Origin of the sequence: Azospirillum ramasamyi (assembly GCF_003233655.1) — a bacterium.
GTDB classification, from domain to species: Bacteria; Pseudomonadota; Alphaproteobacteria; order Azospirillales; family Azospirillaceae; genus Azospirillum; species Azospirillum ramasamyi.
Genome location: NZ_CP029830.1, coordinates 332,672 through 389,210, shown reverse-complemented (window position 1 = coordinate 389,210; position 56,539 = coordinate 332,672). Strand labels below are relative to the sequence as shown.

Here is a 56,539-nt window from a genome sequence, read left to right as displayed (position 1 = left end):
CAGCGCCGCCGAGCGGATCAACCACTGGATCGTCGCGGTCTGCTTCGTGCTGCTGGCGATTTCCGGGCTGGCCTTCTTCTACCCGGCCTTCTTCTGGCTGACCGGCGTGTTCGGCACGCCGGAACTGGCGCGCATCACCCACCCCTTCGTCGGCGTGGTCATGTTCGTCGCCTTCGCCCGCCAGTTCTTCCGCTACTGGCACCACAACCTGCTGAACCGCGAGGACGTCAAATGGATGGTCGCGGTGAAGGAGGTGATGAAGGGCAACGAGGTCGGCGACATCGGCCGTTACAACGGCGGCCAGAAGGCCATGTTCTGGGTGATGGTGCTGTGCATGGCGGCGCTGCTGGGCTCGGGCGTGATCGCATGGCGGCCCTACTTCGCGGCCTCCTTCCCGATCCCGGTGATCCGCATCGCCCTGCTGGTCCACGCGACCAGCGCCGTGGTGCTGATCTCCTCGATCATCGTCCACGTCTATGCGGCGCTGTGGGTCCAGGGCACGATCCGCGCCATGGTCGAGGGGGTTGTCACCCATGCCTGGGCGAAGAAGCACCATCCGCGCTGGTACCGCGAGACGACCGGCAAGAAAGCCTGAGCCCAAGACCGATTGTCCCATAGCGGCCGCGCCGGTCCCGACCCGCCGGGCCGGCGCGGCCAAGGAGACCGACATGCCGCTCGACATGCTGTCCAGCCGTTCGGACGGGCCTGCCTTTCCGACCGTCCACCGCACCGCCGTCCTGCGCCTGGAGCAGGGGAGGGCGGAAGCCTGCGTCGACCATGTGATCGAGGAGGTTCCGGTGGCGCTGGTCTACAACCGCATCTCCCATGCGGTGATGCTGGCCTCGCCCGAGACTCTGGACGATCTGGGGCTGGGCTTCAGCCTGTCGGAAGGCATCCTGGCCGGCCCCGACGAGCTGTTCGACATCGCCGTGAAGGAGGGCTGCGACGGGCTGGAGGTCCATATGGAGATTCCGCTGGAACGCTTCACGGCCCTGAAGGACCGCCGCCGCAGCATGACCGCCCGCACCGGCTGCGGCCTGTGCGGGGTGGAGAAGCTGGAGGCGGTGGCGCGGGTCAAGGGCAGGGTGACGCGCGGCGCGCCGGTGCCGGCCGCCGTGGTGGCCCGCGCGCTCGCCGATTTCGCCGAACACCAGCACCTGCATCGCCTGACGGGCGCCGTTCACGGCGTCGCCTGGGTCGATCGGGCGGGCATCATCAAGGCGATCCGCGAAGACGTGGGCCGGCACAACGCGCTCGACAAGCTGATCGGCTGGATGGCCCGCAGCGGAGCGGACCCCACCGATGGATTCGTCCTGACCTCCAGCCGGGCCAGCTTCGAAATGGTCCAGAAGGCGGCGGTCGCCGGGATCGGCTGTCTCGTGGCGATCTCCGCCCCGACCGCTCTTGCGGTCCGGTTGGCCGAAGGCTGCGGCCTGACCTTGGCGGGCTTCGCGCGCGACCAGCGTGTTGTGGTCTACAGCCATCCCGGCCATTTCGTCGTGTGACGGATAGCGAGCGGATCGATATCGCCCACTGCGGTTGCCGGTTCGGACCGTGACAGGCGGCAACCTCAAGTCTCGCCGCGTGCCGTCCGTTTCGGTCGGGCAGGGGGAAAGATTTGAACCGGGCATCGACGCCGCCGGTTACGAACAGCGCAGCACCGGCGCTGGAATTGGCCTTCAGCCGTCCGGCGTTCCCGCTCTCCCAAACGGGCATCGCCTTTAATTGCGCATCAATATAGGATTGATTCGCTCCCATTTCGGGGGTGCTGATTCACTATAATTTACATGTATCCATCCGGTATAGCGCGGCCTTTCAGGCTCGTCTTTCTCTTGAAGGGTTTTTCATATGATCTACTCTCCCAGATGCGATTAACCATGACGTCTTCAGATGCTCTGCTGCAGCTTTGAAGACTAATCTCGGAACGAGCTGTGGAGAATCCCCATGATGAAGGCAACGATGAAAGCCGCTGTCGTGCATGAATTCGGCAAGCCGCTTCAAATCGAGGAAGTGCCGGTTCCCTCTCCCGGTCCGGGTGAAGTCCTCGTGCAGGTCAAGGCCTGCGGCGTATGCCACACCGACCTGCACGCGGCGACCGGCGACTGGCCGGTCAAGCCGTCCTTGCCCTTCATTCCCGGCCATGAGGCGGCGGGCGTCGTAGTCGCGCTGGGCGAAGGCGTTACCGAGCGGAAGATCGGCGATGCGGTCGGCGTCGCCTGGCTGCACGATGCCTGTTTGCGTTGCGAATATTGCGAAACCGGCTGGGAGACCTTGTGCGAAAAACAGCACAACACCGGCTACAGCTGCAATGGTGGCTTCGCCGAGTATGTCATCGCTTCGGCTCCCTTCGCCGCCCTGCTTCCCGACGACGTCGATTTCGCCGCCATCGCCCCGATCCTCTGTGCCGGCGTCACCACCTACAAGGGTTTGAAGGAGACCGACACGCGGCCGGGGGAATGGGTCGCCATCTCCGGCATCGGCGGCCTCGGCAACGTGGCGATCCAATATGCGAAGGCCATGGGGCTCAACGTCGTCGCCATCGACATCGCGCCGGACAAACTCGATCTGGCGCGCCGGTCGGGCGCGGATGTCGCGGTCGATGCCCGTTCGGCCGATGCCGTCGCCCAAGTGATCGAGGCGACGAAGGGAGGCGCCAACGGCATCCTTGTCACCGCGGTATCTCCCCCCGCCTTCAGCCAAGCGCTGCAGATGGTCCGCCGCAAAGGCACGGTCAGCCTCGTCGGCCTGCCGCCCGGCGAGTTCGCCACGCCGATCTTCGATGTCGTGCTGAAGCGCATCACGGTGCGGGGTTCGATCGTGGGCACACGCCGCGACCTTGACGAGGCGATCGCCTTCGCCACGTCCGGCAAGGTCCGCAGCCAGATCGCCAAGGCGAGGCTGGAAGACATCAACGACATCTTCGACCGGCTCGAACACGGGAAAGTCGAAGGCCGTATGGTGCTGGACTTCGCATAGCAGCCGTGCCAACCCACCGTCCAGAGCAGCATCTCACATTCGACGTGACGGTCCTTGAAGCCGGGCGCGGCCTTGCTTCCTTCTGGCTTCCTCAAGCCTCCGGCCATTTCGTGGATCGTTTGCCATCGGTGCCGACGTTACGGCGCTTCTTCTCCGCCAATGGGTCACCTCGCCCGTGAATGTGCGATTATCGCGCCAATAGCAATAAAATCGCCCTTGACAACCATCTCCCTTACGGCTCACTTTGTGCGAAATCATGCAGCAGCGTGCGTTTATCGTACGCATTCGCGTCAATGGGATCGTACGCATTCGCGTCAATGGGATCGTACGCATTCGCGTCAATGGGGAGGAGCTTGGGAATGGCCTTGGTTATGCCTCTGCGGGAGGCGGTTTCAGAATTCGTGCGCGACGGCGACACCGTGGCGCTGGAGGGGTTCACCCATCTCATTCCGCACGCGGCGGGACACGAGATCATCCGGCAGGGCCGGAAGAATCTCACCCTGGTCCGCATGACGCCGGATCTGATCTACGACCAGCTCATCGGCATGGGCTGCGCCGGAAAGCTGATCTTCTCCTGGGGCGGCAATCCGGGGGTGGGGTCGCTGCACCGCTTCCGCGACGCCATCGAGCGGGGCTGGCCGCAGCCGCTGGCCTATGAGGAGCACAGCCACGCCGCCCTGGCCAACGCCTATGTGGCCGGCGCCTCCAACCTGCCCTTCGCGCTGCTGCGCGGCTACACCGGGTCGGACCTGCCGAAGGTCAACCCGAACATCCGCTTCATCGAATGCCCCTTCACCGGCGAGAAGCTGGCGGCGATCCCGTCGATCCGGCCGGATGTCACGGTGATCCACGCCCAGAAGGCGGACCGGCGCGGCAACGTGCTGCTGTGGGGCATCGTCGGCGTGCAGAAGGAAGCGGTGCTGGCTGCCAAGCGCGCCATCGTCACGGTCGAGGAGATCGTCGACGAGCTGGACGCCCCGCCCAACGGCTGCGTGCTGCCGCGCTGGACGCTGTCGGCGGTGTGCCATGTGCCGGGCGGCGCCTACCCGTCCTATGCGCAGGGCTATTCGGAGCGCGACAACCGGTTCTACCAGCGCTGGGACGCCGTGGCGCGCTCGCGCGAGGATTTCACCGCCTGGATGGACCGCCACGTCCGCAACACCGCGGATTTCGAGGAATTCAAGCGCGTGCTGGCCGAGACGGCGCGCCAGGAGGCAGCGTGATGGCCACGACCGACATGACGACTGACGTGAACGAATTTACGGCGACCGAACTGATGACGGTGGCGGCGAGCCGCCTGCTGAAGGACGGTTCGGTCTGCTTCGTCGGCATCGGCCTGCCCTCCACGGCGGCCAACCTCGCGCGGCTGACCCACGCGCCCGAGGTGGTGCTGATCTATGAATCCGGCCCCATCGGCGCCAAGCCTACGGTGCTGCCGCTGTCCATCGGCGACGGCGAGCTGGCGCTGACCGCCGACACCGTGGTCAGCACGCCGGAGATCTTCCGCTACTGGCTGCAGGGCGGACGCATCGACGTAGGGTTCCTGGGGGCGGCGCAGGTGGACCGCTTCGCCAACATCAACACCACGGTGATCGGCGACTACGCCAACCCCAAGGTGCGCCTGCCCGGCGCCGGCGGCGCGCCGGAGATCGCGTCGCAGGCCAAGGAGGTGTTCATCGTCCTGAAGCAGAGCCCGAAGGCCTTCGTGGACCGGCTGCCCTTCGTGACCTCCGCCGGCTTCCTGGACGGCGGCGATGCGCGGCAGCGCGCCGGCATTCCCGGCGGCGGCCCGACCGCGGTCATCACCGACCTCGGCATCATGACGCCGGACCCGGTGACGAAGGAACTGACGCTGACCAGCATCCATCCGGGCGTGACGGTGGAGCAGGTGAAGGCGGCCACCGGCTGGGATCTCAAGATCGCCGCCGATCTGGCGACCACCGCGGCCCCGCAGCCGAACGAACTGGCCGCGCTGCGCGACCTGCTGGCCCGTACGGCCAAAGCGCACGGCCAGACGGCCGGCGGGGAGGGTTGATCCGATGACCGACGCTTATCTCTGCGATGCGATCCGCACGCCCGTCGGCCGCTATGCCGGCGCCCTGTCCGCCATGCGCGCCGACGACCTCGGCGCCGTGCCGCTGGCCGCGCTGATGGCGCGCCACGGGTCGGTGGACTGGGCCGCGGTGGACGACGTGATCTTCGGCTGCGCCAACCAGGCCGGCGAGGACAACCGCAACGTCGCCCGCATGGCGTCGCTGCTGGCCGGCCTGCCCGACACGGTGCCGGGCGCCACGATCAACCGCCTGTGCGGTTCCGGCCTGGACGCCATCGCCGTGGCGGCGCGCGCCGTCAAGGCGGGCGAGGCCGGGCTGATGATCGCCGGCGGCGTCGAGAGCATGAGCCGCGCCCCCTTCGTCATGGGCAAGGCGGAGACGGCGTTCTCCCGCGCGGCCGAGATGCACGACACCACCATTGGCTGGCGCTTCGTCAACCCGAAGATGAAGGCGGCCTACGGCGTCGATACCATGCCGGAGACGGCGGAGAACGTCGCGCAGGACTTCGGCGTCAACCGCGCCGACCAGGACGCCTTCGCCCTGCGCAGCCAGCAGCGCGCGGCCCGCGCCATCCGGGACGGCATCTTCGCCGCCGAGATCGTGCCGGTCACCGTCAAGGGGCGCAAGGGTGACACGGTGGTGGACACCGACGAGCACCCGCGCGAGACGACGCTGGAGGCGCTGGCCAAGCTGAAGCCCATCGTCCGCCCGGACGGCACGGTGACCGCCGGCAACGCGTCCGGCGTCAACGACGGCGCCTGCGCGGTGCTGATCGCGTCGGAAGCCGAGGCCAGGCGCCATGGCCTGACCCCGCGCGCCCGCATCGTCGGGGCGGCCACGGCCGGCGTGCCGCCGCGCATCATGGGCATCGGCCCTGCTCCCGCCACGATAAAGCTTCTGGAGCGGGTCGGCCTGCCGCTCGGCAAGGTGGACGTGGTGGAGCTGAACGAGGCGTTCGCGGCGCAGGGGCTGGCGGTCATGCGCCAGCTGGGTCTCCCGGACGACGCGGAGCATGTGAATCCCAACGGCGGGGCCATCGCGCTCGGCCACCCGCTGGGCATGAGCGGCGCCCGTCTGGTCACCACGGCGCTGAACCAGCTGGAGCGGACCGGCGGCCGGTATGCGCTGTGCACCATGTGCATCGGCGTCGGCCAGGGCATCGCCCTGCTGATCGAACGGGTCTGAGGGGGGAGCGCAAATGCCTTTCATCGCGGCCGGGGACATCACCGTCCACTACGACCTCACGGGGCCGGAAGGCGCGCCGGTGGTGCTGTTCGCCAACTCCATCGGCACCAGCTTCCATATCTGGGACGCCCAGGCGGCCCGGCTGGCGGAGCGCTTCCGGGTGCTGCGCTACGACATGCGCGGGCATGGGCTGACCGGCGTCACCCCGGCGCCCTACAGCATGGACCGGCTGGCCGACGACGCGCTGGCGCTGCTCGACGCGCTGGGGATCGAACGCGCGCATGTCTGCGGCCTGTCCATCGGCGGCATGATGGCGCAGCGCCTTGCCGCCAAGGCTCCGCAGCGCGTCGGCTCCCTGGTGCTGTGCGACACCGCCAGCCTCATCGGTCCGCCCTCGGTCTGGGAGGACCGCATCGCCGCCATCCGCGCCGGCGGCCTGTCCAGCATCGCCCAGGGCGTCATGGCGCGCTGGTTCACCGAGCGCTTCCGCGCCGACCGGCCGGAGCAGGTCAGCGGCTTCGTCAACATGCTGAGCCGCACCACCGACGAGGGCTATATCGGCTGCGCCTCGGCGATCCGCGACGCCGACCTGCGGGACGACGCCGCGCGCATCTCCAACCCGACGCTGGTGCTGGTCGGCGACCAGGATCTCGCCACCCCGCCGGCCCTCGTGCGGGAACTGGCGGAGGCGATCCCCGGCGCGCGCTTCGCCGTCATCGCGGACGCGGCGCATATCCCGTGCGTGGAGCAGCCGGAAGCGCTGACCGCGCTGCTCCTGGATTTCCTGGACGGGAACGACCACCGGGAGTGACGGCTTCCAAGCCTGGCGCAGGCCGCCGGGGAGGGCCCGAGGGAGGGGCAGGAGAGAAGCGGGGCCGTGCAGGCCCCGCAGCCCTTCGCGAAATCACTGCGCGAAGCAGAAAAAGCAATCGTCATCCATTTGGCTAACGTATACGTTGCCCCGTATGCGAAGCTGTCGGCTTTGGGCGCCCCATGTCGTGCCCGGAGCCGGGGAGGCCGAGCCTCCTGTCCGTCGACACGGCAGAGCGTGGGGGGAAACAATGCCGAATACCATCGTCCGCGCGGCGGATCTGCGCGATCAGGTCTATCATGTCCTGAAGGGACGCATCATCGACGGACATTATCCGCAGAGCGCGAAGTTCTTCGAGATCAGCCTCGCGCAGGAGCTGGGCGTGTCCCGCACCCCGGTTCGCGAGGCGCTGGCCATGCTGGTGCGCGACGGGCTTCTGGTGCAGATGGCGCGCGGCTTCTGCTTTCCGCAATTCACGGTCGCCCAGCTCAACGAGATCGTCGAGATCCGCACGCTGCTGGAGCCCTACGCCATTCACACGCTGGTCAGCCGGAACAGCGCGGAGGACATGGCGCGTCTCGGTCGCGAACTGCGTGCCATGCTGGAGGCGGCCGGCCCGACCAAGGCCTATCCCGACGCCCATCGCCGGGCGCGGGAGCATCTCTTCTCCCATGTGACCAACCGCCAGCTGTTCGAGGCGATCGAACGCTACAACGACTCCATACACTACATCCGGCAGAGCACGCTGGGGTCCGAGCGGGTGCGCCGCATCTCCTACGAGGGCATGCTGCGTCTGTCCGACGCCATCGCCGAAGGCGACGCCGATCTGGCCCGCGATCTGATGGTGCAGCAGCTCATCAACACCCGCGAGGCGTTCCTCGAACATCTGGAGACGCGGGAGGACGGAACCGTCCGCAACAAATCCGTCCGAAACAAGGGCGCCTGACGGAATCCAGCTATCATACCGGCGGGTCAATGAATCGACCTGCCGTATTGCGTTCAAACGCCACGCAGGCTTTACCGCGCCCATTGGCGCGCGCCGCCGCCGTCGCGGCGGCCGGCGAACGCTTGAAAGGTCATCTCAAGCCTTCGCCGGTATCAGGCGCCTTCGCGTCAGTCGATCGCCGAGGGATGGCGGGCGAGCGGCGTCACGGTGACATCCATGAACGGGAACAGCGGCAGGCTGGACAGCAGGCCGTGCAACTCGTCGTGGTTGTCCACGTCGAAGACGCTGATGTTCGCGTATTGACCGGCGACACGCCACAGATGGCGCCATTTCCCGCTGCGCTGCAGGTCCTGGGCGACCGCCTTCTCCTCGGCCTTCAGGCGCTCGAAACGCTCGGGATCCATGCCCTGGGGGACGTTGACGGTCATGTGCACGCAGTAGAGCATGCTCGGTCTCCTTATGTGGCGGGGTGGGTGGTGTTGGTTTTCAGGAAGTGGCGGACCGTGGCGCGGAACTCGCGCAGCACGTCGCCGCCGCTGTCGCGCCGGTAGCTCAGGGACAGTTCGGTGGTCGGCGCCGGCGGCCGCAGCGGCCGGTAGGCGACGCCATGGCGGTGCGAGCGCTCCATGGAGGCGGGCAGGAGCGACACCCCCACCCCGACGGCGATCAGCCCCAGGGCGGTCTGGATGTCCATGACCTCCTGCGTCACCTGGGGGGAGAAGCCGTGCTCGCGGCAGATCGCCAGCACCGTGTCGGCGAAGCTCGGCCGTGGGTGACGTGGATAGAGCACGAAGGGACGGCCGGCGAGCGCTTCCAGCGTCAGGCTGGCTTCCGCCGCCAGCGGATCGTCGTCGGGCAAGGCGACGATCAGCGGCTCACGCTGGATGCATTCGTTGACGATTTCCGGGTCGTCGATGCCCGGCCGCGCGAAGGCGGCCTGGATCCGGCGCTCGACCAGCGCGTGGCGCAGTTCGCTGGTGTTCATCGCGTACAGCAGAAGATCCACGCGCGGATGCCCGGCGCGATAGAATTTCAGGATCTCCGGCAGGATGGAGTAGGTCGCCGATCCGACGAAGCCGATCTCCAGCACGCCGACGCTGCCCTCCGCCGCCCGCCGTGTCACCCGCGCCGCCTCCTCGAAGCGGAGCAGGATGTCCCGCGCGCGGGGCAGCAGGGCCTCCCCCGCCGCCGTCAGCTTGATCTGGTTGCGCGTGCGGTCGAAGAGGACGCAGCCCAAGGCGCCTTCGAGGTGAGCGATCTGCCGGCTGAGCGCCGCCTGCGCGACGTTCAGCCGTTCCGCGGCGCGGCCGAAATGCAGTTCCTCCGCCACCGCCGTGAAGTAGCGCAGGCGGCGGACGTCCATGCCGTGCACGCTGCCGGGGCCCAGGCCCTCCTGATCGCTCATGCCTCCGATCCTCCCGGGCCTCAGGCTTCGCGCGCGTAGTGCCGCACCTTTTCCTCGTCGAGCACGACGCCGAGGCCGGGGCCGGACGGCAGCAGGACCTCGAAATTGTCGTAGGCGATGGGGGCCGTCACAAGATCGTCGCGCAGGATCTGCGGGCCGAAATGTTCGCAATGCCAATCCAGATTGCGCAGCGTCGCGAAGACCTGGAGATGGGCTGCAGCGCCGACCGAGCTTTCCAGCAGGCAGCCGCCGTAGAGGCCGATCCCAGCCGCTTCGGCAACCGCGGCGACGCGCTTGGTCCCGAGCAGGCCGCCGTGCTTGACCAGCTTCAGGGACACCACGTCGGCGGCCCCGGCGGCGCCCACCGCCAGCGCGTCGTGCTCGGAGAAGATCGCCTCGTCGGCCATCAGCGGAACCTGGGCTCGGCCGCGCAGTCGCGCCATCCCCGCCACGTTCCATGCCGGCAGGGGCTGTTCCACCAGCGTGACGCCGACGGCGTGCAGCCGTTCCAGGCAACGCACCGCGGTGGTCTCGTCCCAGGCCTGGTTGGCATCGACGATGAGCGTGGCGCGGCCGTCGAGCGCCGCGGCGAGGCGCTCCATGCGGCGCATGTCGGCGTCCGGCTCCTGCGCGCCGATCTTCACCTTGAAGGCGTTGTGCTTGCGCTGGGCGAGCTTCTGCTCGGCCTCGTCGATCTCCTGCCCGACGTCGCCGGAGGCGAGCGTCCAGAACACCCGCATGCGGTCCCGCACCGCGCCGCCCAGCAGCGTGCTGGCCGGTACGCCCAGCGTCTTGCCCACCGCGTCGAACAGCGCGCTTTCCACGGCGGACTTCGCCGCGGTGTTGCGCTTGGCGGCGCGGTCCATCAGGGCGGCGACATGCTCGAAGCGGTCGGCGCGCTCGCCCAGGACGGCGGGGGCCAGATAACGGTCGACGGTGGCCTTGATGCTCTCGACGCTTTCCTCGCTCCAGCGCGGTCCGCCCAGGGTCGCGGCCTCGCCGATGCCCTCGACGCCGTTGCTCGTCCGCACGCGGACCAGCACGTAGTTCTGCTGCGTCGTCGACAGCGAGGACAGCTTGTGCTGGCGCACGGTCGGGATGTCGATGATCTGGCTGCGGATCTCGACGATGTCGAGCCCGTTCGCCGAGGAGGCGCCGGCCTGGTGTGTGTTCATCGTCTCAAGCATGGTTTCGTGACTGGGGAAGGGTGGGGCGCGGGAGGGACGCTTCCCTCCCGCACCCGCTCACCGTCAGGCGACGGCGCGCAGGTCCGCCGCGTCGGAAGCGAGCTGGATGTTGTACTCGACGAGGAAATCGGCGTCCGAACCGGCGGGGGCCGGCACGAAATCGACCTTCAGCGAGTCCTTCACCGCGAACACCGCGTCGTCGGCGCAGTAGCGGTCCTCGCGGTCGAAGATCTGCGTGACCAGCTTGCGGCAGCCCGGCGCATGCACGATGAAGTGGATGTGCGCCGGACGGTACGGATGGCGCCCCATCAGCTGCAGCAGGTCGCCGGCCGGGCCGTCGAAGGGGATCGGGTAGCTGACCGGACGCACGCAGCGGAAGGCGTAGCGCCCCTGGGCGTCGGTCTGGAAGCGGCCACGCAGGTTCATGTCCGGCTGGTCCGGATCCTGCTGCTCGTACAGGCCGTTCGGCGAGGTTTCCCAGACGTCCACGACGGCGCCGGCCAGCGGACGCCCGTCGGGACCGGTGACGACGCCCTGGACCAGGGCCATCGGACCGGTCTCGCCGCCCTGCACGATGCTCGCGCCGTTGGGAAGGATCGGCGCGCCCTCGCGGTAGAACGGCCCGAGCACGGCGGATTCGGTGGCGCCGTCCTCGGCCTGATGGTCCAGCGTGTCGACCAGGCTCTCCAGCCCGATGATGTCGCTCAGCAGGATCATCTCGTTGCGCTTGTCGTCCGACATCTTGCCGGCGCGGATCAGCAGGTCCAGACCGGCCAGCCACTCCTCGGTGGTCAGGTTGACCTCGCGGGCGAAGTCGTGGATGTGCCGGATCAGCGACCCCATGACCAGCCGCGCACGCGGGTCCATATCGGGCGACATGGCGGCGATGACGCTTTCGGTGAAGGCGTTGGTGGCTGCGTTGCTCATGGTGGAGCGCTCCTCTCCCGGAATGTTGTGGAACTGCCGAAGTTGGTCGAGCCAACCGTTTGCCGGATCATCATCGGCCCGGATCACCTTTGGCCATTGCCGTTTGGCGACGAGGTGATGCCGTTTCGGCATCAAGGCCGCGGCGACGATGCCGCCGGTGGCGGGGCACGTCCCCAATTGCTTTGTGGACATAACGTCGTTGACTCGCACAAAACGTATACTGCATACGTTTTGCAGGAGGCAAGCGCAGCGAGAGCACAAAAGATGACCCTCCATGAAGACAACAAAACCGTACTGATCGTAGGGGCGGGCCAGGCGGGCGGCAGGGCGGCGCAAGAGTTGGCGGCGCAGGGCTTTGCCGGCCGGATCGTCATGGTGGGCGATGAGGCCCACCTTCCTTACGAGCGTCCTCCGCTGTCCAAGGCCGTGCTGAAAGGGGCGGCGGGTGAAGATAGCCTTTACTTGCATCCGGCCCCGGACTGGCGGAAGGAGGGGCTCGAGGTGGTGTTGGGCGATGCCGTGGCCGGGATCGACCATGCGGCCCGCGTGGCCACCCTCGCGTCGGGGCGCCGCCTCGCCTATGACAGCCTGATCCTGGCGACCGGCGGCGTCGCCCGCCCGTTGCCGCTGCCCGGCGGCGAGTTCTGCGTCAGCCTGCGCACGCTGGACGACAGCCGCAAGCTGCGCGCGGCGCTGGAACTGGCCGGGCGCATCGCCGTCATCGGCGGCGGCGTGATCGGCATGGAGGTGGCGGCCACCGCCGCCTCCCTCGGCAAGAGCGTCTGCGTCATCGAGGCCGGGACCGGCGTGATGGCACGGATCCTGCCGCCGCCGGTGTCGGACTGGCTGGCCGGGCTTCACCGTGACGCCGGGGTCGATCTGCGCACCGGCGCCCAGGTGACCGGCGTCCGCCGCGAGGGCGAAGGCTATGTGGTCGAGGGGCCGGGCTTGTCCGTCGCGGCGGACATCGTCCTCTCCGCCGTCGGCATGGTGCCGAATTCCGGGCTGGTCCCGGACGAGGCGCGCGGCCGGACCGGCGGCATCCTGACCGATGCGCTGGGGCGGGTGCCCGGCCTGGACGGCGTCTACGCCTGCGGCGACGTGGCGGAAAGCTGGAACGCGCTCTACGGCGACCACATCCGGCTGGAGACCTGGCGCAACGCCGATCGGCAGCCGCGCGCCATCGCCCGGACCATCTGCGGGCAGGACACGCCGCATGCGGAAACGCCCTGGATGTGGACCGACCAGTTCGGGCGGAACATCCAGGTGGTGGGCCTGAGGCGTGACGGCGCCGCGACCGTCGCCCGTGGCGCGGTCGGTACCCCGGGCTCCAGCCTCTACTGGCTGGTGGACGGGGCGATCGCCGGCGGGGTTCTGATCGACAACGGCCGCGACCGCCGCTTTCTCGAAAAGCTGGTGGAAAGCCGCGCCACCCCGGACCTCGACAAGCTGGCCGATCCGGCCGTGCCGCTGAAGACGCTCGTCTGATCGTCGGTCGCGGCGCCGGCAAAGCGGCGTGCAACCCGAAGAACCCGGCGCACCGGGGTTCGTGCGCCCAAACAAAACGTATACGGTATACGATTTAAGGACGGATCATGTCTCAGACTCCCACACTGCACGATCGTTATCCGGAACTCGGCCGGGGAAACATCCCCATCGGCCCCTACATCGACCCGGCCTTCTATGAGCTGGAAAAGAAGTATCTGTTCAAGAAGACCTGGCTGCATGTCGGCCGCGTCGAGGAAATTCCGAAGACCGGCGACTATTTCGTGCGGGAGATCGCGGCGTGCGACGCCTCGATCATCGTCTGCCGTGACCGTTCCAAGCAGGTGCGCGCCTTCCACAACGTCTGCTCGCACCGCCTGAACCGGGTGGCCTATGAGCCGGCCGGCACGACCCGCAAATTCTTCTGCAAGTTCCACGGCTGGGCCTACGACCTCGACGGCAGCCTGACCGGCGTGCCCTCCGAAAAGCACTTCATGGACTTCGACAAGAAGTGCAACGGCCTGACGCCGGTGTCGGTGGACACCTGGAACGGCTTCATCTTCATCAACCTCGATCCCAACCCGTCGGTCTCCCTCAAGGACTTCATGGAGCCGATGTTCGCGGGGATGGAGGGCTATCCCTTCGAGCGTTTCACCGCGTGCTTCGCCTGGAACACCGTGGTGAACTGCAACTGGAAGGTCGCCCTCGACGCCTTCCAGGAGACCTACCACGTCGCCTACCTGCACGGCCGTTCCATCGCGGACTCGTTGGACCTCGACGAGGAGGGCATCCTGCACCCGATCGACGCGCTGTGCGGCGAATACCACCGCCGCCTGTCGATCGCCGGCAACCCGAACACCGTCTACGGCAACCCGCAGGCCGGCACCGACGCCAGCAGCGCCAGCTCGGTCGTCTCGCAGCAGCAGGAAACCGGCCGCCAGATCGCCAAGAAGGCGCTGAAGGTGTCGGCCGGCGGCACCAAGCTCGACTTCTCCGACGTGGTCCTGCCGGAGCTGCTGAACTGGACGAAGGCGCCGAACTGGGCGTTCGACATCAACGTGGTGTTCCCGGACTTCTACCTGTCCTGCCGCCCGAACTACTTCCAGGCCTACAATTTCCGCCCGGTGGCGCACAACAAGACCCTGTTCGAGGTGCGCGTCTACTATCCGGAGATGAAGACCGCCGGCGGCCGCTTCTATCAGGAATACATGAAGACGGCGCTGCGCGACGTGCTGCTGGAAGACCTCAGCACGCTGGAGACGACCCAGACCGCCGCCGAAACCGGCGCCAAGTCCGAGATGATCATCCAGGACTTCGAGCTGATGGTCCGCCATCAGGCCGTCGTCGTCGACCGCATCATCGAGGAAGGCCTGCGCCGCGACAGCCAGCTGCAAGCCGCCGAGTGAGGACCAACATGACCATGCTCCCCGAAAAATTCGCCCATCTCGAAGCCTGGAACGCCTGGTGCCTGGCCACCGAGACCGAGCGCAACCACCGCCGCGTCTCGCTGCCCTTCGCCGACATCAGCGCCTTCGGCGCCGCGATGCTGCCCGAGGTGGAGGCGATCTGCGCCTACATCGACGCCAACCGGACGGCGGAGGGCGGCTATGACGAAAAGACCCTGAACCTCTTCCACCTGCTGCTGTCGCTGGCGGAATGCGCCCCGGCCATCGAGTCCTACAACCCCGAGGTCGAGGTGGTGGACGGCTATGACACCAAGCGGTTCGTCGCCGACGAAAAGCACCGCCTGCGCCCCGCCATCTGAAGGAGGATCCGTCATGCAGCGATGCCAAGTCTTCTCCTTCACGGAGAATCTGAACGAAGTCGTGTCCGGCGGCCTGTACATGCAGGCCGTGGTCGGCGAGGCGCTCAGCGTCGGCGTGGTCAATTTCCGCCAGCCGGGAGGGCCGGGCATCGCCGCCAAGGCCCATTCCCACGGCGAGGAGGCGACGCTCCAGATCCGCGGCGGCTGCACCGTCAACCTCGGCTGGAGCGTCGAGGCTCCAGACGGCGCGGTGGAGCTTGAGGAAGGCCGCGTCATGGTGATGCCGGCGGACCAGCCGCATTCGGGCTTCAACCGCTACGACGCCGAGGGCATGTGCCTGCGCCTGAACGTCGTCACGCCGCCGCGCGCCGAATACGGCAGCCGCGACAACGCCAAGGTCTACTACCCGACCGGGGACAGCAAATGAGCGCGCCGACCATTTCCGCCCCGAACTGCGCCGTCCATGACAGCGGCATGGGGAGCGCCCCGTTCCAGACCAGCGGCGCCAGCCTGGACATCGAGATGATCCGGCTCGAAGCCGACGTCGCCGAAACCAGCGGGCCGGAGGAGATGCTGGCCGTCCTGGACGGCCGCGTCCGCCTCGTCTGCCCCGAGGAGGCCCACGACCTCAAGGCCGGGCAGGGCGTGCTGATCCCGGCCGACGTTCCGCACCGCCTGGAGGTCCAGGCTCCCTCCCTGATCTACCGGGTCCGGGCAAAGTGAATCCGGGCGGGATCGACGGCCAGGAGGCCACCAGCCTGGAGCGGCGTCTCGCCCAACTCGAAGCGCGGGCCGAGATCGCCGAGCTGATGCAGCTCTACGCCGCGGCGGCGGACCGCAAATACACGGCCGGGCGGACGAAGCAGTCCCCCGCCGTGGTCCGCGCCGCGGCCCGCATGCAGGCCTCCTGCTTCACCCAGGATGCGGAATGGCATGGCGGCCGCTTCGGCGGAACGCTGCACGGGCGGATGGCCATCGAGGATTTCTTCGCCGAGAGTCCCTGGCTTTTCACCGCCCACCATTACGGCAGCCCCTCCTTCTCCTTTCATGACGCCGGTCATGAGGCCGGGGCTCATCTGGACGGAGCGGACGTGCGCTGGCGGCTGCTCGAGGTGGGGATCCGCGAGGGCGACGGCCAGGTGGTCCTGCTGACCGGTTCGGTCCGGCAGACCTGCCGCAGGACCGGGGAGGGGTGGCGCATCGCCCGCATGGAGTTCGACGCGCTTCACGCCATCCGCCTCGCCGCCGAGCCGGACCGGCTTCGCTGCATCATTCCGCTTGGAGAGCCCATGTGATGTCCGGCACCCGGTGCCTCGCCACCCTGAATCCGGGCGACGCGCTGAATGCAAATGGGCTGGGGCACCGGCATGTGCTTCGCCTGCGTGGTCGATCTCGGGCGGCTCGGTGCCGTCGTGCCCAAGACCACCACGCCGGACATCCGTCAGCGCACCCTGCCGCTGCGCGTGGCGGAGTTCCCCAACGGCACGGTCTTTTCCATCGGGGTCCCCAGCAAGGGACCGAACCATCTGGTCGCCTGCACGGTGCCCTTCTCCCAGCGCTTCGGTGTGCCGGTGGTCGCCAGCATCTCGGCCGACACCTACACGAGTCCCCCCAAGCTGCCAATCACGATCTGAAGGCAACACGATGACCACAACCACGCTCACCTGGACGGAGCTGTGCGCCGCCGACGCGGTCGGGGACGGCGCGCACAAGGCCTTCTTCATCGGCACCAAGCGCCTCTGCGCCGTCAACCACGGCGGCGTCTTCCACGTCGTGGACGACCTGTGCACCCATGGGGTCGCCTACCTGTCCGACGGCTATCTCGACACCGACGAATGCGTGCTGGAATGCCCGCTCCATGGCGGTCTGTTCAGCTATCACGACGGCTGCCCCAAGGGCGACCCGGCGGAGAAGCCGGTGCGCAGCTACGAGACCCGGATCGTGGACGGCGTCGTGATGGTGGCCCTGTGATGCGGAACGTCGCGATCATCGGTGCCGGCGGCACCATCGCCATGGAAGGCCGCCATCCGTTCGACTGGGTGGATTACGGCGACTCCGGCATCGTCAACCCGATCGGCACCGTGCTCGACCGGCTGGGGCCGCTGCTTCCCGGCGTCGAGGCGATCCCGGTTCCCTTCAGGACCATCGGCAGCACCGCCATCGGCTGGCCGGACTGGCGCGAACTGCTGACGGTCATCGCCGACCTTTGCCGGGAGCGGCCCGACCTCGACGGGATCGTCGTCACGCACGGCACCGCGTCGCTGGAGGAGACCGCGTGGTTCCTCGACCTGACCGTGGACATCGGGCCGACCGTCGTCCTGGTCGGCGCGCAGCGGCCCCCGAACACCAGCGGCAGCGACGCGGGCGCCAATCTGCGCGCCGCGATGGCGGTCGCCGCCGCGCCCGAGGCGCGGGACTGCGGCGTGCTGGTCGTCATGGACAACCATGTCTTCTCCGCCCGCGATGTCGCCAAGGTGACCAACTTCGAGCTGTCGGCCTTCCAGGCGCTGGAGTTCGGGCCGCTCGGCCGCGTCGAGGCGGATGGAACGGTGGCCCTGCGCCGTCGCCCGGTCCGGTCCGCGACGCGTCGGCGCTTCGACCTCGCCGGCCGCGAATCCCTGCCGCGCGTGGACGTGGTGATGTCCTATGCCGGGGCGGACGGCGCTGCGATCGAGGCGTTCCGCGCGGCCGGCGCGGAGGGGATCGTCAGCGCCGGTTTCGCGCCCGGACGCTGTGCGCCGGCCGAGCGCCAGGCGCTGATCGAGGCGGTGCGGAAGGGTGTGGTCGTGGTGCAATCCAGCCGCGCAGCCTGGGGCCCAGTTCCCGTGCAGGACTACAACGTCGCGGTCGGGATCCTCAGCGCCGGCGACCTGTCGCCGCAAAAGGCACGCATCGCCCTGGCGCTGGCCCTGACCGCGACGCGCGATCCGCAGGAGATCCAGGCGATTCTCGCAACCTGCTGACGGAGGAACCCGCCGCCGGCAATCCCGAGTGGCGGGCGGCCTGGAGTGCACCAAGCGAAGGGCACTCCAGGCGCTTCGGGGTAGCTCGAAAGGACGGTTGTGGCGAAAGGACCGGCAAGTGAAGGGAGTTCTTCGCTTTCTAGCTATTTTAAAGATCAATTGGGAAGAGCGGCTCAAAAAATAAGACATATGTTGGGGGTGCCACGTAATCCACGGCGGGAAACTGGCGATAGTGAAAGGCCTAGCCGGTAGAAAAGGCGCCGATTATCGAACAAATATTAATCAGTGATTCAAGCTATTCTATTCTTTTGGCGATTTCGCTTGCGGCACGGACAAAACGTATACAGTATTCTTTGGCAGGCGCATCATGAGTGCCTGCCTGGGGAAGGAGGCGACGTTTGGTTTCTTTCACGGTGAGCGGTCATCCTCGATCCGGCGCGGTCCCGCCGTGGCTGCGCCGACCTTTCCAGGGGGCAATGCGCGGCACGTCACCGCTCCCGCATCGGTGAGCGCCTTCCGCCACCCGCGCCCGTAAGTACGAAAACACCAAAAGCCTCATTGCCGTTTCCGCCCGTGGCGGCGGAAGCGCCTGCCGCCCGATGTCCTCACGGACCGCGTCCCGGCAACGGCTTCCAGCCGGAGGTTTCAGAACAGGTAGGCATTCAACAAGAGAGGGAGAGACAAAGAATGTCGAAAATTGAGCTGAGGAAGCTTGTTGCGGGTTTCGCATGCGCCGCCCTGCTGGCCGTGACCGGACCGGCTGCCGCCGACTCCCCGCCCATCCGCTTCGCCGTCGGCATCGACCCGGCCTTCACGCCGATGTTCCTGGCCAAGCACGAGAAGATGTTCGACGAGGCCGGACTGAACGTGCAGCTGCAGCAGTTCACCCAGTCGAACGAAGGGCTCGATTCCATCAACGCCGGCCTGATCGATCTGGTCGGCGCCGCGGAGCCGGGAACGCTGACCCGGATCACCCGCGGTGACATCCGCCCGCTGGTCATCTACGAGCAGTCCGGGAAGTACATCAAGCTGGTGGTCCAGAGCGGCATCACGGACGTCAGCCAGATCAAGAAGTTCGGCATCATCCCCGGCACCTCGTCGGAGTATGTGACCCACAGGCTTCTCGACAAGTTCAAGATCGACCCGAAGTCGGTCGAGCTGGTCAACGCCGGCCCGCCGGAACTGCCGGCGCTGCTCGCCGGAAAGTCCATCGACGCCTACTTCGTCTGGGAACCCTGGCCGAGCGTCGGCATCAAGCAGGGCGGCAAGGTGCTGATGACCAGCGCCGACGTCGGCTACACTTACACCATGTGGTTGTCCGCCAACGGCGCTTGGCTGGACAAGAACCGCGACGCGGCGAAGAAGGTGGTCGCGACCCTGGCGAAGGCCTGCGCGGTCGTACAGGAGGGTGTGGCGAACGGCGACCTGTCGCGCCCCGTGACCGCCAACCGGGCCCTGGCCAAGCTCCCGCGGGAGCAGACCGAATCCTTCCTGCGCGACGTCGAATGCGTCGTCCGCGACTTCACTCCCGAGGATCTGGAGAGCTACGACCAGATCGCGGAATTCCTCCATCAGGCCAAGATGACTCCGGTGAAGGCCGACTACCGGAAGGTCATGCAATTCGGCTTCGTCAAGGAGTGACCTGATCATGGCTTTGGGCGCATCCATCGAGCTAGAGCGGGTATCCATCACGCTGGGCGGCAACCAGATCGTCCACAACGTCGACCTGTCGATCGAGGCGGGTGAGTTCCTTTGTCTGCTGGGGCCCAGCGGATGCGGGAAGTCGACGCTTCTCAACGTCATCGCCGGCTTCATCGAGGCCGAAGGCAAGATCCTGGTCGGCGGCAAGCCGGTCCGCGGGCCGGGCATCGACCGCGGCGTCGTCTTCCAGAGCACCGAGGCGCTCTTCCCCTGGCTCACCGTCCAGGAGAACGTGGAGTACGGCCTGCGCATCCGCGGCATTCCGAAGAAGGAGCGGTCGGAGGCGGCCCAGCACTATCTGCGGATGGTCGGGCTCAGCCACGCCCTGAACCGCTTCCCCAAGGAGCTTTCGGGCGGCATGCGCCAGCGCGCCCAGATCGCGCGCGTTCTGGTGAACGAGCCGTCGGTCGTGCTGATGGACGAGCCCTTCGGCGCGCTGGACGCCCAGACCCGCGAAGTGCTGCAGCAGGAGGTCGACCGCCTGCGCCGGACCAACCAGTCGACCTTCATCTTCGTCACCCATGACATATGGGAGGCCATCACCCTGGGCGACCGGGTGGTGACGATGACCGCCGGCCCCCGCGCGGGCATCAAGTCGATCAAGACCATCGACCTGCCGCACCCGCGCGACCACGCCGATCCGGCGGCGGTGGAGGTCTACCGCGAACTGCGCGACGGCATCGCGGTCGAGGTCGACAAGGTTCTGCGCGCACAACAGGCCGCCTAGCGGGCGCCCCCATTCATTCGGAGACGCGACGTGAGTAGCGCATACAGCAACGTGGTTCCCGCCATCCCCGACTGGAAGCTGCCCTACAAGGAGCAGTTCGGCCGGTTCCTGCTGGCGTTGGCCTCGGTAGCCGGCGGCATCGCCCTCTGGGGCCTCGCCAGCCTCGGCACCAACCCCCTCTTCCTGCCGTCGCCGGCCCTGACCTTCACCTCGGCCATCGAGCTGGTGCAGGACGGGACGTGGTGGGATTCCATCGTGGCCTCGTCCTTCCGCATCCTCACAGGCTGGGGCCTGGGCGTGGTCGTGGGCATCCCGGTCGGCATCCTGATGGGGCATTTCCGCTGGGTCCGGCAGATGCTCGACCCCTATACGGAGTTCTTCCGCTTCGTCCCGCCCATCGCCTTCGTCACGCTGGCGGTGATCTGGCTGGGGCCGGACGAGCTGTCGAAGATCGCGCTGATCTTCTACACCACGGTCTTCATCGTCACCATCAACACCATGGCCGGCGTGCAGTCCGCCGACGAGATCCGCCTGCGCGCCGCCCGCGCGCTCGGCGCCGGTACGCTGCGGACGGTCATGACCGTGGTCGTCCCGTCGAGCGTGCCGTTCATGGTCACCGGCGCTCGGCTGGCCATGGGCAACTCCTTCCTCACCATCGTCTCGGCCGAGATCGTCTCGGCCCAGGAAGGGCTGGGCGCGCTGATCTGGACCGCCCGCAACTACGGGCGGACCGAATGGGTCTTCGTGGGCATCATCACCCTCGGTCTGCTGGGTTACGCCTTCGACCGGATCGTCCGCTACGCGACCCGGCGCCTGCTCAAGCGCTACCGCGTCAACGTCTGAACCGGCGGGCGCTCGTGACGGCAGGGCAGCCGTCACGAGCGCCGCGGCTTTTTGCGGACCGCCTATGCGCGGCCCCCTGGCACCGGGGTAAAGGGCGGGTTCCAGAATGCACTGAGGCGGCTCATGAAGTTGGCCGCCGCAGTGAGCAGGGCGAGGACGACCCGCCCCAACCGATCGTCATGAATGTCCGGCCCCGCTGAACAGGCAGGAGATCGCATGAAGGACGCTGCGGTCGAGGTCGGCAGCGAAATTCCCATTCAGGTCGAACAGATCGCGGAAGCGATCGGCCTCGTATCCGCCCTCCTGCACCGCCCCGTCGGTCGGAACGTAGAGGCAGGGCCCGGCCAGATAGCCGGTGGCGATGCGCCGCTCCGACAGCAGGGAAGGGAGGCGGGGGGCCCACTCGCCAATCATTTCCCCCGTCATGGCGACGATCCCGCACGCATCGCCGAAATCCAAGCGCATCACGTCGAGAGCAATGTCGGGCCTTCCAGGGGGGCGGGTGACGAAGACGGGTGAGGAGCGGGCGCTTCGATGGATCACCATTTCTTCGCTGCGCGTCGGCCGGGCGGCGTGCACGCAGGCCGTGGCTGCGGCGCCGATCCTGCCGGTCCAGGCACGGTAGGTCGCCGGTGTGAACCAGGGAAGAATGGGATTGAAGGGCAGCGCGATGCGGATGAGATCGCCGAAGGAGCGCGGTACCGGGAAGGAGATGTCGGGAATCGCCGACCCGGCCAGACCGGGTAAGTAGATCACCGGGCAGGTGGTCCCCAGCGTCTCGCGAAGATGCGCCCGGACCGTTCCGGGAAAATCGGCCGAAACATGGTCTGGAAAAGGGTAGAAGGCCGGATGGCAGGGAAAGGACCAGAGAATGGCCCGGATCCTTCCCAAACCGTCGCGCATGACGATGGATTGCAGCGTCCGCTCGATCGGGCCCGCGCGATGCGGCGCCAAGGCGATGGATTTGCCGAAGCGCCAACGCCTCTCGCGGCGCAGGGCGCCATAGTCGAGCATCCAGGCCGGCCGGCGGCGGTTGATGTTGAAGGGCGCGGCCTGCCGGGCATGTCCCACCGACACCGAATTTGTCCACCCGTCGGCCAGTTGCCGGATCGCCCCGCCGACGCGACGGATCACCATCTCGCCGTAAGCCGCGTCATGCCGGCCGAGCCGGGGAACCTCCGGGGCGAGGGAGGGCGCATTGTGCGTGTGGGTGGAGACCAGAAGCAGCCGGCTTCTGGGAATTCCGGCCTCCGCGGCGATCGCCTCCACGGTGGTCTCGCCGATGAAGAGGGTGTCCAGGCTTCCCAGCACCACGGGGATGCCGTCGCCGTCGGCCAGGACCACGAGGTTCGCCTCCAGCGGAGAATCGACGCGGGCGAAGGGGTTCTTCCTGGCCGCGTAACCGGCGAGCGGGATGGCGCAGGCGGGGGTGATGTCGACCGTCAGAAACCCGGCGCGCATCCTCAAGACCTCCGTGGCTATCGTGGAACCGCAGACCGGAACGGTTGCGATCAGCGGGTAGGGTTGGCCACCGGCATCCGTCCGGTGTCGGAGCGTCCGGCCCGCGCCCGGATGCGCCGGATGGCGACGGCGTTGAGGGCGAGCAGGCTGCTGTCGGCGACGATGTTGGCCAGGCTCAGTGCGGCGACGCAGCCCATCGCCGACAGATCCAGCCACCAGGCGAGGCCGAGCCCGCCGCCGACCAGGACCAGCCGGAAGGTTTCCCAGCCCGGCATCCAATGGTTCAGCCCGTAGACGTGAAGGCTTTCCGTGCCATGCGCGGCGAGGCCGACGAAGCTGGACAGAACGATGATCGCGGCGAACTGCCCGGCCTGTCCCCAGTTGGGACCGAAGATCCACACGAACAGGTCTCCGGGGAGCCAGAGAACCACCACCGCCGGCACCATGACCGCGAGCAGGCCGGCGTTGAAGAAGACGAAGAGCAGCCACAACCGCTTTGGGTTCTCCCATTGCAGCCGTGCCGCGTTGCCCCAGAAAACCTGGCTGACCGCCTGCCCTATGAATGCGGTGGGCTGCCAGAGCACGCGCTGCGCCAGCGACCATTGCCCGGTCATCCCCATGCCATACAGCGACGGCAGAACCAGATTGGGGACCTGCGAACTGATGCCGCTGACGATGCTCGACGGGGTGGTGAGCAGGGGAAAGCGGCGGTACTCCAGGGCGGCGCGGCACAGGCGGCCCAATTCAATGCCGCGTACACTCTCCTGCAGGGCATCGCGGCATTGATAGGCGGCCCGAATGAAGCCGAGCAGATAGCCGCCGATCAGGCCCATAAGCAGGCTGGACGCATCGGGATTGATCGCCCCGAAGCCGATCTGGCCGGCGACGACGCCCAGCAGCGTGATGAAGCGCACGCCCGCCACCTGCTGGAACATCTGGTGGCGGACCAGCCAACCCGTCATGACCTCGTGCAGACCGGTGATCAGAAGGGCGGCGGTCAGCAACCAGATGTCCGTCATGGTCACGGCGATCCAGCCGGCCAGCGCCTGTTGCGCCGCCATTCCCAACGCGGCGACGACGGCTGAGGATGCGGCCGTCACCACCAGGCAGAGGGCCAGGATCTCGCGCGCGGTGACGTCATCTCTGGGAAGCGGCAAGGCCCAATTGTAGCGCAGCGAAATGAGCGGCAGCAGGATGTTGACCAAGGCGCCCAGCACGGCGAAGTGGCCGAAGGCTTCCGGGCCGTAGAGCCGCGTCAGCAGCGGTGCCGCCGCGAAAGCGAGGATCTGAGCCAGTCCGATGGCGCCGGAGATGCGCATAACATCACCGCTGACGCGCCCGAAGAAGGCCCCATTTCCCCGGAAAACCTCAAGCAAACGGGCGGGCATCTTCGTCGGCGTGATGATCCGGCGCATCATGACCCCTTGATCAGCGTTTCCCCGATGCGTCTTCTTTTTTTATCTTATTGGGTGCACGCCGGCAGGCAGAATGCAACAGTGAAAGCAAAAGACGGAAGATCCACAAGGGGCTACTCCGGCATGAAGCGTGGGGCCTCCATGCCGCAGGGGCCGATTTCCGGCCATTGTCCGCGGTCGGGCGTTACGGCGTTCGGGTCAGGTCGAGACGACGCGTTTGGGTTGCCCGCTGGAACGCCCCCGGCGTAGGCGGGAGTGTTCGGATGTGCGGGCGCGTTCCAGTTCAATGCGGGTGCGCGCGGCCACCCGCATCAGGCGGTCGGTGGCGCCGAGCAACTGGTCATAGGTTTCCGGCGAGCTGTCGGTCAGGAAGGAATCGAATACCGCGAGGAACGACGCGATTTCGCTGCTGACCCGCCAGCGCAATTCGGCATCGAAGCCGTGTACCGCCGTCGCGGCTTCGGAAACGCTGCCGGCCGCATCGGGCCGGGCGTCGTCTTTGCGCGTGGGAACACGCGCTTTCTGATCCGTGGGCGTGGCTTCAGCGGCCGGCCGCTGGTTGTTATCGGACAGGTCGCCGCCCTGCGGCGGCGGAGCGGTTCCGACCATTCCATCGGCGTCGGCCGGACGATTGACGATGTAGCGGATGGCCGGTCCCGTGCATCCGTAATCCCGAGCGATGCTCGCAAGCGATTGGCCCGCCGCGTGACGCGACCGGATCGTCGGCCATTCCGTATGAGGAATCTTTCCTTTTTCGCGTGGCTTGACCATCGTCCTCGAAGTCCAAGGAAGGTTCCGAACCTCTTGTCGGTAGCCGCCCCTTTCGAGGCATCCCACGTCCGGCACGGCGCCTTCGCTCCATCCCTGCGCAATGTAACCAATAACGCACGCCCAAGGTCTTTTGGCAAGATTATCTCGTTGCCGGAGGCATGCAGCATCGCGTGGCCCCGGCACTTTTCATTCATCGAAATACCCGCGTGGTGAGAAACAGGCTGTTTTGCTGATTTTGCTTCTGCAATGAAAGATTGGTATCAAACGGAGGGAGATGGCGTCGCCGCCGATTCGTACGACAATTGCCGGACCGCGTCGGGACCGAGATTGAACAAGGCGTCCAGAACGCTCAGGCCGGGAAGGAAGCCGTCATGGATTTGGCGATAGGGCAGGGGCTTGTAGGGGCGCACCTGCAAATCGATCCCGGCTTCCTCAAATTTCTCCGGATGCTGGTAGTTCTGCCCACCGGCCCCCGATATGTAGGTGTTTCCGCCCACCACCTGAACCAGGGCGATCAGTCGGTCGTCGCTGACTGCGGTTACGCCGAAGCTGCTGGCCAGCTCGAACCGGCAGTCGAGACCTAGATAATCGGCCACCGAGGCCACGGCGTTCATGTTGAAGCGGCTGAGGCTGTCGGTATCGAAGGCGAATATGCCGTTCAGCATGGCCATGACCGGATCGAAAAAGGGCGCTTTCCGGTAGGTGTGCAGCAGCGTCATTCGATGGCGGTGACGCCAGTTGTCGTCGGCGAAGCGCACATCCTTGATCGGCTGCCGTTCTTCCCGGCGGATGGGCGCCGACAGCCAGACCCCGTCCGCGTTGCCGTGGACCATTGTGCGGTGAACATAGCTGCGCCCCTGCGGCAACTGCACGTCGTCGAGAAAGATGAAGATGTCGGCTTGGGCGATCTTGGCGAAATAGCCGAGCCACGGAAAATAATTCGGCTGATGGATGGCGACGTTCATGGCGGATCCAGCCCGGTTTCGTGGTGCTTTGCGGGAATCATTATTAAATCTGATGCTTCCCCCCGTTTTGACTCAGCACTCCGGCGAACACCTTGGGGAAGTTGCCAAGCATGTAGCGGCGGAGCTGGTCGGTCCGCCGGTCTTTCAACAGTGTCCAGAACTGGTCGATGCTTGAGACCTCGCGCCACCATTCCGGATGCAGCAGCAGTTGGATATGCGGCCGTCCCTGCGCGATCCAGTCCGTCAGGGACGCCAGGAAGGCGAGGCTGCGGCGTGAGTCGGACAGGTAGGAATCGGCGTCGAACACACGCTCGTCGTAGGAGTTCATGAAACCGGCGTAGCGGCGGCCCAGCACCGCCGCCGATGGACGGTGGAAACTGACCGCCCGGTCGATCGCCACGACGTGATCGACCACCCAGTCGAGCGTGCGTTCGATGGCGCGCTCGTCGGAACCGATCAGCAACTCGTCGATGTGAAGACCGACGCAATGCCCCATGCCCCGCAGATCGCGAATCGTCTCAAGCGTCTCATGGGCAAAGAACGAATAGGTTTCAGCGTTTATCTGGAAGAAAAAGTTTCCTACGGCGCCATGCTCCCGCTCGATCTCGCCAAGACGCAGGGCCATGGCCGGCGAAATATCGACATCGTGGCGCAGGTGGAACGCCCGCCTGCGTTCCAGAGAAATTGCGTCCATGGATTCGTCGAACCGCAAGAACCGGTAGCCGCCATCGAGTACGGTGTCGAGGATGTTGCGGAAGCTGTCCTCCCCGAACGTGGCGTAGTCCAATTGGTACGGCAGCGCCATGCAGCCGTTTTCGTTCCGTCCAACGTCCATGTTCAACTCCCCGTCCTTCGATGAGTGTGCTCGGATCGCCCGGCCCGGTGCCGCCTCGCATGGAGCCCGGCCCGCATAAAAAGAAAAGATCGCGGGCTCCGCATTATCGCTCGGGAAACAACGGCAAGACAACTATGCGCCGCCACCGGAGGGCCGATCAACACGCACGAAGGGGGACGGTCTTATGGAACAACGCGGTGCGGCCCGGCCATAGTGTCCGCCAGGACCCGGACAGCGTATCCGTCAGGATAGGCGGATCGCCCGCCGGTCGGAAGGGAAGCTCAAGCAAAAAAGATAAGAGGCACCCCCTTGGCAGACTGCCGGAAAAGATCTTTTTCCGGTCCTGCAAATCCTGGCAGGATGAACCTCTTTCCGGACGATGCCGGAGACGACGGGTGCCCGCGGCGATTTTAAAACGTTTCCACGTACCCTCGAACAGTTCTGCCAGCCGGAGTCTGCTTCATGGATCGAGGACAGAGCGGCGCGTTCAAAAAACAGGCGCTGGCATGCGTCATGGGCAGCATGAATCTGCTGAGGCCGATCGGTCTTGCCGGCGCGCGCTGCGTGGCGGTGGCTCCGCCGGACGGTCCGACCGTCCATTCGCGCTTCACCGAGACGACCTTGCCCTGGAATGATTTCTCGGAGGATGCCGACGGTCTGGTCGGGAAGCTGCTGCGGTTCGGCGCGGCGCAAGACGAACCGCCCGTGCTTTTCTACGAGGAGGACACCCAGCTTCTGATCGTTTCGCGCCATCGCAACCTGTTGGCGCAGCATTTCCATTTCATTGCCGCCGACGCGGAGTTGGTCGAGGATCTCGTCGATAAGGTACGGTTCCAGGCGCTGGCGGAGCGGCTGGCCCTGCCGGTGCCGGCGACGCGGCGGCTGAGCCCGGCCATCGGCCCGACGCCGCCCGACCTCGATCTGTGCTTTCCGCTGATCGTCAAGCCGGCGACGCGCGACCGGAACTGGAGCGACATCGGCATGGCGGGCAAGGCGCACCAGATCGACAGCCCGGCGGCGTTGCGGGAACTCTGGCCGTGTCTGGCGGAAACGGGTCAGGACTTTCTGGCCCAGGAGCTGATTCCAGGCCCGGAATCGCGCATCGAAAGCTATCACGTCTATGTGGACCGGAGGGGCGACATCGCCGGCGAATTCACCGGACGGAAGATCCGCACCTATCCGCAAGCCTATGGGCACACCACCGCCCTGACGATCACCGACGAGGCGGATGTCCGGACGCTCGGCCGTTCCCTGACCGAGCGGCTGGATCTGCGCGGCGTCGCCAAGTTCGATTTCAAGCGCGGGCCAGACGGCCGGCTCCACCTGCTGGAGGTCAACCCCCGCTTCAACCTCTGGCACCTGCCGGGCGCCTTGGCCGGGGTCAACCTGCCGGCGCTGGTCTATGCCGATCTTGCCGGGCTGCCACGGCCGGCGGTCTCGCGCGCGCGGCCGGGCGTGTGCTGGTGCCATGCGCCCAACGACTTCATTGCCGCCCGAGCCTCCGGCGTGCCGCTGTCGGAGTGGCTGCCGTGGCTGATCCGGTGCAAGGCCAAATCGACAATGGCGTTCGACGACCCGCTGCCGCCGCTGTGGATGCTGGTCCGCGCGGTCCGGCGCCGCTTCGGCGGGCGGGCGGCGCACCCGCTGCCCGTCGACCAAGTGAGGAAGGGATGAGGATCGCGATCCTTTCCGACATCCACGCCAACGAAGAGGCATTGCGCGCGACCCTGCTGGCGATCGAGGCGGAGGCGGTGGACCGCATCCTGTGCCTTGGCGACATCGTCGGCTACAACACCAACCCGGCCGAATGCGCCGCCCTGCTGCGGCGGGCCGGCGCACTCTGCGTCGCCGGCAACCATGACCGGGCGGCCACCGGGCAGATCGGGACCGAAGGGTTCGGCCTGACCGCCGCCCGTGCGATCGCCTGGACGCGACGGCGGCTGGACGGCGACCTCCGCGACTTCCTGGCCGGTCTGCCGCTGAAACTCGGCATCGACGGGCGGATCGTGGCAGTGCATGGCGCGCTCCATCCCGACCTCGGGTGCGAGTTGGTGCGCCTCGACAACGACGAGCGACGGCTGTTGAGCTTCGAGGCGTTGGCCGCCCATCCGTCCGGCGCGCGGATCTGCGCCTATGGGCATACCCACCGCGCCGAGCTCCATGAATACCGCGATGGCCAAATCCGGCGCCTGTCCGGCGACGAGATCGCGCTGCGCCACGATGCGTATTATCTGCTCAATCCCGGCACGGTCGGAGAACCGCGCATCGGCGATCCCCGCGCGAGCTTCGTCGTTCTGGACCTGGCGGACCATCGCGTATCGTTCCGCCGCGTCGCCTATGACCGGTCGGTGGCGGTCGGAAAAACGCGGAAGGCCGGGCTGGCTCCTCCGCTGATCTTCCTTCCCGAGCCCGTCCGCGCGGCTCTGAAACGGAGCCTGCGCGCCTTCCGCCTGCACGGCGCCGCACGGGAAGCGCTTCGCCGCCTGCGCCCCTGAGGAGCCGTTCTGTGGCGCCGTTCGCCTCCTTGCCGGCTTTCAGGAGCGGACGACCTCCAGCACGCGGTCGCAGACATACTCCGCCTCGTCGTCGGTGATTTCGCCGCAGATCGGCAGGCTGAGAACCCGCGCCGCCGCCCGTTCCGCGTGCGGCAGGCTTCTATCCCCGTGCAGCGAGCGAAAGGCCGGTTGCCGATGCAGCGGGCATGGGTAATGCACCCCGGTCTCCACGCCCATCCCGGCCAGCCGCGCCGCCACGGCGGGGCGGTCGTCCACCTCGATGACGTACAGGTGATGGACCGGATCGGCGCCCGGCGGCGGCGTGATGGTCTTGATGCCGGCGGGGCGCAACCGCGCGTCGTAAAGGCGGGCCACCCGCCGGCGCCGCGCGGTCCAGTCCGCCAGATGCGGCAGCTTGACGCTCAGCAGCGCCGCTTGCAGCCCGTCGAGCCGCTGGTTGTAGCCGATCACGTCGTGTTCGTACTTCGACAGCCGTCCATGGTCGGCGAGCTTGCCGACGCTGCGCGCCAAATCCTCGTCCGACGTCACGACCATTCCGGCGTCGCCCAGCGCCCCCAGATTCTTGCCGGGGAAGAAGCTGAAGCTGCCGGCGGTGCCGATGCCCCCCACCATCCGCCCGCGATAGGTTGCGAAATGCGCCTGCGCGCAATCCTCGATGACGGCCAGATCATGGTCGGCCGCGATGGCCAGCAGCGAATCCATGTCGCAGGGCGTGCCGTAGAGATGCACCGGAACCATCGCGCGCGTGCGCGGGGTCAGGCAGCGTTCCAGGGCGCGCGGATCGATGGTGTAGCTGTCCGGATCGATGTCGCAGAAGACCGGGGTGGCGCCGACGTGGCAGACCGCCTCGCCCGTGGCGAAGAAGGTGAGGGACGGCACCACCACCTCGTCGCCGGGGCCGATGCCCGCCGCCTGCAGCGCCAGCGACACCGCCGCTGTGCCGTTGGCGCAGCCGACGGCATGGGGAACGCCGACGGCTTCGGCGAAGGCGGCCTCGAACGCAGCCACATGTGGCCCCTTGATGAAGGCCCGGCTGTCGAGCACCATCTCGAAGGCGGCGATCAGGTCGGGCCGCAGTTGCTCCAGCTGCCGCCCGAGATTGACGAAGGGAACGCGTTGCCGCGTGGCGACCGTGGTCATTTGCTGGACACTCCTGCGGCGGGCAGTGCCGCACCGCACAGCCCGAGGCGGGACACGCGGGGGCGGAACCGCAGCCGGACCTCCTGCTCCTGGGCGATGGATTCATAGATGGCCGACAGCAGGACCAGCGACTTGTAGCCCTCCAGCCCATCGACCAGCGCCCGGCCGTTGTGCTGGATGCAGTCCACGACGTTGCTGAGATAATGCTTGTGCCCGAATCCGTAGACGTCCGGCGGCATTTCCCGGCATTCGCGCAGGATGGCCTCGTCCTCCGGCCCCTGGTCCACGAAGTTCCAGATTTTCATCTCGTTCACGGCGAAGCCGCCGATCTCGACCGTGCCGCGTTCGCCAAGGATGGAGATGGACCCCTCCAGGTCCTTCGGCCGCGTCGCCGTCGTCGCCTCGACCACCCCGATGGCGCCGCTGGCGAAGCTGATCAGGGCGACGCCGGTGTCTTCCGCCTCGATATCGACGAGGGCCGTGCGCGCCTTGGCGAAGACGCTGTCCGGTTCACCAAGCAGCCATTCCAGCAAATCCACATGGTGGCTGGCCTGGTTGGCGAAGACGCCGCCGTCCATCGCCAGCGTGCCGCGCCATGGATCCTGGTCGTAATAAGCCTGTGGACGCGACCAGCGCACCCGTACCGTTCCGATGACGATCTTGCCGAAACGCCCGGCCTCGATGGCCTGCCGCAGGCGGATCACCGGCAGGTTGAAGCGGTTCTGCTTCACCACGAACAGCTTGACGTTGGCGATGTCGCAGGCCTGGATCATCGCCTCGGCATCGGCCGGCGTCAGCGCCATCGGCTTTTCGACCAGGATGTGCTTGCCGTAACGGGCGAGATCGATGGTGTGCCGGGCGTGATTGCCGCTTTCCGTCAGCACGGAAACCACGTCGATCCTGTCGCCCAATGTCTCCATCATGTCATGGTAATCGGCGAATCCGGGGACGCCGTATTCCCTGGAAAAGGCCGTGCGGCGTTCGTCCTTGATCTCCGCCACGGCCGCCAGGGTCGCGCCCGCGACCTGCCCGCCGGCAAGAAGATCCGCATGCCGCTTGGCGATGCGCCCGCAACCGACCAACGCGAATGCCGTCATCCGGTGCCCCTCCAATTGTCTGGCGCGGAAAAAATGCGCGCCCTTATGCTTTCTTCTCATGTAAGCATAAGAAGTGCGGCGGCGGACATGGAAAATTAGGGATGCCCGGGAGGCGAAAAGAAGGTGGTAGAGAGGCGCGTCACCCGCCCATGAACGGCACCCGGTCATACCCTTATGGCGGTTTCCCGTAGGCGCATGGGACCGGGCTTCGTCTTCTGCGCGATTCAACGGGCGGGTCAGGGGCGCTAGGGTAAGACAACATCACCTGCCTTTCCGAAGCGAAATCCGAAGCGAAATTCCAGAACGCAACGCGACGCGAACCGCCGGCGCGCCGCCCGGCCGCGCGGCCGGGAAAGGAATCGATCGTATGGCAAACGCACAGCCGACCCCCATCAGAATCGTCCATCTGTCGTCCACCCATCTTGGCGACGACGCCCGCATCTTCACCAAGGAATGCGTCAGCCTGGCGCGGGCCGGGTACGATGTGTCTTTCGTGATTCCCGACAACCGCCACGTCACCACCGACGGACGGGCCGTTCGGCGGGACGATGTGGACATCGTGGCGGTGCCCCGCCGGCCGGGTCTGGTGAGGCGGCTGCTGTCCACCACCACGGCCGTCCTGCGCGCCGGGCTGAAGCGCAAGGCGGACGTCTATCATTTTCACGATCCCGAATTGATCCCCGCCGGGCTGCTGCTCCGCGCGCTGGGAAAGCGGGTGGTCTACGACGTCCACGAGGATCTGCCGCGCGACATCCTGACCCGCACCTGGATCCCGCCCGCGCTGCGCGCTTCCATCGCGTCGGTGGCGTCGGCCGTGGAGTGGACCGCCGGACGGACCATGTCCGGCGTCGTCGCCGCCACCCCCACCATCGCCCGGCGCTTTCCCGCGGACCGGACGGTTCTGGTGCAGAACTTCGCGCTGTTCAGCGAATTCGCGGCCGAAGCCGGCATCCCCTTCGAACGGCGCCGGGGCGTCGCCTTCGTCGGCACCATCTGCGCCGACCGTTGCGCGGCGGAGATGGTCGACGCGCTCGGGCTGGTCCGCAATTTCCCCGATGCCCGCCTGCTGCTGGCCGGCAGCATCGAAACGACGGCAATGCGGCAACGGATGGAGGCCTCGCCGGGGTGGCCGCGCGTGGATTATCGCGGCCGGCTGGATCGCGCCGGGGTGCAGCGCCTGCTGGGCGAGAGCAAGGTCGGCATCGCGCTTTACTACCCGACCCAGAATTATTTCGACACGCAGCCGGTGAAGCTGTTCGAATACATGGCCGCCGGCATACCGGTGATAACCGCCGACTTCCCCTACCACCGTGGCATCGTCGAGCGGCACCGCTGCGGCCTGTGCGTGCCGCCCCAGAACCCCGCCGCCATTGCCGCCGCCATCGAATGGCTGTTCGCCCATCCGGCCGAGGCCGAAGCCATGGGCAGGCGCGGCCGGGAAGTCGTGAAGTCGCTGTATAATTGGACCAATGAGGAACGCGAACTGATGCGGCTCTACGAACGGATCGCCCCGCTTCAACCGCGCGCATCCTCCCAGCCCGCCGGCCTGCCGTCCGAAGGGCGGGCCACAGCGGGCGGAAATGAATGAGAATAGGGGAGCGGGGCCGCGCTACACCGCGCAAAGCTCGGTGTTTTCGAACACATGGTCGCGGTACCAGTCATAGGTCAACCGCACCCCGTCGGCCAGATCGACGCGGGACCGGTAGCCGGTCGCCGCGATGGCCTTGGTCATGTCGGGAGCGCGGCGGGACGGCGAACCCGGCGTTTCCGGCCCCGCCACGACCGGGTTGCCGCGGCCCACGCAATCCAGGATCACCCGCGCCAGATCGCCGATCCGCACCTCGGGCGACTGGGTGCCGATGTTGAAGGTGTCGTTGGCGCAGGCGGGCAGGGCCGCCATGCGCAGCAGTTGCTCCACCGCGTCGTCGACGTAGCAGAAGGACCGGCGGTGATCGACGCTGGCCACCACCAGCGGTTCCTCCCCGGCGGGCAGGCGGTGGGCCTTTTCCAGCAATTGCGGTATCACATGCGACATCCCCATGCGCGGACCATAGACGTTGTGGAAGCGCAAGATGGTGAAGGGCACGCCGGAGAAGCGGCACAGCGCCTCGCCGTACAGCTTCGACAGCATGTAGGAGGTCCGCGGCTCGGCCAGATCGCCGGCGGTCAATGGCGTGCTCTCCGGCGTCGGTATGGGAATGCCGAAGGAATGGAGCGTGCCGGCATAGATCTCGCTGGTGGATGCGAAGACGAAGCGGCTCAGCCGATTCTGCCGCCGGGCCAGGGCCAGGGCGGTTTCCAGCATCGCGACATTGGCCGTCAGAACCTCGTAGGGACGTGCGCGGACATGCGCGACCCCGATGATGGCGGCGAGATGGACGATGACGTCGTAATCGGCGTCCAGTTCCCCGGCAAGGCCGGGGCGGCACAAATCGGCCTCCAGCATCCGTATGTTGGGCCGGGCCAGAAGCTCCAGCAGGGCGCCGTCGCGTACGCCGCGCCCATGATTGTCGAGGATGTCCACCGCGTCGCCGCGCGCGATCAGGCTGCGGGCGAGGTGATATCCGATAAAGCCGGCCCCGCCGGTGACGAGCAGTTTCCGCATGATCATCCCCGTCCGATGCTGGTGAAGCCGCGACCCGAATCGCGCAGTTGGCGGCGCTGCCCGTCGGTCAGAACGTTGTTGGCGTCGATGATCTCCACCGCCGCTCCGTCCAGCCACGCGGCGAGGTCGAGCCGGCGATAGGTGTCGGACGGTTGGGCGAAGACGACGGCGTCGAATTTTGCGGCCTGCGGCAGATCCCCCGGCACCGGCCGGTCGAGTTCGGTCCAATGGGTGACGAGCGGATCATGCGCCGTCACCACGGCGCCCTCCCGCTCGGCGGCCTCGACGAAGGTCTGGGACGGCGCGTGGCGGGTGTCTCCCACATCCTCGCGGTAGCTGATGCCCAGCAGCAGGATGCGCCGCCCCGCGAGCGCGCCGCCGAACCGCTCGCGCAGCTTGCCCAGCGCCACCAGCGGCATGGCGCTGTTGATGCGCACGGCGTCCGACGAGAAGGGAAAGACCAGATCGGGCCGGTCGAACAGGGTGCGCGCCGCCACCGCGCCGAACAGCGGATCCTTGGTCAGGCAATAGCCGCCGACGCCGAAGCCGGGCTGACGCATGTTGGCGTGGGTAGGGCGCTTGCGAATGGCGCCGACGATCTCGTGCAGGTCGATGCCCACCGCCTCGGCGAAGCGGCCCCATTCCTCCATGAAGGCGATGGTCGTCGCCCGATAGGCGTTCTCCAGCACCTTCGCCGTCTCCGACGCGGTGGTCGATCCCAGCCGGGTCAGCGGGTAGGCATCGGTGTTGATGACGGTGCCGAGGAAGCGCTGGCAGGCGTCGGCGGCCTCCGGCGTCATTCCGGCGTAGACCCGCCAGTAATTGACGATGGAGTTGTAGTATTGCGCCCCCGGCATCACCCGCTCGTAGGAATGGGCCAGCAGGATGGCATCCTCCGGCAAGCCGCGCGCCTTCAGCGCCATGGCGAGGCGCGGGGCGATGACCCGCTCGCAGGTGCCGGGCGGAACGGTCGTCTCGACGATCACCAGCGCGCCGGGGCGCAGGCGGCTGCCGAGATCGTCCATCGCGCGCAGCAGGGGACCGAAACGGACCTCCGGCAACGGCGCCGCCCAGTCGATGTCCAGGTTGATGTCCACCAGCACGATGTCGGCCAGGCGGAACACCTCGGGATCGTCGGTGGCGCTCAGGTTTCCCGCCTCATGCGCGCGGGCCAGGGCCGCGTCCAGTTGCGGATCGCCGCCGGGAAAAGGCATCTCCCCGCGGTTGATGGCGGCCGTGCGCTGGCGTCCGGCCTCGGTCGGCAGATCGACGCCGATCACGGAATAGAGCGGCCCGCCGCCGGCCCGGCATTCTCGCGCGTTGGCGATGGCGACGGACATGGCGGAGCCGACGAAACCCAGCCCCTGCACGCAGACCACCGGGCGGCGCGTGTCCGTGCCGAGGTCCAAGGCCGTGGCGCCCGTTTCGGCGGAAATGACGTGATCATCCATCGGTTTGGTTCCTCGCTTGTCCCCTCGTTTCCCGGATCCGTCTTCCTGTCGATGAGCGCCGACGCCTTTTTCCCGGGTGGGACGACCGCCAATCAGGCCCGCCGGTCAGGCCGGACCCAGCGCGGCGATGAACCGGGATGCGATGATCGGGTAGTCATGGTGCTGTTCGACGAAACGGCGCCCGTTCTCTCCCAGCCGCAGGCGCTCGGCCTGGGGCAGTTGGATGAGCTGGCGGATGGCGTCGGCGTAGGCGGCCGGATCCTCGGGCGGGACCGTGATGCCGCACTGCGCGTCCCGCACGAGGTCGTTGCTGGCGTCGCAGCTCTGCACGATGGGCCGCGCGGCCAGCATGTAGTCGAACATCTTGTTCGGCGACACGCCGTAGCGATACAGCGGGCTGCGCCGCCACGGCATGCTGAGCGCGTCCATCTCCGTCAGGAAGCGCTGCACGGTCCATTTCGGGATCGGCCCGGCCAGATGGAAATTGTCCAGGCCCAGCTGACCGACCCTGGCGCGAAGTTCCGGCGCGGACGAGCCGTCGCCGACCAGGATGAACGAGACCGGCTCTCCGGCCAGCAATGCGGCGCCGTCCAGGATCGCCTCGACCGGGTTCGACGGGTTGATGCCGCCGGCATAGCCGACCAGGAAGCGGCCCTTTGCGCGTTCCTCCGCGATCCGGGCGGCGATGTCCGGGGGCAGGTCGTCCGGGACGGCGGCTTGCAGCGCCGCGATCGGGATGCCGTTCGGGACATGCGCGAATTTCGCCGGCTCCAGCCCGCGCCCGACCATGTAGCCGCAGGCGTCGGGCAGGATCGACACCACCCGGTCGGCGTTGCGGCAGGCGAAATCCTCGGCCGCCTGAAGCATCATGATGTAGGGGTGCCGCCGTGAATAGCCGCCGAGCAACACCGGCGTCAGCGGCCACAGATCATGCACCTCGAACACCAGCCGCGCCCGCGCCGCCCGCGCGATCCGCGCGCCGGGATAGATGTCGAGCGGGTAGGTGGAGGAGCAGATGACCACGTCCGGCCGCTCTTCCCGCGCGATGCGGCGGGCGTCGGTCAGCAGCTTTCCCACGAAGGTCAGCATGTTGACCACCCGGCCGGAACCGTTGCCCTGATAGGGGCGGGTGCGCAGCCAGCGGAACCGCACGCCGTCCTCCACCGTCACCTCATGGTCGGCGCGGATCTCCGGTTGAATCCGGCGCAGGTGGGAGAAGCTCGCCCCGAGCACCGTCACCGCATGGCCGTCCGCCGCCCATTCGCGGGCGAGATAGAAGGGCCGGTACTCCATCCCCATGCGGTCGGAACCGGCATAATGGTTGATGAGCAGGATCTTCATGCCGATAAGCCAGTTCCGGGGGCGGGATCGCCGGTCATTCGGCCGCTGCCCGGGCCGCAGCCGTCCGAGCCGCCGCCGGAACGGCGCCGAGGCTGGCGGCGACGTGCCGCAGATCGTCTTCTGTCAGATACGGATGCATGGGCAGGCTCAACACCGTGGCGGACAGCCGTTCGGTCGCCGGCAGGCCGCCGCCGGCCATGGGATAATGCCGGTACGCCGTCTGGCGGTGCAGCGGCGTGGCGTAGTAGACAGCCGACGGCACCCCCTGTTCCTTCATCCGCGCCATCGCCGCGTCGCGCGACGCCGTCCGCACCGTGTATTGCGCCCAGGCGGAGGTCGTGCCGGGCGGCAGGGACGGACGTTCCAATCCATCCGGCAGCAGCGTGGCGTAGCGCTCGGCGATCCGGGCGCGCGCTTCCAGCTCCGCCGGGAAGATGGCGAGCTTCTCCAGCAGGATTGCCGCCTGGATCGTGTCCAGCCGGCCGTTCATGCCGATGCGGACATTGTCGTATTTGTCGGCGCCCTGGCCGTGGACGCGCAGCGACCGCAGGACCGCGTTCGTCTCGTCGTCGTCGGTGAAGACCGCCCCGCCGTCGCCGTAGCAGCCCAGGGGCTTGGCCGGGAAGAAGCTGGTGGTGGTGATGTCGCCGATGGTGCCGACGGGACGGCCCCGATGCACCGCGCCGAACGCCTGCGCCGCGTCGCAGACCAGCCACAGGCCGTTCTCGCGCACCAGGGGTTCGATGGCGTCATAGTCGGCGGGCCGGCCGAACAGATCGACCGTGATGACGCCGGCCAGCGTCAATCCCTGCTCTCGCGCCGTGGCGATCGCCCGCTTCAGGCTGCCGGGGTCGAGGTTGAAGCTGTCCTCCGTCACGTCGGCGAAGATCGGCACGCCGCCCAGCGCGCACACCGCCTCCGCCGTGGCGCAGAAGGTGAAGCTGGGGACGACGACCGCCTCGCCGCTCTTCAAGCCCTTGGCCATCAGGGCCAGCAGCAGCGCGTCGGTGCCGTTGGCGCAGGTGATTGTGTGACGGGCCCCGCAGAACAGGGAGAGCCGGCCTTCCAGCTCCGCGACCTCGGGCCCCATGATGTAATGGCCATGGTCGAGGACGCGGGCGATGGCGGATTCGAGCGTCGCGCGGATGCCCTGCTGCTGCCGGGCAAGGTCGATGAAGGTGACGGGACGGCGCATGGCTGTGGAATCGGTCATGCCGTGTCCTCTCCTTTCCGGTGATCGGCCGTTCAGGCGATCCTGCTGGTTTCGACGATCTCGGCCAGTTGGCCCTGGCCGTCGAGACGGTAGCGGGTGCCGGTGCGCGGGCAGACCAGGTCGTCGCCCAGCCGTTCGCCGGCGTGGCTGACCCAGCCGATCCAACGGGCTGGGTTGCCGGCCACCAGCGCGTGCGGCGGCACGTCCCTGGTCACCACGGCCCCCGCCGCGACGAAGCAATAGGCGCCCAGGCTGTGGCCGCAGACGATGGTGGCATTGGCGCCGATGGTGGCGCCGCGTCCGACATGGGTCGGGCGGAATTCATTCTTGCGCTCGATCTCGGCGCGCGGGTTGTTCACGTTGGTGAAGACGCAGGACGGGCCGCAGAACACGCCATCCTCCAGAATGACGCCGGTGTAGAGGCTGACGTTGTTCTGGATCTTGCAGCGGTCGCCGACCGTCACGTCGGGGCCGATCATCACGTTCTGGCCGATGATGCAGTCGCGCCCGATCGCCGTGTTCTTCAGGATGTGGCTGAAGTTCCAGATCTTCGTCCCGGCGCCCACCGCCGCCCCGTCATCGATGCAGGCGGTCGGATGGGCGAAATAGGCCGGCGCTTCCGGCGCCGCCGCTTCGTCCTTCAGCATGGCCCGCATGCCGGAAATCATCGACCGCCGCGCGGCGTCGAGGACGCTCAGCACGCCGATCGCTTCGGCCACGTCGGTGCGTGGGCGCTTGTTCTCGAGGATGCATTCCAGAAAATGCAGGCATTCCAGGCGCAGCGGCTCGGCCGGGAGGATCTCGATGGGGTTCGCTTCGGCCTTGGCCGGCTCCGGCATGCCGTTGCGCCAGGCGACCTTGTGCGGGTAGTGGATCAGCTTTTCCGCCCAGGGCCGGGAATCGTCGAACACCGCCATTCCCGAATCGCCGACGACGACGAGCTTCTGGTCCTTGTAGGGGTGCAGCCACGACACGAAGACATGGGCGCTGATGCCGTTGCCGAACGTCATGTGCGTGGTGGTGACGTCGGCGATGCCGTTGTAGAGATAGCTGTGCCCCACGGCCTGGACGCTGTCCGGCCGGTCGCCGGCAAGCGCCAGGATCATCGAGATGTCATGGGGCGCGAAGCTCCAGAACACGTCCTCCTTGCGGCGGAATTTGCCGAGGTTCAGGCGGTTCGAATAGATGTGGCGCAGCCGCCCCAACTGGCCGTCTGCGACCAGCTGCTTCAGCCGCAGGAACGCCGGGTGGTATTGCAGCAGATGCCCGACCATCACGACGCGGCCGCGCGCCTCGGCCGCCCGGCGCACCTTGTCGGCGTCCTCCTCGGCCAGCGCCAGCGGCTTTTCCACGAAGACGTGCTTGCCGGCGTCGATGGCGCGCAATGCCAGGGCGGCGTGGGTCTCGGCCGGGGTCGCCAGCACCACCGCGTCGATATCGGGAGAGGCCAGGATCGCGTCGATCGGCAGGGCGGGGACGCCGAACTGGCCGGAAACCTCCGCCGCGCGGGCCGGGGCCGCCTCGCCGATCGCGGCGAGCACGCCGATGGCGTGGAAGTTGCGGACGAGGTTGATGCCCCAATAGCCGCAGCCGACCACCGCGACGCGCGGGGAGGATGTTTCCATCATCGTCGTCATGCCTTGACCATCACGTCGCGGAAATCGACAAGCCCCAGCGCGCCCACGGCGTTGCGCGTGTCGAGCACCAGCTTGGACAGGCGCAGCAGCTTGGAATAATCGATGCCGGAATGATCGGTGACGATCATCGCCGCGTCATAGCGGGTCAGCGTGTAATCCTCGAACGGCACCGAGGCCTTGCCGGCGAGATTGGCGTGCTGGCGCGTCGGCGGGATCACCGGGAAGAACGGGTCGTAATAGTCGACCTTGGCTCCGGCGGCATCCAGCAGCTCCATCACCGTCAGCGCCGGGCTTTCCCGCAGGTCGGACACGTTCTTCTTGTAGGCCAGCCCGACCACCAGGATGCGGGCGCCCGACAGGCCCTTGCGGAAGCGGCGGTCCAGCTCCTCGCGCAGGCGATGGACGACATAGGCCGGCATGTTGGCGTTCACCTCGCCCGCCAGCTCGATGAAGCGGGTGCTGATGCCCAGCTCGCGCGCCTTCCAGGTCAGGTAGAAGGGGTCGATCGGGATGCAGTGGCCGCCAAGCCCCGGACCGGGATAGAAGGGCATGAAGCCGAAGGGCTTGGTCTTCGCCGCCTCGATCACCTCCCAGATGTCGATGCCCAGCCGGTCGTAGACGATCTTCAATTCGTTCACGAGCGCGATGTTCACCGCGCGGAAGATGTTTTCGGTCAGCTTCACCGCCTCCGCCGTCTCCAGCGAGGAGACGGGCACGGTGCCGACGACGAACTGGTCGTAGAGCGCCACCGCCAGCCGCAGCGCCGCGTCGCCGTCACCCGCCACCACCTTGGGGATCCGCGCCGTCGCGAAATCGGTGTTGCCGGGATCCTCGCGCTCGGGCGAGTAGGCCAGGAAGAAATCGACGTCGGCCACGAGCCCGCCGGCCTCCAGGATCGGCTTCACCACGTCGCGCGTGGTGCCGGGATAGGTGGTGGATTCCAGAACGACCAGATGGCCGGGGCGCAGATGCGGCGCGATGCTGCGCGCGGACGCCTCGACAAAGGTCAGGTCGGGTTCGTGGTGGGGGCCGAGCGGGGTCGGCACGCAGATCAGAATGGCATCGGCCTCGGCGAAGCTTGCGTCGTCCACGGTCGCCAGGAAGCGTCCGTCAGCGATGGCCTGGCCGATGCGGGCGTCGGTGATGTGGTTCAACGGGCTGTGCCCGCCGTTCAGGCGATCGACCGTGGCCGCGTCGATGTCGTAACCGAGGATGCGGTAGCCGGCCTCGCAGGCGGTGAGCGACAGGGGCAGGCCGACATAGCCGAGCCCCACCACCGCGACCGTGGCCGTCCGGTTCAGGTACTTCTGCAGCAGCCCGTCGATGTCGGGGCTTTGCGTCGCCTCCCGCCGGCCGGACACCCGCAATTGGGGCTGACGGCGGCCGTGTGCGTCGGTCGTTGGATTGTCCAACTGGTACATCATCACCCCCGTCGATGCGCGTGCCTTTTCTCCGTCAGGAAGGCTCTCGGCCAGGAAAGGCGAAGCGCATTATTTCAAAAAGAAAACAAAAGACATGAACGCGGCGACGGGCTACTCCGGCCGCCGCTCCCGATCCGACGGCCGGGCCTGCGGGGCTCTCAACCGGTCCAGCGCCTGCTCGACGGGCAGGCCGATGCCGAGCACGGCCAGCACGCCCCGCACGACCCAGACGATGTCCTGATCGAGGCGGCGGTGCGGAAAATACTCCAGATCGGCACGGGCCTTCGCCGGGAAGAGAACCGCGCGGTAGAAGGCGTGCGGGTCGACGTTCTCCGGGTACAGCCGGCATTCGTTGCGGAAATAGACCTGGTTGGGGCCGAAAATGCCGGGGCGATGGTCCAGCACGGCGGCGAAGGGACCGTCGAAGCAATCCGCGAAGTCCAGCGTTTCCGGGCGCGGCCCGACCACGGCCATGTCGCCGCGCAGTACGTTCCAGAGCTGCGGCACCTCGTCGATCTTGGTGCGCTCCAGAAAACGGCCGACCCGCGTCATGCGGTCGTCGCCCTTCAGCGTCACCGCCCGGCCGTGGCAGCCCTGGCGGAATTTGCGGAACTTGTACAGACGGAACAAGCGTCCGTTCTGTCCCAGCCGGTCCTGGGAAAACAGGATCGGGCCGGACGAATCCAGGCGGATGGCGATCACCACCGGGATGAGTATCGGTAAGAAAACAATAAAACCGGTCAGCGCCATCGCTATGTCGAAGATTCTCCTCGGAATCGTGGTGGCGGGGGTGGACCGGGCGGGGGAGGCGAGGGCAGCCGTTCTGGCCGCAGCTTGGAAATTGCTGATCATGGCGGCATCGTCTCGCGTTGTTTGGCCAGCGCGCGGGCCAGCGCCCGCGCGACCCTGTCGACGTCGTCATCGTCCATGTCCGGGTGCAGCGGCAGGCTCAGCGCGCGCCGTGCGAACTCCTCGGTCAGCGGCAGAGTCACCTCGGGGAAGCGCTGACGGTAGAACGTGAACCGGTGGACCGGCGCGTAATGGACGCTGGTCTGGATCCCCTCGGCGCGAAGGTCGTCCATGATGCCTTGCCGGTCGACCGTCGCTGGCAGCAGAACCGGCAGGATGTGGTTTGCCGACGGGCGCGGTTGCGGAAAGGGCAGGGCGAGGTCGGGGCAGTCCGACTCCAGCACCCGGCGATAGCGCTCCGTCAGCGCCTGCCGCCGGGCGTTCCATTCCGGCAGCCTGGCGAGCTGCACCAGCCCGATGGCGGCGCGGAACTCGTCCATCCGGTAATTGTAGCCCAGCATCGTGACGTCGTAGCCGCTGGCGTGCCCCGTCAGCCGTTGCCGCGCGCCGCTGGTCATCCCATGAGCGCGCAGCATGCGGACGCGTTCCAGCATCGCATCGCCCCGCATCGCATCATCGCGGGCGACGATCATGCCGCCCTCGGCGGTCGTCATGTTCTTGTTGCCGTAGAAGCTGAAGACGGCGGCGTCGCCGATGGTGCCGACCCCTGGCAGCCCGGCGGCGTGCGCGGCGTCCTCGATCAGCGTCACGCCGCGCGCCTGGGCGAAGGCGCGCCAGCGCTCGCGGTCTGGAAGATATCCCGCGTAATGCACCAGGATCGCCGCGCGGGTGCGCCCGGTGCATTTTGCGGCGGCGTCGGACAGCGACATCAGCGGCAGGTCCAGCCGCTCAATGTCCACGAAGACCGGGGTCGCCCCGACATGCAGGACGCTGGCTGCGGTCGCGACGAAGGTCATCGACGGCACCAGAACCTCGTCTCCCGGCCCGAGGCCCAGGGCGGCGAGCACCAGATGCAGGCCGGCGGTGCAGGAGGACACCGCCACCGCATCCCGCGCGTCGTGCATGTCGGCGAACGCCCGTTCGAAAGCACGCACGCGCTCGCCCATGGTGATCCAGCCGTCCTCAATGACGGCGGCGAGCGCAGCCTTCTCCTCCTCGCCCAGGATGGGCTTGGCTACCAGCAGCATGACGTCACTCCGGGGTCCGGGATTGCGGGCCGGCGGCTTGCGCGGTCTTCACCGCGCGGCGGTCAGTCGGCGATCACGCGGCGATCATGCGACGGCGCGGGTCTCGAACGCCGACCACTGCTCGTCCCACGTCATTTCCTGGACCTTCTGGAAGTCGTCGACCCGGCCGATGTCGAGCCACAGCCCGCCATGCTGGAAGGTGGCGACGGGTTCGCGCGACGCCATCATGCAGGACATCAGGTTGTCGAACCCGAACGGCACCCCGACGGGGATGTAGGACAGCACGTCGGGCTCCATGCAGTAGACGCCCATGCTGACCAGATGCGACAGGGACGGCTTTTCCTGGAACCGGGTGACGAAATTGCCGGCTTCCTCGATGATGCCGAAATCGGTCTGAATGGTCCGGCTCGATGTGGCTATGGTCAGCATCGCGCCCTTTCGCCGGTGGTGGTCGGAAAAAGCGTCAAGGTTGAGGTCGGTCAGCACGTCGCCGTTGATGACCAGGAAGGTTTCGTCCAACTGCTCCTTCAGGAGTTGCAGCGCCCCTACCGTTCCAAGCGGTTCCATCTCTTCGGTGTAATGGATATTCATGCCCCACTGGCGGCCATCGCCGCACACGGTGCGGATCAGGTGGCCGAGATACCCCGTGGTGATGTAGACGTCCTTGACGCCGTTGCGGCGAAGCCACTTCAACAGCAGCTCCAGGACGGGTTTCGATCCGACAGGCATGAGTGGCTTGGGTAGGACCATCGTGTAGGGGCGGAGCCGCATGCCCTTTCCCCCACATTGAATCACTCCCTTCATACATTCCTCCATCGGCACCCTTATTTTCGGCCCCTGGTGCGGCCTGGCGCCATGAAATGTTGTTTTCCCTCAGATTCTCGGAAGGCGCCTTCACCCCTGGGAGCGCCGGCAGGCGGACATTCCCGTTTGGCTTGTCAATGTTATGTTATGCTTTCGATTTCTGTAAACATAAGGATGCGCGGAGGCCGTGGAAAATAAGGATGTCCGCCATGCCGGAAAGAAAGAGTTAGAGCGATTTCGGCATGGAAGCCACCCCCACGGTGGGTTCGACTCCGACCGACCGGGCGTATCGGGATAAAGCCTCTTTTTATGTTTGCAGGGGTTCTTATGGGAGTTTATGTTTGCCCATACCTAAGAAAAAGGGCTTCCGGATCCAGCTTCCCGAGCCGGCACCCGTCCCATCCAGGTGAGCCTGGGCCCGTTGAATTCGGGTTCGCCGACTTCGGGAGCGATAAGAAAACAAATCGGCACGCGGTGCGTGGATTGGTCCTGCCGGCCGGCGCTGCGCCCCCTTCAGGCAAGGTGAAATGGGGAAGGTCATGAATCAATACGAGATCGTGCACTCCGAAGTTCGCGATCCGGCACCGTATATCCGGCAAGAGGGAGGGGGCGCCGCCAGGGAGATCGATACCATCGGCGCGTTGAAGCGGCGCCGTTTCATGATCCTGCTTCTTATCGGCACGGCGATGACCGCCACCTTCCTCGTCGCCCGGCTGATGACGCCGCTCTACGAGGCCGAAGCCGACATCATGTTCAATCCGCGCGAGCTGAGCTGGATGGGCGACACGACCCAGCCGGGGGCGTTGCCGCCGTCGGAGGAATCCGCGCGCAAGAATGAAATCGCCATCGTGCAGTCGCGTGTCCTGGCCGAAGCCGTGGTGGATCGTCTGGAGCTTCAGCGGATCGCCGAATTCAACCCGTCCCTGCGGCCCAGCCTGTCCGAACGGCTGCGCGCTCTGGTGGCCGGTTGGGCCGGTCCCGCTTTGTCGCTGTTGCCGATCGAAGCGGCCGCCTCCGAAATGCCGGGGGGCGGGGCGCCGCATCGGAACACCCGCGACGAGGTCGTCAACAGCTTCCAGCGCCGGCTGGATGCAACGTCGAGCGACGCATCGCGCGTCATCAGCATCCGCTTCCGGTCCGAGGATGCGGAACGCGCCACATTGGTCGCCAACGCCGTCGCCGATCATTTCATCGCCCAGAAACGTGACCAGGAGGTCAGCGCGGCCGAGGCGCTGGGCCGGAGCCTGACGCAGGAGATCGCCGACCTGAACCGGGACATTCGCGACGCGGAACGCCGGCTCGAGGAAACGCGGATCGCGCTGGGACTGCACTCCGATTCCAACATCAAGGCGCTGGCCGACCGCATGACCGAACTCAACCGGCAGCTGATCGCCGTGACCGGCGAGCGGCTGCGCGCCGAGGCGCAGTTCGCCGAAGCGCAATCGGTGCGCAGCAACGGGTCGGAATCCGCGGCGCAGGTGCTGGATTCGCCGCTGATCCAGCGGTTGCAGGAGGCGGCGACCGCCGCAAGCTCGCAGGTCGGGCAGCTTTCGCTCCGCTACAGCAACAACCACCCGGCACTGATCGCCGCGCGCGCCGAACTGCGCGACCTGCGTTCCCGCATCGGTGAAGAGGTGCAGAAAATCCAGAATTCGCGCTTGAACGCCGTCGCCATCGCCAAGACGAACGAGGAAGGCCTGCGTCAGCAGGTCAATCTTCTGAACGAGCAGATGGCCAAAGCGAACGCGTCGGAGGTCGACGTCCGCGTCATGGAGCGCGAGGTGGAGGCCAAGCGGACCCTGCTGCCGCAACTCGCGGCGCGTCTGAACAACGCCAACGCGCAGATCGATTATCTGAAGCTGCACGGACCGGACATGCAGGTGATCTCGCGCGCCGTCGTGCCGCCGTTCGCCACCTTCCCGCCGACCCTCGCCATGCTGGCGACCGCCTTCGTGCTGTCGGCGGGCGGCGGCGGCGTCCTGGCCCTACTGCTGGAACGTGCCGACAACACCGTCCAGAGCCTGTCGCAGATCCGCCGCATGACCCCGGTGCGCGTCGTCGGCGCCCTGCCGATCGCCGACCGCCGCCGCCGCTGGCGCCGCCGGCCGCCGGCCGAGCATGTGTTGGATGAAACCGACAGCATGTTCATAGAGCAACTGCGGTCCCTGGCGCTGCGCACCGGGTTGGGCGATCCGACGACGAAGGTTCTGCTGTTCACCTCTTCGGTGTCGGAGGAGGGCAAGAGCAGCGCAGCCTCCTCGATGGCGCGCATGCTGGCGCTGTCGGGGCGCAGGACGGTGCTGATCGACGCCGACCTGCGGGCGCCCACCGTGCACCGGATCTTCGGGATGAACCGTGGTCCGGGACTGACGGAATACGTCACGGGCGGGCACAGCCTGAGCGAGGTTATCCGCACCGACACCGCGTCGGGCGCCGAGATCATCACGGCCGGCCGGAATGTCGCTTCGCCCTCCGACGTTCTCCAGTCGCCGCGCCTGCAGGAGTTGGTCAGCGATCTGGCGGTGATGTTCGACGCGGTCATCATCGACTCGCCGCCGGTGCTCGCCGCCTGCGACGCGCATATTCTCGCGCGGCTCGCCGACCGGACGCTGATGATCGTGCGCTGGCGCTCCACCCGAATCTCGACCTTCGTCAGCGCGATGCAGCGCCTGTCGGACGACCGCATCCCGGTGGACGGCATCGTCCTGTCGCAGGTGGACGGACGCAAGTACCGGCTCCACGACTATGGGGATTCCGCCATGTTCTCGGCCGGCTTCCGCAAATACTACACGAGGACGTGAGCCCGGCCACTGCTCTCACAGCGGGCAATCTCAACGCGGGCCATCTCACAGCGGAGAGTCGCGCATCATGTGCGGGATCGCAGGAATCGTCGGGTTCACCGGAAAGATCGACATCGGCAGCCGCATCAAGGAGATGACGGACGCCGTCCACCACCGTGGCCCCGACGGCGAGGGGTTCTACCGCAACGGCCGGGTGGCGTTCGGCCACCGCCGGTTGGCCGTCGTCGACCTGTCGCCGGGCGGCCACCAGCCGATGACCTCCGCCGATGGCCGCCACGTCGTCACCTACAACGGCGAGATCTACAATTTCGTCGAGCTGCGCCGGGAGTTGGAGGCGCTGGGCCACCGGTTCCGCAGCCATTCCGATACCGAGGTGCTGCTGGCGGCCTATGCGGCCTGGGGGCCCGACTGCCTGACGCGCATGAACGGCATGTGGTCCTTCGCCCTGCACGACACCGACCGGGATCTGATCTTCGCCGCCCGCGACCGTTTCGGCGAAAAGCCGTTCCACTATGTGCGGACCGACGACTGCTTCGCATTCGGGTCGGAGATCCGGCAACTGCTGCCGCTGCTCGGGACGGTCGCCGCGAATCCGGCGGTCGTGTCGGAGTATCTGCTGGCCGGCGTGCCGCTGCAGTCGGCCGAAACCTTCTTCAGCGGCGTCCTCAACCTCGCCGCCGGGCATTACCTGATCCACGACCTGAAATCCGACCGCTGCACGATCCACCGCTATTACGATCTGGCCGGCCGGCTGAGCGGGGTGGGGGAGCGCGACGGGCCGGAGGCGGTGGACGAGTTCCGCCGGGTCTTCGAGGATTCGATCCGCCTGCGGCTGCGTTCCGACGTGCGGGTGGGGACATGCCTCAGCGGCGGGCTGGACAGCTCCAGCGTGTCGCTGCTGGCCGCGCGGCTGAACGGCGCCGGGAGCGGCGCGCCCTTCAGCGCCATCACCGCGATCAGCGAGGATCCCGCCAACAGCGAGGAGGCCTATGCCGAGGAGGTCGTCCGCGCCGGCGGGTTGAACTGGGTCAGGACGCGGCCGGACTACGAGGATTTCCGCGACACCCTGCCGGCCGTGATCCGCCAGCAGGAGGAGCCCTTCACCTCGCCGTCGGTATGCATGCAGTCCTTCGTCATGCGGGCCGCGCGCGAGAACGGCATCGTCGTGCTGCTGGACGGGCAGGGGGCCGACGAGATCCTGCTGGGCTATGACCGCTATTATTGCGCCTACGGGCTGGCGGTGTGGCGCCAGCAGGGCGCGCGCGAGGCCCTGCGCTGGCAGCGCCAGATGGTGCGCAACAACGTCAACATGACCAGCCTGCGCTTCGCGGCGCTGGCCGTGCGGGATCTGTCGCCGGCGCTGCGCTATCTGCACTATCTCGGGCGTTCGCGGCATCTCAGCCCGCGCCCGCCGATGCCGGACTGGGTGCGGCAGTACGCGCGGGCCTGTCTGGATCTGCGCAGCCTGCAAACGCTGGAGGTCGAGAACACCGGCCTGCCGCCGCTGTTGCGCTTCGAGGACAAGAACGCCATGGCGCATTCCATCGAGACGCGCCTGCCCTTCCTCGACCACCGTCTGGTCGAGCACAGCATCGCGCTGGCGTCGGCCCTGAAGATGCGCGACGGCTGGTCGAAATGGGTGGTGCGGCGGTCGATGATGGACGTGCTGCCGGAAAACATCGCATGGCGACGCAACAAGATCGGTTTCGCCGCACCGGACGCGATGTGGCTGTCGCGCCATGCCGGCGTTATGGAGAGGATGGTCGAGGCTTCGCCGCTGGTCGGCCGTTTCTGCGACCGGAACCGCGTCCGCGAGGGCTATCGCCGTCTGGACCGCGCCGGCCAATGGCGCCTCTACTGCCTGGCCCTGTGGGAGGAGCAGTTCGGGGTGTCATGAGACCTGCCCGGAACATGCGGCACCGTCGATAAGGCGCCGCTCCGGCATCTCTCCTTTTTCAGTTTCTTTCGTGCCTTTCGCATCGTGGCTGAGGCTGTCATTCGGGGACCGGCGGTCCGGGGATCGGCTGTCAGGGGATCGGGGGAGGGAAAGGCGGCGCATGGAAACGACGTTGCACGCGGGTCTACGGCCGGCAGGCCGGGCGGACCAGGTTCACCTGCTGTTCCGCGATCTTCTGTCCATCGAGGCGTGCCTCGTCCTGTTCATCTTCTCCGGACGCTTCAAGTCGTTGCCGGAACTGCAATCCTTCCCCGTCGACGCAACCCTGCTCTTCTTCGCCCTGACCTTCGCCCTGATCGTCGTCCGCCGCATCACCGGCCATTTGAAGCCGCTGCCGATGGACGCGCCCGATCTGCTGATGCTGGGTTTCTGCGCCCTGGGCATCGTCAGCGTGTTCTGGTCCAGCCTCGAACCCAAGAACATCGACAAGACGTGGCGCTTCGCCCTGGTCGGCATGACCGGCTATTTCTTGGTCAGCATCCTGGCGCAGGATCCCGAGCGCCGGGCGCGCATGTTGCGGCTGATCATCGGATTCAGCGGCCTGCTGCTGCTGTATTACTCCTATCACCGCTGGATCGTCGGCGTGGATATCCGGGAGCTTCAATTCACCGGCCGAATCCAGGGGAACAACTACATCGAATACGCCACTCACGCCAGTTATCTGTTCTTCGCCTGCCTGCCGCTTGCCATTTATGGGCCGGCCCGGCTGTTGCTCCCGGCGATCGGCGGCGCGGTCGCGGCCCTGTTCGCGCTGACGCTGATCGGCGCGCGTGGTCCTCTCGTCTTTTCGGTGCTCAGCATCCCGGTGGCGGCCTTCGCGCTTCTTTTGCGCCCCAGCTGGCTGGGGGCCGGCACAAGGCGGCTTCTGTTGTTCATGGTGGTGCTGGTCGGCACCGCTTGGGCCGGCTACATCGGTCTCATCGCCGTCAAGGGCTTCAGCGGCGCGACGGAGCAGCTCTACACGCTCGAACGTCTGTCGCTCCAACTCTCCCACGAGAGCACCAACTCCCTCGACGTCCGCTCCGAAGGGCGGGAGCTTGCCTTTCGGCGCTGGCTGGAAAAGCCGCTGCTGGGCTGGGGCATGGGTGAGTTCCGCCTCCAGCACAGTTCGGACTTCCCGCACAACCTGGCGCTGGAAATCCTGATGGAAATGGGGCTGGCCGGGGCGGTGCTTTTCTTTCCCGTGCTGGCCATGGCCGTGCTGGCCTGCTACCGCGTCGCCCGGAGCCGGGAGGCCGACTGGGTGGCCGCCGCCATCGCCCTGATGTTCTTCATGGAGTTCCTTTCGCACACCACCGTGCAGGGCTATCTCGCAGAAAGCCGGATCTATTTCGCCATGCTGGCGCTGGTGATCGGGTGGCAGCGCACGAACCCACGCTGGATCGGTCCCGACCGGGTGCCGTCATCCTGACCCATCGCTCCAGGCGGGATCCGCGTGCATATTCTTCTTTTGCACCGCTTCAGCGCCCTGGAGTCTCGCGATACAGTAAGAAAACAAATTTGACGGTCTTTTGTCCCGGAGGGCGGGGCCGCGGAACAACGGAACGACGCCATGATGGCCGATCTGGTCGCCGACCTGTACGTCTCCCTCAACGGTTCCGATCTGAATTCCGGCACGCAGGGTTCGCCGTTCCGCAGCATCGCCCGCGCCTCCGAGGCCGCCCGGCCCGGCACCACGGTGCATGTGGCGCCGGGGGTCTACATCGGCGGCTTCCAGACCAAGGCGAACGGCACGGCCGAAGCGCCGATCCATTATCGGTCGGTCGAGAAATGGGGCGCCAGGATCATCCCGGAGGCCGGCAATGCCAAAATCGAAGCCTGGGACAACCGGGGCGATTACGTCATCATCGACGGTTTCGAGATCGACGGCCGCGTGACCAAGGGTCGGATGCGTTGGCTTTCGGGCATCTACACGACCGGCACCGGCTCGGTGGTCCGGAACAACAAGGTCCACGACATCGTGCGCGATTCCGTGGCGTTCAGAGCCGCCCGCCGCGGCAATGTGGGCGGCGGCGGCATTCTGGGCGACGGCTATTTCGGCAACACCGACATCAGCGTGACCGGCAACGTCGTCTACAACATCGGCCCGCCCAACCGCACCAACAGTCTGGTCCATGGCATCTATATGTCGACGTCCGGTCAGGTGCAGAACAACATGGTGTATCAGGTGTCGGGCGACGCCATCACCACATGGCACGACGCCCGCCACGTCAGGATCTTCAACAACACGGTATTCGCCAGCCGCACCGGCATCATGATCGGCGGCGGCGATTATTACCATACGAGCGGTCCGAACGACCACTCGCAGGTTTCCAACAACATCGTCTACGACAACGACGCCGGCATTCTGGAACATGGCGACACCGGCCTGAACAACATCTACAGCAACAACCTGGTCTACCGGAACCGGATGAACCTGCGCCTGCGCAACGGGCTGGAGCCGACCGGCACGGTGAGCGCCGATCCCAAATTCGCGCGGTACGACCCATCGGGATCCGGCGACTACCGGTTGACGGCCGACTCCCCGGCGGTGAATGCCGGCCAAAGACCCGATGCCCCGACGACCGATCTCGACGGCGTGGCACGGCCGCAATGCGGAGAGATCGACATCGGCGCCCACGAATGGATGCCGTCCGGTGCCCAGAACTGCCCCAACGGCGGGCAGCGATGACTGCCGATCACCGCGCCACCCCCTTGGAGGAACCATGATGTCGGACACGACGCTTTCCAAAAACCTGAGCTTTCCGGGGAGCCAGATCCTCCTGCAGCTCGGGCGCCGGCTGAACCGGTGGGGGTCGCCGAACGCCGGCGAGGAACGTTTCGCGTGGGATCACCTGTCGTCCTGCCGCAACGTTCTCGACGTGGCTTGCGGCATCGGCGATTTCATAAGCTTGCAGCCGCAGCGGACCATCGGCATCGACCTCAACCCCAGCAACGTCGAGTATTGCCGGGGGCGCGGTTTGGACGCGCGTGTCGGCGACGCTCTCGATCTGCCCTTCGAGGCGAACTCCTTTGACGGCGTTCATTCGGCTCAGGTCATGTTCGCCCTCGATCCGGGCAGGGCCGCCCGGTATCTGTCGGAATTGTTGCGGGTCACCCGCCACGGCGGAACGATCGTCATCTCCAACCTGTGCGATCCGCGCGACGTTTTCCAATATCCCGAAGTGTCGCGGCCCTACCCGCCGGAAGCCCTGTTCCGCATGATCCACGCCGCGTCCAGTCCCAACGCCGAGGTGGGAAGCAGGGTCACCGGCGCCAGCCTGAAAGCCATCCGCTTCCGCCGCCCCCCGCTGTTCAACGTCCGGCTGGCCGGTTCGGAACGGGCGTGGCATCTGTCCACGGTGCTGAACGCGCTGCAATATGGCTGTGGGCTGCGCAAGTTCTGGACCTTGCAGGGCTATACCGCCGTCCTCACCAAGCACTCAGAAATCTGAAAGACGGGCATGATGACCGACATCCGTCCGCTCATCGAGGATTGCTGCGGTTGGAACCGGCGGATTTGGGCCGACGCGGTGGCCTTCGCCGTCACCGCCCTGCCGACGACGCTGGAGGGCAAGAGGGTTCTGGAAATCGGGGCGGGGAAGCATTCCTCCATCGCGCCGGCATTCGCGGCCAAGGGGGCGACGGTGTTCTGCTCCTACTATGGGCAGCCCCGTCACGAGGTCGAGAATGGCCAACTCCGGCTCGTTTCCGAAAAATACGGACTGACGGGCATCGCGCTGCTGGAAATGGACATGCACCGCCTGAGCGGGCAATACGACGTGATCGTCCTGAAGTCGGTCCTCGGCGGGGTCTGCCGGGGCGACGATTACAAGAGGATGCGCAGCGTGATCGACGGTCTGATGGATCATCTCACGGATGAGGGGGTCATCCTGACGATCGACAACGGTTACGTCGGTCCGTTCATCCGGTTTTTCCGGCTGGCCGGCGCCGGAAAGAACCGCTGGACCTATTTCAAGCAGGACGAACTGCGGGCCGTCCTTGCCGATTACCACATCGAATCGCAAGGGTTCGGGTTCCTGAATTTTGGCGCGGCCCGCTTCCTGTTCCGCCGAGACCTGGAAATTCTGGAAACCGTGAACGACGCGATCCACACCGTCGATACCGCATTGCTTCGTCTGTTCAACCCTCGCCAGCGGGCCGTCCTGTCCACGGTGATCCGCAAGAAGTCGGTCGGCGCTCACGCACAAGCGTAACCGGCACAGTCGCTCCGCATAGCCTGGAGTTGAAGGGGCAAGCCATTCCTTTCGCATCGTGACACGAGTCGTCGCGAGTCAGTCAGAAGAAATGGATCCCAATTCTCAAAGACCACCTGTGAGTAAGTTCAAAACCAGCAAGAGACATGATCAAGATGTTGCCGCAAGGTAACGTGCGGCAAATATGAAACAGAATTCATGCATTTTTCCAAAACATGTCATACTTTGGCCCTACCATTTGAGATTATGGTTCGCACGTTAACGGCGTGGTGTCGTCGCTTGATCAGCCTATGAAATGCGACGGTCTATCGGATGATAGGCAGGCGACGATAGACAAGCCGTTTGGATGAATTTCAAGGAGTTGTTGGCAATGCCGACAATATCAGGACGGTTACTGTAGCTTTCCTTTGATATCGCTCACCTTCTGTTGTCGTGGCTCCCGGCGCGCAGTGCTGCCGGTGACGCATTCGCGACCATGAGCGATCGGAAAAGCCAATCCCGACCATGATCGACCGGAGAAGGCGCCCTCCCGGCGCCGGCCCCGTCGATTCCTCAGCCGGCGTTCACCACGGGCGCCGCACGGATCGCGTTTGCCTGCTCGCGAGCGGCTTCACGATTCTCACCCAGCGTGCATACAAGGAAATCCAAACTATGGCCGACATTTACGTTTCGACCACTGGTTCCGACTCCAACTCTGGCACCAAAGACTCGCCCTTCAAGACCATTCTCAAGGCGTCCCAGGTCGCTGAGGCCGGCACCACGGTCCATGTCGCGCCGGGGACCTACATCGGTGGATTCCAGACGACGAAGAGCGGCACGACCGATGCGCCGATCCATTACGTGTCGGATGAGAAGTGGGGCGCCAAGATCGTTCCGGGGGCCGGCAACAGCAAGATCGAGGCCTGGGACAACCGCGGCGACAACGTCATCATCGATGGCTTCGAGATCGACGGCAGCAACCCGCAGGGCGGCACGCCGTGGCTTTCGGGCATCTACACGACCGGCACCAACTCGGTGGTTCAGAACAACAAGGTCCACGACATCGTTCGTGATTCCGCGGCGATCAACGCCGCCCACAGCGGCGGCCAAGGCGGCGGCGGCATCCTGGGCGACGGCTATTTCGGCGACAGCAACATCAGCGTGAACGGCAACGTCGTCTACAACATCGGTCCGGCCAACAGCACGACCGATCTGGTCCATGGCATCTATATGTCGACGTCCGGGCAGGTGCAGAACAACATGGTGTATCAGGCGTCGGGCGACGCCATCAGCACCTGGCATGACGCCCATCACGTCAAGATTCTCAACAACACCATCTTCGCCAGCCACAACGGCATCATGATCGGCGGCGGCGATTATTACCACACGAGCGGCCCGAACGACCACTCGCAGGTCTCCAACAACATCATCTACGACAACGACACCGGCATCATGGAGTTCGGTGATACCGGCAGCAACAACATCTACAGCAACAATCTGATCTACGGGAACGACACCAATCTCAGCATGAAGAACGGAAAGGTCACCGGTACGGTGAGCGCCGATCCGAAATTCGTGAAATACGATCCGTCGGGCAATGGCGACTATCGTCTGACCTCCGATTCTCCCGCCGTCAATTCCGGCATCAGCTCCGGCGCGCCGACGCTGGACATGAACGGCGACGCCCGTGAGGGCGCTGTCGACATCGGCGCCATGGAGTACCAGTCGACCACGTCCACGCCTCCCGCCGGGTCGGCTCCTCCGTCCTCCTCCGTGCCCTCGACGCCGGCTGCCACCGAGGCCACGGCGAAGATCGTTCTGAATGTGGACGGCACGGCAGCGGGCGGCGTCAACGCCCACTTCAACCTGCTGATCGACGGGAAGAAGATCGGTGAAGGGGTCGCCGGTACGGAGGCCAAGGATTTCGTCTTCACCACCACCGTGGCCGCCGATCAGGCTCACAAGGTGCAGGTGCAGTATGACAACGACAGCGTCGTCAACGGCCAGGACCGCAATCTGACCGTCAACAAGATCACGATCAACGGCAAGGCCGTGGCGCCGACCGACTCGAACGTGACCTATGACAAGGGTGCTCTGGACGGCAGGGACGTGGCCCCCGGCCAGGCGGACATGTGGTGGAACGGCACGCTTGTGGTGAGCGCCGACAAGAGCCTCTTCTCCTCGTCCGCGGTCACCGCTCAGGCGGCGGCATTGCCGGAGGGGGCCGACCAGTTCGACATTCGTCAGTACATGGTCGCGCAGGCATCGAACACGGTCGAGATCCCGGCCGATACCAGCGGGACGGCATCGATCGATCTCTGGGCCTCGGAGCCGGATCTGTTCGCCGCGACCGCTCATCTGTCGGATTCGCTGAACGAGTTCGACGCGGCCTAACCTTAAAACGATCAGGCCGACGGTCTTTTGAGATGCGGAGGGCGCTTTCGGGCGCCCTCCGTATCGCTTTTCCGTTTCTTGGGATAGCATCGATAGCCAGTGCGGAGAGGCCTCCGTCCAATCCGGCGGTCCGGGCCAATCCGTCTTGTGCATCGTGTTTCCGAACGGGAACGCAAGCTGCCCGGACTCGGTAAACACCCTCTATTCACCTGCGTCCCGATCCCCCGGATTGCGACCTGTTCTTTCCCATGGTCTCTCGCTACAGTGGCGAGAATTTGGAAAGGCGGGTTGCCAGGCGTTCAGAAAGGCGGCCTTGAAAAAGAGGCGTAATTCGCCGTTCCTCTTCTAAATAAAAAGCAAACAACAATTTTAGTATTTTCCCCGCACAAATTTTCCCGATCTTTCTTTGTCGAGTCTTAGAAAATCTGTGAAAATATTTATAATTTCCGATTCTGATCAAAGAGCCGTTCCAGAAATATCCGCATTAAAAAGAAGCAGTACACGCCGACGGGTATCCTCCACGCGGGGATCGACTGTCCGGTCGGCGTTGCTTCAGGGAGGTCACCATGCGAACCAGCAACGCAGGGCGCTCGGACCATACGGCAACCGATCCCATATCGGACAATGTCCTGTGGGACAACGGCATGGTGAAGGCCAGCATGCGCGGCGTCTCGGTGCTGGAGGCCGAGCATGTTCTTGCCAATGTCTGGCGCCGTGTCGAGGAGTATGGCGTCAGCGCGCCGCACCTGCACTTCGATTTCAGGAGCGACGGAAGCATCAGCCTGCGCTTCACCTTCACCGATCCGGTGATTGCCGCGCTAGTCCTGAACGGGCTGGCGCGCGTCGTCTGGAGGCGCCGGAGGCTGGAGATCAGGCAAGGCTGCGCACATCGTCGTTCAGCCAGGGTCCACAGCGGCGCAGCGGTGATCAGGCGGCTTTGCGGAAGACTGGAATCCCCACGCTGGTCATGAGGATCGTCGCCTTGCGGCCGATGGCCACCTCGCCCTTCCGCGCGGTGAGAGCCAGAGGCGCTGGCTGTGCCTCATAAGGCCCCCCATAAGGACATCCAACCGAGGCTTCGTCCGCGGTTCGCACACACACGCCTACAGCACCAGAATGGCGGCGATCCAGACGGCGAAGGCGCCGACCGTCCCCTGGATCAGGGTTCCCAGGGTCTGCAGCCGATAACCGTCGCGCGTGGTCATGTTCGAGAATTGCGTGACCACCCAGAAGAAGCTGTCGTTGGCATGGGAAACCACCATCGCCCCGGCGCCGATGGCCACGGTCACCAGCGCCTTGGCGGTGGCGCTGTCGAGCCCAAGTGCCGGCAGCAGCGGGGCCATGAGGCCGGCGGTGGTGATGATCGCGACCGTGCTGCTGCCCTGCGCCGTCTTGATGCCGGCCGCCACCAGGAACGGCAGCCAGATCCCGAGATTGGCGCTCGCCAGGCTGTCGCCGATGACCTGGGCGATGCCGGAGTTCTGCAGCACCTTGCCGAACGCGCCGCCGGCCCCCGTGATCGTGATGATGATCGCCGCATCGATCACGGCCTGCCCCACCCAGCCGGA

General features: G+C 66.4%; 52 protein-coding genes (2 of these 52 cut by a window edge). 31 read left to right on the top strand and 21 right to left on the bottom strand.

What is annotated here, in order from left to right; all coding sequences use genetic code 11:
* The 8 genes from DM194_RS14315 to DM194_RS14280 form a co-directional block, all read left to right on the top strand.
* Positions 1 to 595 carry the 3' portion of a formate dehydrogenase subunit gamma gene (locus DM194_RS14315; protein ID WP_111068262.1) on the top strand. The gene continues 26 nt to the left of window position 1, outside the view, so the window shows 595 of its 621 coding nt (coding positions 27-621); the start codon falls outside the window, past its left edge; its stop codon occupies positions 593 to 595.
* 73 nt (positions 596 to 668) lie between these two features.
* Entirely contained in the window at positions 669 to 1,505 is an 837-nt protein-coding gene (gene fdhD / locus DM194_RS14310) for a formate dehydrogenase accessory sulfurtransferase FdhD (protein WP_246024406.1), read from the top strand.
* Between the two features lie 439 nt (positions 1,506 to 1,944).
* The gene (adhP, locus tag DM194_RS14305) at positions 1,945 to 2,976 is read left to right on the top strand and encodes an alcohol dehydrogenase AdhP (protein WP_425457290.1); all 1,032 of its coding nucleotides are present in this window, start codon (positions 1,945 to 1,947) and stop codon (positions 2,974 to 2,976) included.
* A 359-nt stretch (positions 2,977 to 3,335) separates the two neighbouring features.
* Entirely contained in the window at positions 3,336 to 4,199 is an 864-nt protein-coding gene (locus DM194_RS14300) for a CoA transferase subunit A (protein ID WP_111068261.1), read from the top strand.
* Complete coding sequence (locus tag DM194_RS14295; protein ID WP_425457289.1) at positions 4,199 to 5,011, top strand: CoA-transferase subunit beta; 813 nt, start codon at positions 4,199 to 4,201, stop codon at positions 5,009 to 5,011. The genes DM194_RS14300 and DM194_RS14295 overlap by 1 nt, the downstream gene beginning before the upstream one ends.
* Before the next feature lie 4 nt (positions 5,012 to 5,015).
* Positions 5,016 to 6,215 carry a 3-oxoadipyl-CoA thiolase gene (gene pcaF / locus DM194_RS14290; RefSeq protein ID WP_111068260.1) on the top strand — a complete coding sequence of 400 codons (1,200 nt, stop codon included), beginning with the start codon at positions 5,016 to 5,018 and terminating at the stop codon, positions 6,213 to 6,215.
* Between the two features lie 13 nt (positions 6,216 to 6,228).
* Positions 6,229 to 7,026: a 3-oxoadipate enol-lactonase gene (gene pcaD, locus DM194_RS14285; protein ID WP_111068259.1), complete on the top strand. Its 798-nt coding sequence runs from the start codon at positions 6,229 to 6,231 to the stop codon at positions 7,024 to 7,026.
* A gap of 250 nt (positions 7,027 to 7,276) precedes the next feature.
* Positions 7,277 to 7,972 (top strand): GntR family transcriptional regulator, encoded by a 696-nt coding sequence (locus DM194_RS14280; protein WP_162630043.1) that lies wholly within the window; start codon positions 7,277 to 7,279, stop codon positions 7,970 to 7,972.
* A 167-nt stretch (positions 7,973 to 8,139) separates the two neighbouring features.
* On the opposite strand, the gene catC is transcribed toward DM194_RS14280, so the two are convergent.
* From catC to DM194_RS14260, 4 genes are all read right to left on the bottom strand, one after another.
* Positions 8,140 to 8,418: a muconolactone Delta-isomerase gene (gene catC, locus DM194_RS14275; RefSeq protein WP_111068257.1), complete on the bottom strand. Its 279-nt coding sequence runs from the start codon at positions 8,416 to 8,418 to the stop codon at positions 8,140 to 8,142.
* Between the two features lie 11 nt (positions 8,419 to 8,429).
* Positions 8,430 to 9,377: a LysR family transcriptional regulator gene (locus DM194_RS14270; RefSeq protein ID WP_111068256.1), complete on the bottom strand. Its 948-nt coding sequence runs from the start codon at positions 9,375 to 9,377 to the stop codon at positions 8,430 to 8,432.
* Between the two features lie 20 nt (positions 9,378 to 9,397).
* On the bottom strand, positions 9,398 to 10,552 hold the full coding sequence (locus tag DM194_RS14265; protein WP_246024404.1) for a muconate/chloromuconate family cycloisomerase: 1,155 nt from the start codon (positions 10,550 to 10,552) through the stop codon (positions 9,398 to 9,400).
* 75 nt (positions 10,553 to 10,627) lie between these two features.
* The gene (locus tag DM194_RS14260; RefSeq protein ID WP_111068254.1) at positions 10,628 to 11,491 is read right to left on the bottom strand and encodes an intradiol ring-cleavage dioxygenase; all 864 of its coding nucleotides are present in this window, start codon (positions 11,489 to 11,491) and stop codon (positions 10,628 to 10,630) included.
* Positions 11,492 to 11,755: 264 nt separating this feature from the next.
* Between DM194_RS14260 and DM194_RS14255 the strand changes: the two genes are divergently transcribed.
* The 12 genes from DM194_RS14255 to DM194_RS14200 all read left to right on the top strand — a co-directional run bounded on the left by DM194_RS14255 (position 11,756) and on the right by DM194_RS14200 (position 20,975).
* The gene (locus DM194_RS14255) at positions 11,756 to 12,979 is read left to right on the top strand and encodes an NAD(P)/FAD-dependent oxidoreductase (RefSeq protein WP_162630042.1); all 1,224 of its coding nucleotides are present in this window, start codon (positions 11,756 to 11,758) and stop codon (positions 12,977 to 12,979) included.
* Positions 12,980 to 13,086: 107 nt separating this feature from the next.
* Entirely contained in the window at positions 13,087 to 14,382 is a 1,296-nt protein-coding gene (locus DM194_RS14250) for an SRPBCC family protein (RefSeq protein ID WP_111068252.1), read from the top strand.
* A gap of 8 nt (positions 14,383 to 14,390) precedes the next feature.
* On the top strand, positions 14,391 to 14,741 hold the full coding sequence (locus tag DM194_RS14245; RefSeq protein ID WP_111068251.1) for a hypothetical protein: 351 nt from the start codon (positions 14,391 to 14,393) through the stop codon (positions 14,739 to 14,741).
* Between the two features lie 13 nt (positions 14,742 to 14,754).
* Positions 14,755 to 15,168, top strand: a complete 414-nt coding sequence (locus DM194_RS14240) for a cupin domain-containing protein (RefSeq protein WP_111068250.1) — start codon at positions 14,755 to 14,757, stop codon at positions 15,166 to 15,168.
* Positions 15,165 to 15,464 (top strand): cupin domain-containing protein, encoded by a 300-nt coding sequence (locus tag DM194_RS14235; protein WP_111068249.1) that lies wholly within the window; start codon positions 15,165 to 15,167, stop codon positions 15,462 to 15,464. Before DM194_RS14240 ends, DM194_RS14235 begins: the two co-directional genes overlap by 4 nt.
* Positions 15,461 to 16,036, top strand: coding sequence for a nuclear transport factor 2 family protein (locus tag DM194_RS14230; protein ID WP_111068248.1), 576 nt, complete (start codon positions 15,461 to 15,463; stop codon positions 16,034 to 16,036). Before DM194_RS14235 ends, DM194_RS14230 begins: the two co-directional genes overlap by 4 nt.
* Before the next feature lie 48 nt (positions 16,037 to 16,084).
* The gene (locus DM194_RS14225) at positions 16,085 to 16,375 is read left to right on the top strand and encodes a beta/alpha barrel domain-containing protein (RefSeq protein ID WP_162630041.1); all 291 of its coding nucleotides are present in this window, start codon (positions 16,085 to 16,087) and stop codon (positions 16,373 to 16,375) included.
* Between the two features lie 10 nt (positions 16,376 to 16,385).
* Positions 16,386 to 16,712 carry a Rieske 2Fe-2S domain-containing protein gene (locus tag DM194_RS14220; RefSeq protein ID WP_111068246.1) on the top strand — a complete coding sequence of 109 codons (327 nt, stop codon included), beginning with the start codon at positions 16,386 to 16,388 and terminating at the stop codon, positions 16,710 to 16,712.
* Positions 16,712 to 17,704: an asparaginase gene (locus tag DM194_RS14215; protein ID WP_111068245.1), complete on the top strand. Its 993-nt coding sequence runs from the start codon at positions 16,712 to 16,714 to the stop codon at positions 17,702 to 17,704. Before DM194_RS14220 ends, DM194_RS14215 begins: the two co-directional genes overlap by 1 nt.
* Before the next feature lie 687 nt (positions 17,705 to 18,391).
* Positions 18,392 to 19,345 (top strand): ABC transporter substrate-binding protein, encoded by a 954-nt coding sequence (locus tag DM194_RS14210; protein WP_111068244.1) that lies wholly within the window; start codon positions 18,392 to 18,394, stop codon positions 19,343 to 19,345.
* A 7-nt stretch (positions 19,346 to 19,352) separates the two neighbouring features.
* Positions 19,353 to 20,132 carry an ABC transporter ATP-binding protein gene (locus DM194_RS14205; RefSeq protein ID WP_111068243.1) on the top strand — a complete coding sequence of 260 codons (780 nt, stop codon included), beginning with the start codon at positions 19,353 to 19,355 and terminating at the stop codon, positions 20,130 to 20,132.
* Positions 20,133 to 20,210: 78 nt separating this feature from the next.
* Positions 20,211 to 20,975, top strand: a complete 765-nt coding sequence (locus DM194_RS14200) for an ABC transporter permease (RefSeq protein WP_425457294.1) — start codon at positions 20,211 to 20,213, stop codon at positions 20,973 to 20,975.
* Between the two features lie 177 nt (positions 20,976 to 21,152).
* On the opposite strand, the gene DM194_RS14195 is transcribed toward DM194_RS14200, so the two are convergent.
* The 5 genes from DM194_RS14195 to DM194_RS14175 all read right to left on the bottom strand — a co-directional run bounded on the left by DM194_RS14195 (position 21,153) and on the right by DM194_RS14175 (position 26,392).
* On the bottom strand, positions 21,153 to 22,436 hold the full coding sequence (locus tag DM194_RS14195) for a hypothetical protein (RefSeq protein ID WP_111068241.1): 1,284 nt from the start codon (positions 22,434 to 22,436) through the stop codon (positions 21,153 to 21,155).
* Positions 22,437 to 22,486: 50 nt separating this feature from the next.
* Positions 22,487 to 23,851 (bottom strand): lipopolysaccharide biosynthesis protein, encoded by a 1,365-nt coding sequence (locus DM194_RS14190; RefSeq protein ID WP_162630040.1) that lies wholly within the window; start codon positions 23,849 to 23,851, stop codon positions 22,487 to 22,489.
* 198 nt (positions 23,852 to 24,049) lie between these two features.
* Positions 24,050 to 24,622 carry a hypothetical protein gene (locus tag DM194_RS14185; RefSeq protein ID WP_111068239.1) on the bottom strand — a complete coding sequence of 191 codons (573 nt, stop codon included), beginning with the start codon at positions 24,620 to 24,622 and terminating at the stop codon, positions 24,050 to 24,052.
* Between the two features lie 260 nt (positions 24,623 to 24,882).
* On the bottom strand, positions 24,883 to 25,587 hold the full coding sequence (locus tag DM194_RS14180; RefSeq protein WP_111068238.1) for a WbqC family protein: 705 nt from the start codon (positions 25,585 to 25,587) through the stop codon (positions 24,883 to 24,885).
* Between the two features lie 43 nt (positions 25,588 to 25,630).
* Entirely contained in the window at positions 25,631 to 26,392 is a 762-nt protein-coding gene (locus tag DM194_RS14175) for a hypothetical protein (RefSeq protein WP_111068237.1), read from the bottom strand.
* Between the two features lie 492 nt (positions 26,393 to 26,884).
* Here DM194_RS14175 and DM194_RS14170 point away from each other — a divergent pair, with 492 nt between their 5' ends.
* Positions 26,885 to 28,096, top strand: a complete 1,212-nt coding sequence (locus tag DM194_RS14170) for a carboxylate--amine ligase (protein WP_162630039.1) — start codon at positions 26,885 to 26,887, stop codon at positions 28,094 to 28,096.
* Entirely contained in the window at positions 28,093 to 28,917 is an 825-nt protein-coding gene (locus DM194_RS14165) for a metallophosphoesterase family protein (RefSeq protein WP_111068235.1), read from the top strand. Before DM194_RS14170 ends, DM194_RS14165 begins: the two co-directional genes overlap by 4 nt.
* A 39-nt stretch (positions 28,918 to 28,956) precedes the next feature.
* Here the strand turns inward: DM194_RS14165 and DM194_RS14160 are convergent, their stop codons facing one another.
* Both DM194_RS14160 and DM194_RS14155 read right to left on the bottom strand, forming a co-directional pair.
* Positions 28,957 to 30,078: a DegT/DnrJ/EryC1/StrS family aminotransferase gene (locus tag DM194_RS14160; RefSeq protein ID WP_111068234.1), complete on the bottom strand. Its 1,122-nt coding sequence runs from the start codon at positions 30,076 to 30,078 to the stop codon at positions 28,957 to 28,959.
* Positions 30,075 to 31,175, bottom strand: a complete 1,101-nt coding sequence (locus DM194_RS14155) for a Gfo/Idh/MocA family protein (RefSeq protein ID WP_111068233.1) — start codon at positions 31,173 to 31,175, stop codon at positions 30,075 to 30,077. Before DM194_RS14155 ends, DM194_RS14160 begins: the two co-directional genes overlap by 4 nt.
* 367 nt (positions 31,176 to 31,542) lie before the next feature.
* Between DM194_RS14155 and DM194_RS14150 the strand changes: the two genes are divergently transcribed.
* On the top strand, positions 31,543 to 32,763 hold the full coding sequence (locus DM194_RS14150) for a glycosyltransferase family 4 protein (RefSeq protein WP_111068232.1): 1,221 nt from the start codon (positions 31,543 to 31,545) through the stop codon (positions 32,761 to 32,763).
* Positions 32,764 to 32,784: 21 nt separating this feature from the next.
* Here the strand turns inward: DM194_RS14150 and DM194_RS14145 are convergent, their stop codons facing one another.
* The 9 genes from DM194_RS14145 to DM194_RS14105 all read right to left on the bottom strand — a co-directional run bounded on the left by DM194_RS14145 (position 32,785) and on the right by DM194_RS14105 (position 43,644).
* Positions 32,785 to 33,780, bottom strand: coding sequence for an NAD-dependent epimerase/dehydratase family protein (locus DM194_RS14145; RefSeq protein ID WP_246024403.1), 996 nt, complete (start codon positions 33,778 to 33,780; stop codon positions 32,785 to 32,787).
* 2 nt (positions 33,781 to 33,782) lie between these two features.
* A complete protein-coding gene (locus DM194_RS14140) occupies positions 33,783 to 35,231 on the bottom strand; it encodes a nucleotide sugar dehydrogenase (protein WP_111068231.1) in 1,449 nt (482 codons plus the stop codon).
* 105 nt (positions 35,232 to 35,336) lie between these two features.
* Positions 35,337 to 36,572, bottom strand: coding sequence for a glycosyltransferase family 4 protein (locus DM194_RS14135; RefSeq protein WP_111068230.1), 1,236 nt, complete (start codon positions 36,570 to 36,572; stop codon positions 35,337 to 35,339).
* Positions 36,573 to 36,606: 34 nt separating this feature from the next.
* Positions 36,607 to 37,785 (bottom strand): DegT/DnrJ/EryC1/StrS family aminotransferase, encoded by a 1,179-nt coding sequence (locus DM194_RS14130; RefSeq protein WP_111068229.1) that lies wholly within the window; start codon positions 37,783 to 37,785, stop codon positions 36,607 to 36,609.
* Positions 37,786 to 37,817: 32 nt separating this feature from the next.
* Complete coding sequence (locus tag DM194_RS28960; protein ID WP_111068228.1) at positions 37,818 to 39,422, bottom strand: Gfo/Idh/MocA family oxidoreductase; 1,605 nt, start codon at positions 39,420 to 39,422, stop codon at positions 37,818 to 37,820.
* Positions 39,419 to 40,783: a nucleotide sugar dehydrogenase gene (locus DM194_RS14120; protein WP_425457293.1), complete on the bottom strand. Its 1,365-nt coding sequence runs from the start codon at positions 40,781 to 40,783 to the stop codon at positions 39,419 to 39,421. The genes DM194_RS28960 and DM194_RS14120 overlap by 4 nt, the downstream gene beginning before the upstream one ends.
* A gap of 171 nt (positions 40,784 to 40,954) precedes the next feature.
* Positions 40,955 to 41,593 (bottom strand): sugar transferase, encoded by a 639-nt coding sequence (locus DM194_RS14115; protein ID WP_246024409.1) that lies wholly within the window; start codon positions 41,591 to 41,593, stop codon positions 40,955 to 40,957.
* A 98-nt stretch (positions 41,594 to 41,691) separates the two neighbouring features.
* Positions 41,692 to 42,840 carry a DegT/DnrJ/EryC1/StrS family aminotransferase gene (locus tag DM194_RS14110; RefSeq protein ID WP_111068227.1) on the bottom strand — a complete coding sequence of 383 codons (1,149 nt, stop codon included), beginning with the start codon at positions 42,838 to 42,840 and terminating at the stop codon, positions 41,692 to 41,694.
* Between the two features lie 84 nt (positions 42,841 to 42,924).
* Entirely contained in the window at positions 42,925 to 43,644 is a 720-nt protein-coding gene (locus tag DM194_RS14105) for a nucleotidyltransferase family protein (RefSeq protein WP_111068674.1), read from the bottom strand.
* 659 nt (positions 43,645 to 44,303) lie between these two features.
* On the opposite strand from DM194_RS14105, the gene DM194_RS14100 reads away from it, so the two are divergent.
* The 8 genes from DM194_RS14100 (at position 44,304) to DM194_RS14065 (ending at position 55,942) form a co-directional block, all read left to right on the top strand.
* Positions 44,304 to 46,445: a GumC family protein gene (locus DM194_RS14100; RefSeq protein WP_162630038.1), complete on the top strand. Its 2,142-nt coding sequence runs from the start codon at positions 44,304 to 44,306 to the stop codon at positions 46,443 to 46,445.
* Between the two features lie 67 nt (positions 46,446 to 46,512).
* Positions 46,513 to 48,342: an asparagine synthase (glutamine-hydrolyzing) gene (gene asnB / locus DM194_RS14095; protein WP_162630037.1), complete on the top strand. Its 1,830-nt coding sequence runs from the start codon at positions 46,513 to 46,515 to the stop codon at positions 48,340 to 48,342.
* A 160-nt stretch (positions 48,343 to 48,502) separates the two neighbouring features.
* Positions 48,503 to 49,813, top strand: coding sequence for an O-antigen ligase family protein (locus tag DM194_RS14090; protein ID WP_162630036.1), 1,311 nt, complete (start codon positions 48,503 to 48,505; stop codon positions 49,811 to 49,813).
* Between the two features lie 141 nt (positions 49,814 to 49,954).
* Positions 49,955 to 51,073: a right-handed parallel beta-helix repeat-containing protein gene (locus tag DM194_RS14085; RefSeq protein WP_111068223.1), complete on the top strand. Its 1,119-nt coding sequence runs from the start codon at positions 49,955 to 49,957 to the stop codon at positions 51,071 to 51,073.
* Entirely contained in the window at positions 51,039 to 51,836 is a 798-nt protein-coding gene (locus DM194_RS14080) for a class I SAM-dependent methyltransferase (protein ID WP_162630035.1), read from the top strand. Before DM194_RS14085 ends, DM194_RS14080 begins: the two co-directional genes overlap by 35 nt.
* 78 nt (positions 51,837 to 51,914) lie before the next feature.
* Positions 51,915 to 52,598, top strand: coding sequence for a class I SAM-dependent methyltransferase (locus DM194_RS14075; protein ID WP_162630034.1), 684 nt, complete (start codon positions 51,915 to 51,917; stop codon positions 52,596 to 52,598).
* A 504-nt stretch (positions 52,599 to 53,102) separates the two neighbouring features.
* A complete protein-coding gene (locus tag DM194_RS29070; RefSeq protein ID WP_111068220.1) occupies positions 53,103 to 54,971 on the top strand; it encodes a carbohydrate-binding domain-containing protein in 1,869 nt (622 codons plus the stop codon).
* A 566-nt stretch (positions 54,972 to 55,537) separates the two neighbouring features.
* Positions 55,538 to 55,942: a hypothetical protein gene (locus DM194_RS14065; RefSeq protein ID WP_162630033.1), complete on the top strand. Its 405-nt coding sequence runs from the start codon at positions 55,538 to 55,540 to the stop codon at positions 55,940 to 55,942.
* A 132-nt stretch (positions 55,943 to 56,074) separates the two neighbouring features.
* On the opposite strand, the gene DM194_RS14060 is transcribed toward DM194_RS14065, so the two are convergent.
* Positions 56,075 to 56,539: the 3' portion of a GntP family permease gene (locus DM194_RS14060; RefSeq protein WP_111068218.1), read on the bottom strand. The gene runs 879 nt beyond the window's last position; 465 of the gene's 1,344 nt are visible here — the last part of the coding sequence; the start codon falls outside the window, past its right edge; the stop codon is at positions 56,075 to 56,077.

What these genes read in the sequence shown, in the direction of transcription:
- DM194_RS14195 (WP_111068241.1), bottom strand. Translation starts at nt 22,436, where the DNA reads ATGCGCGCCGGGTTTCTGACGGTCGACATCACCCCCGCCTGCGCCATC.
- DM194_RS14220 (WP_111068246.1), top strand. Translation starts at nt 16,386, where the DNA reads ATGACCACAACCACGCTCACCTGGACGGAGCTGTGCGCCGCCGACGCG.
- DM194_RS14300 (WP_111068261.1), top strand. Translation starts at nt 3,336, where the DNA reads ATGGCCTTGGTTATGCCTCTGCGGGAGGCGGTTTCAGAATTCGTGCGC.
- pcaF (WP_111068260.1), top strand. Translation starts at nt 5,016, where the DNA reads ATGACCGACGCTTATCTCTGCGATGCGATCCGCACGCCCGTCGGCCGC.
- DM194_RS14245 (WP_111068251.1), top strand. Translation starts at nt 14,391, where the DNA reads ATGACCATGCTCCCCGAAAAATTCGCCCATCTCGAAGCCTGGAACGCC.
- pcaD (WP_111068259.1), top strand. Translation starts at nt 6,229, where the DNA reads ATGCCTTTCATCGCGGCCGGGGACATCACCGTCCACTACGACCTCACG.
- DM194_RS14140 (WP_111068231.1), bottom strand. Translation starts at nt 35,231, where the DNA reads ATGGATGATCACGTCATTTCCGCCGAAACGGGCGCCACGGCCTTGGAC.
- DM194_RS14170 (WP_162630039.1), top strand. Translation starts at nt 26,885, where the DNA reads ATGGATCGAGGACAGAGCGGCGCGTTCAAAAAACAGGCGCTGGCATGC.
- DM194_RS14215 (WP_111068245.1), top strand. Translation starts at nt 16,712, where the DNA reads ATGCGGAACGTCGCGATCATCGGTGCCGGCGGCACCATCGCCATGGAA.
- DM194_RS14090 (WP_162630036.1), top strand. Translation starts at nt 48,503, where the DNA reads ATGGAAACGACGTTGCACGCGGGTCTACGGCCGGCAGGCCGGGCGGAC.
- DM194_RS14225 (WP_162630041.1), top strand. Translation starts at nt 16,085, where the DNA reads ATGCAAATGGGCTGGGGCACCGGCATGTGCTTCGCCTGCGTGGTCGAT.
- DM194_RS14100 (WP_162630038.1), top strand. Translation starts at nt 44,304, where the DNA reads ATGATCCTGCTTCTTATCGGCACGGCGATGACCGCCACCTTCCTCGTC.
- DM194_RS14265 (WP_246024404.1), bottom strand. Translation starts at nt 10,552, where the DNA reads ATGAACACACACCAGGCCGGCGCCTCCTCGGCGAACGGGCTCGACATC.
- DM194_RS14280 (WP_162630043.1), top strand. Translation starts at nt 7,277, where the DNA reads ATGCCGAATACCATCGTCCGCGCGGCGGATCTGCGCGATCAGGTCTAT.
- DM194_RS14190 (WP_162630040.1), bottom strand. Translation starts at nt 23,851, where the DNA reads ATGCGCCGGATCATCACGCCGACGAAGATGCCCGCCCGTTTGCTTGAG.
- fdhD (WP_246024406.1), top strand. Translation starts at nt 669, where the DNA reads ATGCCGCTCGACATGCTGTCCAGCCGTTCGGACGGGCCTGCCTTTCCG.
- DM194_RS14105 (WP_111068674.1), bottom strand. Translation starts at nt 43,644, where the DNA reads ATGAAGGGAGTGATTCAATGTGGGGGAAAGGGCATGCGGCTCCGCCCC.
- asnB (WP_162630037.1), top strand. Translation starts at nt 46,513, where the DNA reads ATGTGCGGGATCGCAGGAATCGTCGGGTTCACCGGAAAGATCGACATC.
- DM194_RS14235 (WP_111068249.1), top strand. Translation starts at nt 15,165, where the DNA reads ATGAGCGCGCCGACCATTTCCGCCCCGAACTGCGCCGTCCATGACAGC.
- DM194_RS14270 (WP_111068256.1), bottom strand. Translation starts at nt 9,377, where the DNA reads ATGAGCGATCAGGAGGGCCTGGGCCCCGGCAGCGTGCACGGCATGGAC.
- DM194_RS14205 (WP_111068243.1), top strand. Translation starts at nt 19,353, where the DNA reads ATGGCTTTGGGCGCATCCATCGAGCTAGAGCGGGTATCCATCACGCTG.
- DM194_RS14160 (WP_111068234.1), bottom strand. Translation starts at nt 30,078, where the DNA reads ATGACCACGGTCGCCACGCGGCAACGCGTTCCCTTCGTCAATCTCGGG.
- DM194_RS14210 (WP_111068244.1), top strand. Translation starts at nt 18,392, where the DNA reads ATGTCGAAAATTGAGCTGAGGAAGCTTGTTGCGGGTTTCGCATGCGCC.
- adhP (WP_425457290.1), top strand. Translation starts at nt 1,945, where the DNA reads ATGATGAAGGCAACGATGAAAGCCGCTGTCGTGCATGAATTCGGCAAG.
- DM194_RS14150 (WP_111068232.1), top strand. Translation starts at nt 31,543, where the DNA reads ATGGCAAACGCACAGCCGACCCCCATCAGAATCGTCCATCTGTCGTCC.
- DM194_RS14065 (WP_162630033.1), top strand. Translation starts at nt 55,538, where the DNA reads ATGCGAACCAGCAACGCAGGGCGCTCGGACCATACGGCAACCGATCCC.
- DM194_RS14185 (WP_111068239.1), bottom strand. Translation starts at nt 24,622, where the DNA reads ATGGTCAAGCCACGCGAAAAAGGAAAGATTCCTCATACGGAATGGCCG.
- DM194_RS14165 (WP_111068235.1), top strand. Translation starts at nt 28,093, where the DNA reads ATGAGGATCGCGATCCTTTCCGACATCCACGCCAACGAAGAGGCATTG.
- DM194_RS14155 (WP_111068233.1), bottom strand. Translation starts at nt 31,175, where the DNA reads ATGACGGCATTCGCGTTGGTCGGTTGCGGGCGCATCGCCAAGCGGCAT.
- DM194_RS14260 (WP_111068254.1), bottom strand. Translation starts at nt 11,491, where the DNA reads ATGAGCAACGCAGCCACCAACGCCTTCACCGAAAGCGTCATCGCCGCC.
- DM194_RS14295 (WP_425457289.1), top strand. Translation starts at nt 4,199, where the DNA reads ATGGCCACGACCGACATGACGACTGACGTGAACGAATTTACGGCGACC.
- DM194_RS14250 (WP_111068252.1), top strand. Translation starts at nt 13,087, where the DNA reads ATGTCTCAGACTCCCACACTGCACGATCGTTATCCGGAACTCGGCCGG.
- DM194_RS14175 (WP_111068237.1), bottom strand. Translation starts at nt 26,392, where the DNA reads ATGGCGCTGCCGTACCAATTGGACTACGCCACGTTCGGGGAGGACAGC.
- DM194_RS14110 (WP_111068227.1), bottom strand. Translation starts at nt 42,840, where the DNA reads ATGCTGCTGGTAGCCAAGCCCATCCTGGGCGAGGAGGAGAAGGCTGCG.
- DM194_RS14240 (WP_111068250.1), top strand. Translation starts at nt 14,755, where the DNA reads ATGCAGCGATGCCAAGTCTTCTCCTTCACGGAGAATCTGAACGAAGTC.
- DM194_RS14115 (WP_246024409.1), bottom strand. Translation starts at nt 41,593, where the DNA reads ATGGCGCTGACCGGTTTTATTGTTTTCTTACCGATACTCATCCCGGTG.
- DM194_RS14255 (WP_162630042.1), top strand. Translation starts at nt 11,756, where the DNA reads ATGACCCTCCATGAAGACAACAAAACCGTACTGATCGTAGGGGCGGGC.
- DM194_RS28960 (WP_111068228.1), bottom strand. Translation starts at nt 39,422, where the DNA reads ATGACGACGATGATGGAAACATCCTCCCCGCGCGTCGCGGTGGTCGGC.
- catC (WP_111068257.1), bottom strand. Translation starts at nt 8,418, where the DNA reads ATGCTCTACTGCGTGCACATGACCGTCAACGTCCCCCAGGGCATGGAT.
- DM194_RS14130 (WP_111068229.1), bottom strand. Translation starts at nt 37,785, where the DNA reads ATGACCGATTCCACAGCCATGCGCCGTCCCGTCACCTTCATCGACCTT.
- DM194_RS14180 (WP_111068238.1), bottom strand. Translation starts at nt 25,587, where the DNA reads ATGAACGTCGCCATCCATCAGCCGAATTATTTTCCGTGGCTCGGCTAT.
- DM194_RS14145 (WP_246024403.1), bottom strand. Translation starts at nt 33,780, where the DNA reads ATGCGGAAACTGCTCGTCACCGGCGGGGCCGGCTTTATCGGATATCAC.
- DM194_RS14135 (WP_111068230.1), bottom strand. Translation starts at nt 36,572, where the DNA reads ATGAAGATCCTGCTCATCAACCATTATGCCGGTTCCGACCGCATGGGG.
- DM194_RS29070 (WP_111068220.1), top strand. Translation starts at nt 53,103, where the DNA reads ATGATCGACCGGAGAAGGCGCCCTCCCGGCGCCGGCCCCGTCGATTCC.
- DM194_RS14085 (WP_111068223.1), top strand. Translation starts at nt 49,955, where the DNA reads ATGATGGCCGATCTGGTCGCCGACCTGTACGTCTCCCTCAACGGTTCC.